This window comes from Pseudomonas sp. Gutcm_11s (genome assembly GCF_028649395.1).
Classification (GTDB): Bacteria; Pseudomonadota; Gammaproteobacteria; order Pseudomonadales; family Pseudomonadaceae; genus Aquipseudomonas.
Map to the genome: position 1 here is coordinate 1 of NZ_JAQSUW010000012.1, position 57671 is coordinate 57671.

45 protein-coding genes (1 of these 45 running past the window's edge) are annotated in these 57671 nt (G+C 66.8%); 21 read left to right on the forward strand and 24 right to left on the reverse strand.

What is annotated here, in order from left to right:
• From PTT45_RS08985 to PTT45_RS09005, 5 genes are all read right to left on the reverse strand, one after another.
• Nucleotides 1–476 (reverse strand): Hcp family type VI secretion system effector (locus PTT45_RS08985; RefSeq protein ID WP_273812261.1); only part of this gene is annotated, 476 nt, incomplete at its 3' end.
• A 275-nt stretch (nt 477–751) separates the two neighbouring features.
• Nucleotides 752–2212 (reverse strand): protein adenylyltransferase SelO, encoded by a 1461-nt coding sequence (selO, locus tag PTT45_RS08990; RefSeq protein WP_273812815.1) that lies wholly within the window; start codon nt 2210–2212, stop codon nt 752–754.
• A gap of 69 nt (nt 2213–2281) precedes the next feature.
• Nucleotides 2282–5596: a mechanosensitive channel MscK gene (mscK, locus tag PTT45_RS08995; RefSeq protein WP_273812816.1), complete on the reverse strand. Its 3315-nt coding sequence runs from the start codon at nt 5594–5596 to the stop codon at nt 2282–2284.
• A 126-nt stretch (nt 5597–5722) separates the two neighbouring features.
• A complete protein-coding gene (locus tag PTT45_RS09000) occupies nt 5723–7465 on the reverse strand; it encodes a potassium/proton antiporter (protein WP_273812817.1) in 1743 nt (580 codons plus the stop codon).
• Between the two features lie 175 nt (nt 7466–7640).
• Nucleotides 7641–9443, reverse strand: coding sequence for an acyl-CoA dehydrogenase (locus tag PTT45_RS09005; RefSeq protein ID WP_273812818.1), 1803 nt, complete (start codon nt 9441–9443; stop codon nt 7641–7643).
• A gap of 147 nt (nt 9444–9590) precedes the next feature.
• On the opposite strand from PTT45_RS09005, the gene PTT45_RS09010 reads away from it, so the two are divergent.
• Nucleotides 9591–10427 carry a 23S rRNA (adenine(2030)-N(6))-methyltransferase RlmJ gene (locus tag PTT45_RS09010; RefSeq protein ID WP_273812819.1) on the forward strand — a complete coding sequence of 279 codons (837 nt, stop codon included), beginning with the start codon at nt 9591–9593 and terminating at the stop codon, nt 10425–10427.
• A 7-nt stretch (nt 10428–10434) separates the two neighbouring features.
• Here PTT45_RS09010 and PTT45_RS09015 read toward each other — a convergent pair whose 3' ends face one another.
• The 4 genes from PTT45_RS09015 to PTT45_RS09030 form a co-directional block, all read right to left on the reverse strand.
• Nucleotides 10435–11802, reverse strand: a complete 1368-nt coding sequence (locus PTT45_RS09015; RefSeq protein ID WP_273812821.1) for a CSLREA domain-containing protein — start codon at nt 11800–11802, stop codon at nt 10435–10437.
• 147 nt (nt 11803–11949) lie between these two features.
• Nucleotides 11950–12987 (reverse strand): methyl-accepting chemotaxis protein, encoded by a 1038-nt coding sequence (locus tag PTT45_RS09020; RefSeq protein ID WP_273812822.1) that lies wholly within the window; start codon nt 12985–12987, stop codon nt 11950–11952.
• Between the two features lie 186 nt (nt 12988–13173).
• A complete protein-coding gene (locus tag PTT45_RS09025) occupies nt 13174–14166 on the reverse strand; it encodes a TRAP transporter substrate-binding protein (protein ID WP_273812823.1) in 993 nt (330 codons plus the stop codon).
• A gap of 135 nt (nt 14167–14301) precedes the next feature.
• Nucleotides 14302–15558 (reverse strand): HD-GYP domain-containing protein, encoded by a 1257-nt coding sequence (locus tag PTT45_RS09030; RefSeq protein WP_273812824.1) that lies wholly within the window; start codon nt 15556–15558, stop codon nt 14302–14304.
• Between the two features lie 372 nt (nt 15559–15930).
• Between PTT45_RS09030 and PTT45_RS09035 the strand changes: the two genes are divergently transcribed.
• A complete protein-coding gene (locus PTT45_RS09035; protein ID WP_273812825.1) occupies nt 15931–17505 on the forward strand; it encodes a malate:quinone oxidoreductase in 1575 nt (524 codons plus the stop codon).
• Nucleotides 17506–17536: 31 nt separating this feature from the next.
• Here the strand turns inward: PTT45_RS09035 and PTT45_RS09040 are convergent, their stop codons facing one another.
• Entirely contained in the window at nt 17537–18088 is a 552-nt protein-coding gene (locus PTT45_RS09040) for a PadR family transcriptional regulator (protein ID WP_273812826.1), read from the reverse strand.
• A 135-nt stretch (nt 18089–18223) separates the two neighbouring features.
• Between PTT45_RS09040 and PTT45_RS09045 the strand changes: the two genes are divergently transcribed.
• Entirely contained in the window at nt 18224–19879 is a 1656-nt protein-coding gene (locus PTT45_RS09045; protein WP_273812827.1) for a phytoene desaturase family protein, read from the forward strand.
• A 15-nt stretch (nt 19880–19894) separates the two neighbouring features.
• Here PTT45_RS09045 and PTT45_RS09050 read toward each other — a convergent pair whose 3' ends face one another.
• From PTT45_RS09050 to PTT45_RS09060, 3 genes are all read right to left on the reverse strand, one after another.
• Nucleotides 19895–20092, reverse strand: coding sequence for a YjfB family protein (locus PTT45_RS09050; RefSeq protein ID WP_273812829.1), 198 nt, complete (start codon nt 20090–20092; stop codon nt 19895–19897).
• 63 nt (nt 20093–20155) lie between these two features.
• Nucleotides 20156–20803: a peptide-methionine (S)-S-oxide reductase MsrA gene (gene msrA, locus PTT45_RS09055; RefSeq protein WP_273812830.1), complete on the reverse strand. Its 648-nt coding sequence runs from the start codon at nt 20801–20803 to the stop codon at nt 20156–20158.
• Between the two features lie 126 nt (nt 20804–20929).
• Nucleotides 20930–23623 (reverse strand): bifunctional diguanylate cyclase/phosphodiesterase, encoded by a 2694-nt coding sequence (locus tag PTT45_RS09060; RefSeq protein WP_273812832.1) that lies wholly within the window; start codon nt 23621–23623, stop codon nt 20930–20932.
• Nucleotides 23624–23790: 167 nt separating this feature from the next.
• Here PTT45_RS09060 and PTT45_RS09065 point away from each other — a divergent pair, with 167 nt between their 5' ends.
• Entirely contained in the window at nt 23791–24279 is a 489-nt protein-coding gene (locus tag PTT45_RS09065; protein WP_273812833.1) for a hypothetical protein, read from the forward strand.
• Between the two features lie 66 nt (nt 24280–24345).
• On the opposite strand, the gene PTT45_RS09070 is transcribed toward PTT45_RS09065, so the two are convergent.
• The 3 genes from PTT45_RS09070 to aceE form a co-directional block, all read right to left on the reverse strand.
• Nucleotides 24346–25515, reverse strand: coding sequence for an MFS transporter (locus PTT45_RS09070; RefSeq protein ID WP_273812835.1), 1170 nt, complete (start codon nt 25513–25515; stop codon nt 24346–24348).
• Nucleotides 25516–25723: 208 nt separating this feature from the next.
• A complete protein-coding gene (aceF, locus tag PTT45_RS09075) occupies nt 25724–27382 on the reverse strand; it encodes a dihydrolipoyllysine-residue acetyltransferase (protein ID WP_273812836.1) in 1659 nt (552 codons plus the stop codon).
• Nucleotides 27383–27393: 11 nt separating this feature from the next.
• Entirely contained in the window at nt 27394–30039 is a 2646-nt protein-coding gene (gene aceE, locus PTT45_RS09080) for a pyruvate dehydrogenase (acetyl-transferring), homodimeric type (protein WP_273812838.1), read from the reverse strand.
• Between the two features lie 240 nt (nt 30040–30279).
• Between aceE and glnE the strand changes: the two genes are divergently transcribed.
• The 13 genes from glnE to PTT45_RS09145 all read left to right on the forward strand — a co-directional run bounded on the left by glnE (nt 30280) and on the right by PTT45_RS09145 (nt 45960).
• Nucleotides 30280–33180 carry a bifunctional [glutamate--ammonia ligase]-adenylyl-L-tyrosine phosphorylase/[glutamate--ammonia-ligase] adenylyltransferase gene (gene glnE, locus PTT45_RS09085; protein WP_273812839.1) on the forward strand — a complete coding sequence of 967 codons (2901 nt, stop codon included), beginning with the start codon at nt 30280–30282 and terminating at the stop codon, nt 33178–33180.
• A 37-nt stretch (nt 33181–33217) separates the two neighbouring features.
• Nucleotides 33218–34141, forward strand: a complete 924-nt coding sequence (locus PTT45_RS09090; protein WP_192315103.1) for a branched-chain amino acid transaminase — start codon at nt 33218–33220, stop codon at nt 34139–34141.
• A gap of 151 nt (nt 34142–34292) precedes the next feature.
• Nucleotides 34293–35330 (forward strand): lipopolysaccharide heptosyltransferase II, encoded by a 1038-nt coding sequence (gene waaF / locus PTT45_RS09095; protein ID WP_273812840.1) that lies wholly within the window; start codon nt 34293–34295, stop codon nt 35328–35330.
• Nucleotides 35327–36331: a lipopolysaccharide heptosyltransferase I gene (gene waaC / locus PTT45_RS09100; protein WP_273812841.1), complete on the forward strand. Its 1005-nt coding sequence runs from the start codon at nt 35327–35329 to the stop codon at nt 36329–36331. Before waaF ends, waaC begins: the two co-directional genes overlap by 4 nt.
• Nucleotides 36331–37452, forward strand: a complete 1122-nt coding sequence (locus tag PTT45_RS09105) for a glycosyltransferase family 4 protein (protein ID WP_273812842.1) — start codon at nt 36331–36333, stop codon at nt 37450–37452. The genes waaC and PTT45_RS09105 overlap by 1 nt, the downstream gene beginning before the upstream one ends.
• Complete coding sequence (gene rfaP / locus PTT45_RS09110; protein WP_273812843.1) at nt 37449–38267, forward strand: lipopolysaccharide core heptose(I) kinase RfaP; 819 nt, start codon at nt 37449–37451, stop codon at nt 38265–38267. The genes PTT45_RS09105 and rfaP overlap by 4 nt, the downstream gene beginning before the upstream one ends.
• Nucleotides 38264–39001 (forward strand): lipopolysaccharide kinase InaA family protein, encoded by a 738-nt coding sequence (locus PTT45_RS09115; RefSeq protein WP_273812844.1) that lies wholly within the window; start codon nt 38264–38266, stop codon nt 38999–39001. Before rfaP ends, PTT45_RS09115 begins: the two co-directional genes overlap by 4 nt.
• Entirely contained in the window at nt 38998–39741 is a 744-nt protein-coding gene (locus PTT45_RS09120) for a lipopolysaccharide kinase InaA family protein (RefSeq protein ID WP_273812846.1), read from the forward strand. The genes PTT45_RS09115 and PTT45_RS09120 overlap by 4 nt, the downstream gene beginning before the upstream one ends.
• Entirely contained in the window at nt 39741–41162 is a 1422-nt protein-coding gene (locus PTT45_RS09125) for a lipopolysaccharide kinase InaA family protein (RefSeq protein ID WP_273812847.1), read from the forward strand. Before PTT45_RS09120 ends, PTT45_RS09125 begins: the two co-directional genes overlap by 1 nt.
• A gap of 135 nt (nt 41163–41297) precedes the next feature.
• Nucleotides 41298–43052, forward strand: a complete 1755-nt coding sequence (locus tag PTT45_RS09130; protein ID WP_273812848.1) for a carbamoyltransferase family protein — start codon at nt 41298–41300, stop codon at nt 43050–43052.
• A complete protein-coding gene (locus PTT45_RS09135) occupies nt 43045–43971 on the forward strand; it encodes a glycosyltransferase family 2 protein (RefSeq protein ID WP_273812849.1) in 927 nt (308 codons plus the stop codon). Before PTT45_RS09130 ends, PTT45_RS09135 begins: the two co-directional genes overlap by 8 nt.
• On the forward strand, nt 43968–45107 hold the full coding sequence (locus PTT45_RS09140; RefSeq protein ID WP_273812850.1) for a glycosyltransferase: 1140 nt from the start codon (nt 43968–43970) through the stop codon (nt 45105–45107). Before PTT45_RS09135 ends, PTT45_RS09140 begins: the two co-directional genes overlap by 4 nt.
• Nucleotides 45100–45960 (forward strand): glycosyltransferase, encoded by an 861-nt coding sequence (locus PTT45_RS09145; protein WP_273812851.1) that lies wholly within the window; start codon nt 45100–45102, stop codon nt 45958–45960. Before PTT45_RS09140 ends, PTT45_RS09145 begins: the two co-directional genes overlap by 8 nt.
• Here PTT45_RS09145 and PTT45_RS09150 read toward each other — a convergent pair.
• From PTT45_RS09150 to PTT45_RS09160, 3 genes are read right to left on the reverse strand one after another with little or no spacing between them, the layout of a single operon-like run.
• Nucleotides 45946–46569, reverse strand: coding sequence for a CatB-related O-acetyltransferase (locus PTT45_RS09150; RefSeq protein ID WP_273812852.1), 624 nt, complete (start codon nt 46567–46569; stop codon nt 45946–45948). The genes PTT45_RS09145 and PTT45_RS09150 overlap by 15 nt on opposite strands.
• On the reverse strand, nt 46566–47231 hold the full coding sequence (locus tag PTT45_RS09155; protein WP_273812853.1) for a lipopolysaccharide kinase InaA family protein: 666 nt from the start codon (nt 47229–47231) through the stop codon (nt 46566–46568). The genes PTT45_RS09150 and PTT45_RS09155 overlap by 4 nt, the downstream gene beginning before the upstream one ends.
• A complete protein-coding gene (locus PTT45_RS09160; RefSeq protein ID WP_273812854.1) occupies nt 47228–48409 on the reverse strand; it encodes an O-antigen ligase family protein in 1182 nt (393 codons plus the stop codon). Before PTT45_RS09160 ends, PTT45_RS09155 begins: the two co-directional genes overlap by 4 nt.
• Before the next feature lie 116 nt (nt 48410–48525).
• Between PTT45_RS09160 and msbA the strand changes: the two genes are divergently transcribed.
• Nucleotides 48526–50352, forward strand: coding sequence for a lipid A export permease/ATP-binding protein MsbA (gene msbA, locus PTT45_RS09165; protein WP_273812855.1), 1827 nt, complete (start codon nt 48526–48528; stop codon nt 50350–50352).
• A 37-nt stretch (nt 50353–50389) separates the two neighbouring features.
• On the forward strand, nt 50390–51811 hold the full coding sequence (gene hldE / locus PTT45_RS09170) for a bifunctional D-glycero-beta-D-manno-heptose-7-phosphate kinase/D-glycero-beta-D-manno-heptose 1-phosphate adenylyltransferase HldE (protein ID WP_273812857.1): 1422 nt from the start codon (nt 50390–50392) through the stop codon (nt 51809–51811).
• A gap of 39 nt (nt 51812–51850) precedes the next feature.
• Here hldE and PTT45_RS09175 read toward each other — a convergent pair whose 3' ends face one another.
• The 4 genes from PTT45_RS09175 to PTT45_RS09190 all read right to left on the reverse strand — a co-directional run bounded on the left by PTT45_RS09175 (nt 51851) and on the right by PTT45_RS09190 (nt 55240).
• Entirely contained in the window at nt 51851–52789 is a 939-nt protein-coding gene (locus PTT45_RS09175) for a metal ABC transporter ATPase (protein WP_273812858.1), read from the reverse strand.
• Nucleotides 52790–52873: 84 nt separating this feature from the next.
• Entirely contained in the window at nt 52874–53671 is a 798-nt protein-coding gene (locus PTT45_RS09180) for an aldo/keto reductase (protein ID WP_273812859.1), read from the reverse strand.
• A complete protein-coding gene (locus PTT45_RS09185) occupies nt 53668–54846 on the reverse strand; it encodes an NAD(P)/FAD-dependent oxidoreductase (protein WP_273812860.1) in 1179 nt (392 codons plus the stop codon). Before PTT45_RS09185 ends, PTT45_RS09180 begins: the two co-directional genes overlap by 4 nt.
• Nucleotides 54847–54907: 61 nt before the next feature.
• Nucleotides 54908–55240, reverse strand: a complete 333-nt coding sequence (locus tag PTT45_RS09190; protein WP_273812861.1) for a DMT family transporter — start codon at nt 55238–55240, stop codon at nt 54908–54910.
• Between the two features lie 82 nt (nt 55241–55322).
• Between PTT45_RS09190 and PTT45_RS09195 the strand changes: the two genes are divergently transcribed.
• Entirely contained in the window at nt 55323–56207 is an 885-nt protein-coding gene (locus PTT45_RS09195) for a LysR family transcriptional regulator (RefSeq protein WP_273812862.1), read from the forward strand.
• Nucleotides 56208–56241: 34 nt separating this feature from the next.
• Nucleotides 56242–57513, forward strand: coding sequence for a lipid IV(A) 3-deoxy-D-manno-octulosonic acid transferase (waaA, locus tag PTT45_RS09200; RefSeq protein WP_273812863.1), 1272 nt, complete (start codon nt 56242–56244; stop codon nt 57511–57513).
• On the opposite strand, the gene PTT45_RS09205 is transcribed toward waaA, so the two are convergent.
• Nucleotides 57487–57671: the end of a metal-dependent hydrolase gene (locus PTT45_RS09205; protein ID WP_273812864.1), read on the reverse strand. It continues 358 nt past the right edge of the window; 185 of the gene's 543 nt are visible here — the last part of the coding sequence; its start codon lies beyond the right edge, outside the window — the gene reads right to left on this strand; it ends in the stop codon at nt 57487–57489. The genes waaA and PTT45_RS09205 overlap by 27 nt on opposite strands.

Genomic DNA, 57671 nt, shown 5'->3' on the forward strand with positions numbered 1-57671 from the left:
CCGGACACTTCGTGGGTCCAGATGATCTTGCGGTAGGTGAAGTAGACGTCTTCCAGGTGGGTGAAGTGGGCCATGTTCGGGTCCTGGCAGTTGGGCATGCGCGACTGCACGTCGACGATCACCGCATCTTCCAGTTCGATGGTGAAGTAGTGCTCCTGGGTGCCGGTGGAGGAGGTGCGATACCACTCCAGACGGCACTTGTTCAGGCGCTCGCCGGAGGTCAGCGAGTTGAAGATCAGCGGCGAAGCCTTGTCGAACACCTTGGTGATCATCAGCGGCTTGTGCACGCGCTGGCCGGTCGGCTGGCCGGACTGCGGGTCACGCGGAATGATCACCTGGTGGTTGAAGGCCTGTACCAGCACCTGGTCCTCGTGGCCTTCCTGGAAGATGTTGCCGACCGAGTCCTCGGTGAAGGTGCCGGCGGTGATCAGGCCCTGCTTGGTGCCTTCGAGGGTCATGTAGGCGGGTGTTGGCATGTTGCGCTCCTTGCATTGGGACGAGGACCGTATTGGTCCGGGAGCCCGGAGGAGTACAAGGGGCGTGCCAGGCAGCCTGAGGCCAGCAATTACAGGGGCTGCAGCGAGCTCGGGATGGCCCGTGCAGGGCGCCTGTGCGTTACATCACCAAAGGTTGTGCAACAACTGGCGCAGGGCTGTGCAGGGGCTTGCGCAGGGCGCGTGGAGTGCGGTGGTAGTGGCGTGGAGCGTGGCATGGAGGGACGGGTGCGCAAGGAGTTGCGCACCCGTGCGGTTCATGACGAGCAGCTGATTTCCAGGTGCTTACCCCACTCCGGTGGGCGTTCGGTATAGCGCTGCATGCCGGGCTGCTCCTCGAAGGGATTTGCCAGCACCGCGTGCAGTTCGCGCACCGGGCCGTAGTCGCCTTGCTCGGCGGCGCTGATGGCGTTCTGCGCCAGGTAGTTGCGCAGCACATAGAGCGGGTTGACCGCGTGCATGCGCGTGCGCCGGGCGTCCTGCTCGTCGCCTTCGCGTTCGGTGCGGGACAGGTACTGCTCGCCCCACTGGTCGAAGCCGGCGAGGTCGACGAAGTCGTCGCGCAGCTGGGCCAGGGCCTCGGCCGGGGCCCGTTCGCCGAGGCGGCGGAAGAACAGGTGGTAGTCCACCGCGCTGGTCTGCATCAGTTGCAGCAGGCGCTCGATCAGTTCGGCATCGCCGTCTTCGGTCGTGGAGAGGCCGAGGCGGCGGCGCATCAGGTCCTGGTAGTGGACCTGGAGCAGCGGCAGGAACAGGCCGAGGGTCTCGCGCAGCTGCTCCACCTCGATGAATGGCGTCAGGGCCTGGGCCAGGGCAGCGAGGTTCCAGTGGGCGATGGGTACCTGGTTGCTGAAGCTGTAGCGGCCCGCGTCGTCCGAGTGGTTGCAGATGTGGTTGGCGTCGAAGCCGTCGAGGAAGGCGTAGGGGCCGTAGTCGAAGGTGATGCCGAGGATCGACATGTTGTCGCTGTTCATCACCCCGTGGCAGAAGCCATAGGCCTGCCACCTGGCGATCAGCTCGGCATTGCGCTCGACGATCTCGCGGAACATCGCCGCCCAGGGATTCTCTGTCGCCAGGCACTCAGGGAAATGGCTGGCCAGCACGTGCTCGCCCAGCTCCTTCAGGCGCTCGTGCTGGTTGGTGTAGTAGAAGTACTCGAAGTGGCCGAAGCGCACATGGCTGGGCGCCAGGCGCAGCAGCATGGCGCCGCTCTCCTGGCGTTCGCGCCACACCGGCGTGCTCGAGCCGGTCACGCACAGGGCGCGCGACGTGGGGATGCCGAGCGCATGCATGTACTCGCTGGCGAGGAATTCGCGGATCGAGCTGCGCAGCACGGCGCGACCGTCGCCCATGCGCGAGTAGGGCGTCTGGCCGGCGCCCTTGAGGTGCAGGTCCCAGTGCTCGCCGGCGGCGTTGACCACCTCGCCCAGCAACAGGCCGCGGCCATCGCCCAGGCGCGGGTTGTAGACGCCGAACTGGTGCCCGGAATAGACCATGGCGCGCGGCTCGGCGTCGCTCCACAGCTTGTGTCCGGAAAACAGCTCGGCGAACACCGCAGAGTCGGCCTCGGCCGGGTCCAGGTCGAGCAGGGCCATGGCCGCCGGGCTGGCCACCACCAGACGCGGTTCGTCCAGCGGCTCGGGCAGCACGGAGGTGGAGAAAGCATCGCCCAGGCGGGCGAAGCGATTGTCGAACTGCAGCGCGTCGAGAGTCTTCATGGGTTCAGCTTGGCATGGGCGCAGCGCCCTGGGGAAATCGCCGGGATGGGTGGTCCCGGCGTTTGCTGGTCAGCTCGCCGGCTGTTCCGGCGCGCCGGCTTCGGCTTCCGTCGGCACCGGGTGGGCGGCGGGCTTGCGGCTGAAGACCACGTCCATCTTCGGTGTCGAGGCGAGATTGATGTCGTGCTCCTGGAACAGCTGGTCGATGCGCCGGTTCAGCTCGTCGGTGGCCAGGCCACGGTCGCCGAGCTCACGCACGTACACCTTGAGTTCATGCTCCAGCGTGGAGGCGCCGTAGGTCTTCAGCTGCACGTTGGGCGCTGGGTCGCGCAGTACGCGACTGTTCTCCTGGGCCGCCTGCAGCAGCAGCTTGCGCACCATTTCCAGGTCCGCGCCGCGGTTGACCGTGTAGACCAGCACGATACGGGTCACGGTATCGGTCAGGGTCCAGTTGATCAGCTGGCTGGTGAGGAGGATCTGGTTCGGCACGATCACTTCCTTGCGGTCGCTGTCGGTGATGTGCGTGGCGCGGATGCGGATGCGGTTGACCGTGCCGGTGACGGTGCCGATGGTCACCAGGTCGCCGATGCGGATCGGCCGCTCGAACAGCAGGATCAGGCCGGAGATGAAGTTGGCGAAGATCGCCTGCATGCCGAAGCCGATACCCACGGAGAGCGCGGCGACCAGCCACTGCAGCTTGTCCCAGCTGACCCCGAGGGTGGACAGCGCGGTGACGAAGCCGATGCCGGCGATGGCGTAGGACAGCAGGGTAGTGGTGGCGTACGCGCTGCCCTGAGCCAGGCGCAGCTTGGATAGCACCAGCACTTCCAGCAGGCCCGGCAGGTTGCGCGCCAGGGCGATGGTAATGCCGGCGATGATCAACGCGCCGAGCACGTCGAGCAGACTGATGGGGATCTGCGTGGCGGTGGCGCCGGTGCCGGCGGCGTACTGGTACAGGTTGATCTGGTCGAGGTAGGCGAACACGCTGATCAGGTCGGCCCAGACCAGGTACATGCAGGCGAGGAAGCCGCCGAGCAGGGCCAGGCGGATCAGGCGCAGGGACTGCTGGTTGATCTGGTCGATGTCCATCACCGGCTCTTCGACCACCACCTCGTCGCCATCCTCGTTCTCCTTGGTCTGCGCCTGGCGCTTGGCCAATACCCGGGCGTAGGCCAGGCGGCGCGCGGCCACGGCCAGGCCGCGGACGAAGGCGGCTTCGATCAGCAGGGCGAGGATCAGCAGGTAGAGGGTGTTGATCAGGCGGTCGGTGAGCTTGAGCGAGGTGTAGTAGTAGCCGAAGCCGACGGCGACGATGAAGGCCAGTGGCAGCAGGGACACGCCGATACCGACCAGCAGGCGGAACGGCGAGGTCTGCTCGCGCATCGGCTCGGCCAGCAGCAGCTTGCCGAGGATCAGGGTCATCAGCGTATAGCCGGTAAGCACGATGAGGATGCCGATCACGTCGTCGGCCAGGGCCTGCGGCTGATGCTCGGCGACGGTCACCACCGCCACCAGCGCCATCACCACCAGGCCCAGGCGGCGTACCTGCTTGCTCAGCAGCGCCACCTGCGGACGCGGCCAGCGGAAGTGCAGCTCGGCCACGCCGCCGGGGGAGAGGATGCGGTACAGGGTGTAGAACACCAGCCAGGCCTGGGCCATCTCCAGCAGGGCGCTACCGAGGGTGGCGTTCTGCCCGCGGGCGTCGACCAGCAGGGCCACGCCGCACAGGGTGAGGAACAGGGCCACCGGCAGGGCCAGCAGCACGTTGAGGAAGATCGCCTTCGGCGTGTGCATCTGGCTGTCGCGCTTGTAGTGGCCGATGTCCTCGTGCAGCTTGCCGAGCTTCTCGTACAGCCAGCTGCGGCGCCACAGCAGCGCGCCGATCACCAGCAGCAGGGGAATGAACAGCCACGGTCGGTCGACCAGGCCGGCGCCCAGCTCGCGCACGCCGGAGCCCCAGGGCATGGTCTTCAGCTGGCGCTCCAGCAGGTGCGGCATCTGTAGCAGCCAGGCCAGGTCGAGCGGCTTGTTGCTGGGAATCCAGAACATCTGCTCGTCCAGCGTGGCGCGCAGGGTGCCGATCATTTCCTGCAGCTGCTTTTGGTTCAGCTGCAGGGTGATGGATTCGTTGAGCAGGGTGTTCAGCTCACGATTCATGTGTTGCAGCAGATCGTTGCGAGTGGTCGCCAGATCCAGCAGGGTCTTGCGCAGCTCGGGCGTGACCTGCTCGCTCGGCTGGTTGGCCAGCAGGCCGTCGACGTAGGCGTCGAGGTCGCCCAGCTTGTCGCGCTCCTGGTTCAGTTCGAACTGGTACAGGCGGATGTCGGCGATCTCGTCCGCCAGGTGGCGGTCCAGTTGCGGGCGCGGCAGGGCCTGTTTCTGCTGGTAGAGGATCTTGGCCAGCAGCAGGCTGCCCTTGAGCACGCTGACCTGCTCGTCCAGGGCCTGGGTGGCTTGCTGCACGCTATCCAGCTGCTGCTTGGCCTCCAGGTTCATCCGGGTCAACTGGTTGAGGCGCTCGGTGGCGCGCAGCAGGTAGTCGGAAATCTTCAGGTTGGTGGCGCTCTGCTCGGCCAGCAGGCTGTCCGGAGTGGCCTTCTCGGCCTCGCGGGACAGCTCGGCGACCGTCTGCTCGGAGCTCTCGCGGCGCTTGTCGCTGATCAGCGTCTGCAGGTCCAGGCTCTCCTGGTCCAGTCTGCGTATACGCTCCAGCAGCAGCTCGTGGCGCGCTGCGCCGAGGTCCTGCAGCAGGTTGTTGCCGGCCAGCTCCTGGCGGCGCAGCTCGGTCTGCGCCTCGAGCGCGGCCAGTTCGGCATTGAGCTGGTCGCGGTACTCGCTGGAAATGGCCTTGCCCGCTTCCTTGCCGACCTTGAGCAGGTTGTTGATCTGCATGCTGCGGGTCTGGTTGCTGCTGATCTCCGCCTGCGCGCGCTCGGGGCGGGTCTGTGCGGTGATCAGCAGGCTGCTGGCCTCGGCCAGTTCCTGTTGCCAGCCCGCCAGCTGGTTGCTGCGCTCATCGAGCATTTGTTCCAGCTGGGCGATGGTGGATTTGCCATAGCGTTTGCCGATGTCCACCTGGGGCGTGTTCTTCAGGCGGTTGAATTCGCGCTGGGCTTCGCTGGTCAGGCGCGGCGCGTCACGCAGCTGGATCTTCAGCGCCTCCAGCTTCTGCTGGCTCTCCTGGCGGTTGGCGAGGAAGGTGAGGGTGCCTTCCAGGCGTGCCTTCAGAGCGTTGTTGTCGGCCTCCGGCAGCTTGCGGTCGCCGAGCGTGTCGAGTTGCGCCTGCACGGATTTGGCCGCAGGCGGCTCGGCGGCGATGACTGGGGCTGAGGTCAGGCAGAGGCCGAGGAGCAGGCTGGCGAAGACGGGGCGCAGGAAAGACATGGTCGAGTGCTGGGCTCGTAGCGAGAAATGCGGCTAATGATATGCCAGGCGCCGCGATGGCGCCGAGGCGCAGGGCATGTTTGACGCTTGTTGGTGGCGCAGGTTCTCCCGCGCCACCCACAGGTCTTAAAGGAAGAGCCCGGGCTTGGCCTGGCCTTCGGGGAATCGGACGCCGACCTTGCGCACCTTGTTCCCTTCCATCAGGGCCACGGTCCAGGTCAGGCCGTTCCACTCCACCTGGTCGCCGAGAATCGGCTGGCCACCGATCTCGTGGGAGATGAAGCGGCCCAGCGGCTGGTTGCCGTCCTCATCGCCGAGCTTGAGGCCGTACAGGGCGGCGATCGCGCTGAGCTGGGCGTCGCCCTCCAGCACGAAGTCGCCGAAGAAGCGCAGGTCGGCGCTGCGCTGCGGCGCCTGGCTGAACAGTTTGCCGAGGGCCGACAGATCATGCTCGTGGCCGACCACGCAGAGGATGTCGCCGGCGTCCAGGGTGGTACTGCCGGACGGGTGCAGCAGCTCGGTGCCGCGGAACAGCGCGGCCACGCGGGTGCCTTCCGGCATCTTCAGCTCGCGCAGCGGCGCGCCGATGCACCACTTCTCCGCGCCCAGTCGGTAGATGAACAGCTCCCACTCGCTGGTCGGGTGGATCTCCAGGCCGGCACGCGAGATCGGCGCCGGCTCCGGCGGTACGGTGACGCGCAGCAGCCTGGCCGCCAGCGGCAGGCTGGCACCCTGCACCAGCAGCGAGACCAGGACGATGAAGAAGGCCAGGTTGAAGTACAGCTGCGAGTGCTCCAGGCCGGCCATCATTGGGAACACGGCGAGAATGATCGGCACCGCGCCGCGTAGGCCGACCCAGGCGATGAAGACCTTCTCGCGGTCGTGGAAGGCCTTGAACGGATACAGGCCGATCAGCACCGACAGCGGGCGGGCGAACAGGATCATCCACAGCGCCAGGCCCAGCGCCGGGATGGCGATCGGCAGCAGGTCATGCGGCGTCACCAGCAGGCCGAGCACCAGGAACATGCCGATCTGCGCCAGCCAGGCCATGCCGTCGAGCATGTGCAGGATGCTGTGGCGCGAGCGGATCGGCCGGTTGCCCAGCACCAGGCCGCACAGGTAGGCGGCGAGGATGCCGCTGCCGTGCATGAAGTTGGTCAGGGCGAACACCAGCAGGCCGCCGCTCACCACCAGCAGCGGGTACAGGCCGTTGGGCAGGCTGACCCGGTTGATCAGCTGCAGCAGCACCCAGCCGCCGCCGAGGCCGAGTGCGGCGCCGATGCCGAATTCGCTGATCAACTGGCCGATGAAGGCGATGCTGAAGTCGCTCTGGCCCTTGGCGAGCATGTCGATCAGGGTCACGGTGAGGAACACCGCCATCGGGTCGTTGCTGCCCGACTCGATTTCCAGAGTCGCCGTGACCCGCTCGTTGAGGCCCTTGCCGCCGAGCAGGGAGAACACCGCGGCGGCGTCGGTGGAGCCCACGATGGCGCCGATCAGCAGGCCCTGCATCATGTTCAGGTCGAACAGCCAGGCGGCGGCCATGCCGGTCAGGCCGGTGGTGATCAGCACGCCGACCGTGGCCAGCGACAGCGCCGGCCACAGTGCCACACGGAAGCTGGAGACCCGCGTACGCAGGCCGCCGTCGAGGAGGATGATGGCCAGCGCCAGGTTGCCCACCAGGTAGGCCAGCGGGTAGTTGCTGAAGCCGATGCCGCCGGGGCCGTCGACGCCGGCAACCATGCCCACGGCGAGGATGATCACCAGGATCGGGATGCCCAGGCGCGAGGACACCGAACTCACCAGGATGCTCGCGCCCACCAGCAGTGCGCCGATCAGGAACAGGCTGTTGATGGTACTGGCGTCCAAGGGCGTACTCCGGGCGAAGAGGCGAGGGGCGACGCTCCAGGTCCGGTCCACACGCGGACGCGGTCGACAGACCCTAAGCAGAGATCATTCCGGATAATAACCTGACGCTTTGCTGCCCTGTCAAAAGGAAACGCCCCGCACAGGGCGGGGCGTTCTTCGCAACCAAATCAGCGACTTAGAACCAGTCGCCGCGCATTGCCAGGCAGGTGTCGTCGCGCGCCTCGAGGATGGCCAGCTCGTGGTGGCAGCCCGGCACTTCCCAGGTCAGGAAGTAGCGCGCGGCCTGCAGCTTGCCCTGGTAGAACTCGACGTCGGCGGCATTGCCACGCGCCAGGCCTTCCTCGGCGCGGATCGCCTGCTCCAGCCAGCGCCAGCCGATCACCGCGTGGCCGAACACCTTTAGGTACAGCGCCGAGTTGGCCAGGCCCTGGTTGACCTTGCCGGCGAGCAGGTCGCCGAGCAGGGCCAGGGTCACGCTGCCCAGGCGGTTGACCAGTTGTTCCAGCGGTTCGCGCAGGCGATTCAGCGATTCGTACTGGCTGGCACGCTGGCAGGTGTCCTGGATCAGGCCCATCAGGCGCTTGAGCGCGGCGCCGCCGTTCATCGATACCTTGCGGCCGAGCAGGTCGAGCGACTGGATGCCGTGGGTGCCTTCGTGGATCGGGTTGAGGCGGTTGTCGCGGTAGTACTGCTCCACCGGGTATTCACGGGTGTAGCCATGGCCGCCGAGCACCTGGATGGCCAGTTCGTTGGCCTTGAGGCAGAACTCGGAGGGCCAGGATTTGACGATCGGGGTCAGCAGGTCGAGCAGTTCCAGAGCCTGGGCGCGCTCTTCCGGCGTGGCCAGGGTGTGGGTGTCGTCGAACAGGCGGGCGGCGTACAGGCCGAGGTCGAAGGAGCCTTCGACGTAGGCCTTCTGGGTCAGCAGCATGCGCCGTACGTCGGCGTGCTCGATGATCGCCACCTGCGGGCTGGTCGGGTCCTTGCCGTCCGGCTGGCGGCCCTGCGGACGCTCGCGGGCGTATTCCAGCGAGTACAGGTAGCCGGCGTAGCCGAGCATGATCGCGCCCATGCCGACGCCGATGCGCGCCTCGTTCATCATCTGGAACATGTAGCTCAGGCCGGCGTGCGGCTTGCCCACCAGATAGCCGACGCACTCGCCGTTGTCGCCGAAGTTCAGCGCAGTGGAAGTGGTGCCGCGCCAGCCCATCTTGTGGAATAGACCGGCCAGGGTCACGTCGTTGCGCGCACCTAGCGAGCCGTCGTCGTTGACGTGGAACTTGGGCACGATGAACAGGCTGATGCCCTTCACGCCGGGCGGCGCGTCCGGCAGCTTGGCCAGCACCATGTGCACGATGTTCTCGGAGATCGGCTGGTCGCCGCCGGAGATGAAGATCTTGTTGCCCTTCAGGCGGTAGCTGCCGTCGGCATGCGGCTCGGCCTTGGTGCGGATATCCGACAGCGAGGAGCCGGCGTGCGGCTCGGTCAGGCCCATGGTGCCGAAGAAGCGACCGTCGATGATCGGCTGCAGGTAGCGCGCCTTCTGCTCGTCGCTGCCGAAGGCCTCGATCAGGTTGGCCACGCCCATGGTCAGCATCGAGTAGGAGCTGGTGGCGCAGTTGGCCGACTGGAAGTGGGCGAAGCAGGCCTGCGACAGCAGGTTGGGCAGCTGCATGCCGCCGGCCTCGAAGTCACGGGTGGCGTTGAGGAAGCCTGCGTCGTGGAAGGCCTTGAGCGCTGGAGCCACCTCGGGGATCAGCACGGCGGCGCCGTCCACGTACTGCGGTTCGTGTTCGTCGTTCTTGCGGTTGTGCGGGGCGAACAGTTCCTCGGCGATGCCGCGCGCGGTGGCGATGGCCGCGTCGAAGGTTTCGCGGTTGTGGTCGGCGAAGCGCTCGCGCTGGGTCAGGGCTTCGGCGTCCAGCACTTCGTAGAGTTCGAAGGCCAGGTTGCGGGAACTGAGCAGGGACTCGGACATGAAACGTGTCTCCGGTGGGATCTTTTCCAAGTCTAGATTCATGAATAGAGGCCGCCTAGCAAGATTCACTTGCCTGATATTGGCCTAGAACCTGCCGTCGTCATCCCTTCGGGCTACAATTCGCGCCCCGCTCCAGGTAAAGCACTCATGAACTACCGCCACGCCTTCCACGCCGGCAACCACGCCGACGTGCTCAAGCACCTCGTCGTCAGCCGCATCATCGCCCTGCTGTCCCGCAAGGAGGCGCCGTTCGCCTACCTCGACAGCCATGCCGGCGTCGGCCTCTATGACCTGCAGGGCGACCAGGCGACGCGCACCGGCGAGTGGCTGGAAGGCATCGGTCGGCTGTGGAATGCCCCGGACCTGCCCGAGGCGACCGCCGACTACTTCGGCGTGCTGCAAACGCTCAATCCGGATGGCCAGCTGCGCTACTACCCCGGCTCGCCGGAGCTGGCCTGCCAGCTGACCCGCGACCAGGACCGCGTGTTGCTCAACGAGAAGCACCCGGAAGACGGCCAGCTGCTCAAGGACAACATGAAGGGCGACCGCCGCGTGGCCGTGCACCTGGGCGAGGGCTGGCATGTGCCGCGCGCCCTGCTGCCGGTGGCGGAGAAGCGCGCGCTGCTGCTGATCGACCCGCCGTTCGAGAAGGCCGATGAGTTGGAGCGTTGCGTCACTGCACTCGACGAGGCCATAGGTCGCATGCGCCAGACCGTGGTCGCCATCTGGTACCCGATCAAGGACGAGCGCCAGCTCAAGCGTTTCTACCAGGGCCTGGAGAAATCCAGCGCGCCCAAGCTGCTGCGCGTCGAGCTGTTCGTCCACTCGCCGGACGATGCCAACCGCCTGGCCGGCTCCGGCCTGGCCATCGCCAACGCGCCCTGGGGCCTGGAAGACGAGCTGAAGCAACTGCTGCCGTGGCTGGCCGAGAAGCTGGCGCAGAGCCAGGGCAGTTTCCGCCTGGACTGGCTGATCGCCGACTGATCGACCTTTACGGCCCGGCGCGCTCGAAGGCGCCCAGATCGCAGCGGGCGATGCCATCGCCGTCACCGTCACGTGGGCGGGTCAGGCGGCGCTGGTCATGACTGGCGCAGGCGCCCTCGGCGCTGTCCAGGGCGGCGCTGGTGCGGCGCAGAGCGTGCGCCAGGGTGCCGTTGTTCTCCGCCAAGGGGAACAGTTCGCGCACCAGCACCTGATCGTTGTCGACGCTGATGCTGCCGGTACAGTTGCCGGCATCGCTGCCCAGTAGCAAACCACGCACATTCATCGCTACGGCGCTGTCCTGCTGCAGGCAGTTGCGTGGCTCGCCGGTCTCGCGCTCACGGTTGCCGGCGATGATCACGTTGCGCAGGCTGACCGTGCCGTCCTTGTTGATCAATCCGTAGCCGTCGTTCTCGGCGATGGTCACGTGGACCAGCGTGGCGTTGGGCGTGCCGGTGGGCTGCGGGTTGTAGCGGTCGCCGTTGTCCAGCGCGGCGCCCTTGCCACCGCCATAGTTGTCACTGAGGGTGGCGTTGGCCAGGGTCAGGCTGCCCAGGTTGAGGATGGCCCCGCCCATGCCGTCAGGGCCGGCGCGGTTGCCGATCAGGGCGACACGCGCCAGGTCCGCCACGCCGCGGTTGAGCAGGCCGCAGCCCATGCCCACCTCGTGGTAGTCGATGCAGAGGTTGCGCTCGATGCGGCTGTCGCGCACTTGCAGGGTGCCTTCGTTGTACAGCGCGCCGCCCTGGCCCATGGTCATGTCGCCGCCATCTACCAGGTTGTTCTCCAGGCGCACGCGGTGCAGCTGCGCCGTGGCGAAGTTGGCCAGGGCACCTCCTCGGCTCTGCACGTTGGTGACATAGGCGTAGGCGCGGTTGTCGCGCAGGGTCACGTCCAGCGCCTGCAGGGTGCCGTGGTTGCGGATGCCGCCGCCGTCGTAAACCGAGAGTCCGCCCGTCAGGGTCAGGCCTCGCAGGCTGAGGCTGGCGTCTGGCTGGACGTCGAACAAGCGGTCGAGCCGTTTGCTGTCGATCAATGTTTGCTCCGGGCCGACGCCGAGAATGGTGACCTGGCCGAGCAGATCAAAGTCGCCGGTGAGGTTGGCGTTCTCCTCGCGCGGCCATCCTTGCGCGTCCAGGCCGTTGGCCAGGCTCAGTTGATAGGTGCCGGCGCCGAGCAGGATCAGGCTCGGCTGGTCGGGGCTGGCGTTGGCGGCGCTGATGGCCTCGCGGAGCGAGCAGTGCTGCGCAGTGCAGGCACCGTCGAATTCATCGGCCAGGGTGGTGACGCTCAGGGTCTGGGCTTCGGCCGGCAGGGCCAGGCAGGCCAGCAGGCCGAACGAGCGATACAGGGGTGGTGCTGGGCGGGGAGCGGGCATGGCAGACCTCGGGTGGGATGAACGGGGACTGCTGGGTTCAGCGGATTGACCGCGCAGGGCGAATCCCGGTTCCCCGCGCAGTGCGCGGGGCCATGTCCGTCGATCGGGGCGAGGGTGGTTGCCGGCCATGTGCCGGCTGGCGCGGTGCTAGGGCGAGGTGGCGCGGTCGCGCAGGCGCGCGGCCAGTTCGGTCAGCGCCTGCTCCTGCTGGCGTAGCCCGGCGAGCGCAGTATCGGGCGCGATCGGCAGCGGGGAGGGCGAGCCGGCCGTGGCCTGCAGCAGCCCGGCCAGTCGCTCGGCGATGCCCTGTGCCTGGCGCTGGTCTGCCTGCAGTTGCGCCAGCTGTGCGGCGATTGCGGGCAGCGTTTCGGCGGCGCTCTGGTCATCGGCGGCGGCCAGCTGATTGGCCTGGGTGTCGGCCTGGCGCAGCGCCTCGAGCATCTCGGCGACCGTGCCGCGGATGGCCAGGGAGAAGTCGGTGGAGCGGCTGGACAGGGCACGCACCTCGTCCGCCACCACGGCGAAGCCACGGCCGCTCTCGCCGGCACGGGCGGCCTCGATGGCGGCATTCAGCGCCAGCAGGTTGGTCTGCTTGGCGATGGCGTCCATGTCGTCGGTGGCGCGCAGGATGGTTTCAGCCTGCTGGGCGATGCCGCGCATGCGTTCGACCAAAGCGCCAGCCCGGTCGCGGGCCTGGTGCTGTTGTTCGTGCAGGCTGGCCAGCGCCGCGGCGCTGGTCGTCGCGCCCTCGCTCTGCTGCAGCGGCAGGTCCTGCAGGGTGGCCTGGGCTTCCTGGCCGTGTCGCTGCAGTTGTTCGTCGAGGATTTGCCAGTGCTGCTGGCGTTCGCTGGCTGCGGCTTCCAGCTCCTGCTGCAGATCGGCCAGCCGGGCCTGGTGCTGCCGGCACTGCTCCGTCAGCTCGTCGGCCAGTGGCAGCAGCCAGTCGGGCGTCTGCGGTTCCACCTGGCGGGGTTGCATCAGTGCGCGCCAGTGGGTGGCGGTGGCCAGGGCCGGCAGCATGCCGAGGCTCAGACATACCCCGCAGAACAGGCAGATCCACAGCGGCAGGCCGCCCCAGGCGCCGAGGCCGACCAGCAGCCAGGGCACTATCTGCAGCGCCAGAGCGGCGGGGCTGAAAGCCTTGGGCGGGATGTCATGGAGGTCGGAAAAGCGCGGGGTGTGCATGCTGGCCGTGTCTACTGCTCTGGGCGAACGGGCGGAGTTCGCAGAGTTTAGGCGTGTTTCCCGGCCGGGTGGAGGCTCATTTTCCGTGTTGATGGGGGCAGTGCGGGTGCCGGCTGCAGTGGTGTCGCCGGTCGCGCCGGCAGGCCGGGTCACCGCTCGGTGACCGGGCACGGCGGAGGGGCGGGATCAGTTGCGGCGGCGGTTGACCTGCTCGGCGGCGTGCACGATGTCGGTACCGATCTCGCCCTCGAACTGCTTCCATACCGGCTGCATGGCCTGGCGCCAGGCCTCGCGCTCCTGGTCGGAGAGGCTGATCAGGGTGACCTGGCCGCTGCTGGCCAGGCGCTCGCGGGCCTCGCGATTCTGCGCCTCGGCGGCGCGGTTCACGGTGTAGGTGACCTCGTCGATGATCGCGTCCAGCTCGATGCGCACGCTGTGCGACAGCGAGTACCAGAAGGTGCTGTTGGTCACCAGCATGTAGTCGAGCACGCCGTGGTTGCTCTCCACCATGTACGGCTGCACCGGGGCGTACTGCTGGCTGTAGATGTTCGACCAGCTGTTCTCGGTGCCTTGCACAGTGCCGCTGCGCAGCGCCTGCAGGGTGTCGGCGAACGGCAGCTTGACCGGCTTGGCGCCGAGGGTCTGGAACTGGCTCTCGAGCACCGGCGAGGACTGGATGCGGAAGGCCATGCCGGCGGCCGCGGCGGGCGTGTGCAGCGGCTGGGTGGCGGAGAGCTGCTTCATGCCGTTGTGCCAATAGGCCAGGCCGGTGATGTCGCTCTTCTCCATGGAGCTGAGCAGCTGGCGGCCCTTGGCGCGCTTCTGGAAGCGGTTGACCGCGTCGAGGTCGTCGAACAGGAAGGGCAGGTCGAACACCTGCAGCTTCGGCGTGTACTGGCTGAATTTCGACAGCGACGGTGCCAGCAGCTGCACCTCGTTGTTCAGCAGGGCCTGCAGCTCGTCGCCGTCGCCATACAGGCTGGAGTTGGCGTGGACCTCGACCCGCACCTGCTCGCCCAGGCGCTCCTCGACCAGCTTCTTGAACAGCAGGGCGCCCTGGCCCTTGGGCGTGTCGTCGGCCACGACGTGGGAGAACTTGATCAGGATGGGGCCGTCGGTGGCGGCAACGGCATTACCGGCCAGCAGGGCCAGCATCAGGCCGCTGAGTAGGGATTTCATCAGGGAGAACCTCGGTCGATGACTGCGAATATCCATCTCGCAGCCCTGCGGCCGCGGTGAGGGGGCGACCATAGCGCAGCTGGGTGACAGTCGCACTGCGACCATCGGCGAGGTGTGGCGCAGACCACTGAAATATCAGCGCCGTGGCTGGCGCGGGTCGACGTAGTAGCTCAGTTGCTGGCGCGGATTGAGGTATTCCATGGCCTCTGGCGGCAGCTGCGCCGGGCGCAGGCTGCGGGCGATGGCGAGCGTGGGCTCCTGTTCCAGGTCGAGGATCAGCGCCTCGGTCTTGGGGATGCTCGGCTCGTAGAGGATCAGCGTCGGCTTCAGCGGCAGGCTCGGGTGCATGGCCAGCACCAGGGCGTAGCGCTCGTCCTCCAGCTGCACCAGGCTGCCCGGCGGGTAAATGCCCATGCAGCGGATGAAGGCCTTCAGGGCCACGTCGTCGAAGCGTTCGCGCTGCTGCTTGAACATCAGCGCCAGGGCCTCGTGCGGGCTCAGCGCGTCACGCGGGTTGAGCGGGTTGCACAGGTTGTCGAAGCTGTTGGCGATGCTCACCACCCGGCTCAGGCGACCGATCGCTGCCTCGCGCAGGCCCTTGGGGTAACCGCTGCCGTCGCAGTACTCGTGGTGCTCCTGGATGACCCGCAGCACCTCGTCGTCGAGCATCAGCTCGTGGCCACGGCGCACGCCGAAGTCCACGTGCATCTGCAGCAACTGCTGCTCCGGGCGGGTCAGCGGCTCGGCCTTGAGCAGCACCTTGCTCGGCACCTCCAGCTTGCCGACATCGTGCAGCAACGCGCCCAGGCCGATGCTGTGGCAGGCCTCGCTGTCGTAGCCGAGCTGGCGGCCGAGCATCAGCGCCAGCACGGTGACGTTGAGCGGGTGTACGTAGGCGTCGTCGGCGGCCTTGCCGTTGATGCTGTGCAGCGCCGCGCCGTCCTCGCCGAGCAGTGCGTCGACCAACTCGCGGACCACTTCGCCGGCCGCCTTCAAGGCTTCTTCCGGCTGGTTGCGCAGGGTCAGATTGAGCGCCTTGACCCGCTGGCTGGCCTGCACGAAGGTGCGGTCGACCTCGGCCAGGCGCTTGCGCAGTGCGCTGAGCTTGGCCGCGCGGGACTGGCGTGCCTGTTCCTCGGGGTCGGGCCTGGCAGGCTGCTCGGCCGGCGCCTGGGTCGGCTCGGTGGCCACGGCCAGCGGCTCGCAGTCGCTGCGTGCGGGCTCGTAGCGCAGCTGCGCCAGGCCCAGCTCGAGCAGTGCCTGCAGCTGGTTGTCGTCCTTGATCTTGAAACTGCTGAAGGCGAAGTTGTGCTCCCACCAGCTCAGGTCCAGATGGACATAGAGACCCACACAGAGCTGTTCGGGAGAGATGAGGAGGGTGGTCGCGGGCATGCCGTTCGGGTGCTGGTGGCTCTTTGCCTGCAGTCTACCCCCTGGCGGCAGCCGGTGGCAGGGGTGCCCCGATTGGCGGGTTGTCGCCGCTGCGCTGGCGGGATTCGGCCATCTGCGCCGCCGCGATCCGCTGCAGGCCGCGAAATAGAAGGGGTGTGGAGCCGGCATCGGTCTTGCTAAAGGCAGCGCGACCTTTTGTCTCAGTCATCGGCAAAAGCCGTCAACTTCGGGCCAGTCCGGCGGTCAACCGACTGGACGGCCCTTCGCCACGACTCCCGCCACCGCCGCCGACCGCGCCTCAGAAAGTGCGGCACGGCACAGGGAACCGTCGATTCGCCTTGCCAACCGCACAACTGGAAATGGTCGTTCACCATGAAAAAGCTTCTATTGATCCTTAGCTGCCTGGTCGCAGTGGGCTGCTCGCAGCCGCCGGCGCCAGAGAAAACCGTCGATGTGCTGCTGATCGGCGGCGGCATCATGAGTGCCACGCTCGGCACCTACCTCAACGAGCTCGAGCCGGGCTGGAGCATCGACATCTACGAGCGCATGGACAAGGTCGCCGACGAGAGCTCCAACGCCTGGAACAACGCCGGCACCGGACACTCGGCCTTCTGCGAGCTGAACTACACGCCGGAAACCGCCGACGGCGGCATCGACATCAGCAAGGCCGTGGGCATCAACGAGAACTTCGAGATCTCCAAGCAGTTCTGGGCCTACCAGATCGACCAGGGCGTGCTGAAGGAGCCGAAGACCTTCATCAACAACGTGCCGCACATGAGCTTCGTCTGGGGTGACGACAACGTCGCCTACCTGAAGAAGCGCCATGCCGCCCTGCAGCACAGCAACCTGTTCCGTGGCATGGAGTACTCCGAGGACCCGGCGCAGATCGCCCAGTGGGTACCGCTGGTGATGGGCGACCGCGACCCGGCGCAGAAGATCGCCGCCACCCGCATGCCGATCGGCACCGACGTCAACTTCGGCGAGATCACCAAGCAGCTGGTCGGCTCGCTGACCCAGCGCGAAGGCGTGTCGCTGCACCTGAGCCATGAAGTGCGCGACATCACCCGCAACGACGACGGCACCTGGAACGTGGTGGTGGCCGACCTCGCCAACGGCGAGAAGGAAACTAGCGTCAACGCCAAGTTCGTCTTCATTGGTGCCGGCGGCGCCGCGCTGCCGCTGCTGCAGAAGTCCGGCATTCCCGAGGCCGATGGCTACGCCGGCTTCCCGGTGGGCGGCCAGTTCCTGATGACCAAGAACCCGGAGATCGTCGCCCAGCACCAGGCCAAGTTGTACGGCAAGGCCTCGGTCGGCTCGCCGCCCATGTCGGTGCCGCACCTCGACACCCGCGTGATCGACGGCCAGAAGGTCCTGCTGTTCGGACCGTTCGCCACCTTCTCCAGCAAGTTCCTCAAGAACGGTTCGCTGTGGGACATGTTCGCCGCCATCAGCAGCGACAACATCGGCCCGATGACCCACGCCGGCTGGGACAACATGGACCTGACCCAGTACCTGATGGGTCAGCTGATGCTCAGCGAGGAAGACCGCATGCATGCCCTGCGCGAGTACTTCCCGGATGCCCGCGACGAAGACTGGCAGCTGATCACCGCCGGCCAGCGCGTGCAGGTGATCAAGAAGGACGCCGAGCACGGCGGTGTGCTGCAGTTCGGCACCGAGGTGGTGAGCGCCGCCGACGGCAGCATCGCCGCGCTGCTGGGTGCCTCGCCAGGAGCCTCGACCGCCGCGCCGATCATGCTCTCGGTGCTGGAAAAGACCTTCAAGGACAAGGTCGCCTCGCCCGAGTGGCAGGCACGCCTGAAAGAGATCATCCCGTCCTACGGGCAGAAGCTGAATGACGATCTGGAGCTGACCAACCGCATCCGCTCCTACAGCAGCGAGCGCCTGCAGCTGGTGCACGTGCCGGTCGAGGCCGACACCGCGTTGTAACTCTCGCGAGGCCGCCAGCCGGCGGCCTCCATCAGCTCGGCGAGCTGGCCATGACGGCCAGCTCCGCCTCCACCTCCGCCGCCCAGGCCAGCCAGGACTGTTCGCCGAGAATGCCGCGGCGCAGGGTCAGGTAGGGCAGGCGCAGGGCCTGGCGCTGCTCGACGGGCAGGGCCTGGTAGTCGCGTTCGATGCTCAGCAGGCTGTCCAGGGTCTTGCGGTGCACGGCCACGTGCCGGCGCACTTCCTCGTGCAGGCTGCCCGGCGTGCTGTGGGCGCCGCCGAACAGCTTCACCAGCAACGCATCGTTGATCTTGTTCGGCTGCACCGGCTCGCCCAGCCAGCGCAGCAACTCGGCGTGCCCGGCCGGCGTGAGGCGGTGGATCTTCTTGTCCGGCCGGGTCTCCTGCGCCTGTGCCTCGCTCTCCAGCCAACCGGCCTGGTTGAGCTTCTTCAGCTCCTGGTAGACCTGCTGGTGCTTGGCATTCCAGAAGTAGCCCAGGCCCTCCTTGAAACGCTTGAGCAGGTCGTAGCCGCTGCCCGGCTCGCTTTCCAGAAGGATGAGGATGGCGTGCTTGAGCGACATGGCGGACTCGTGGCGGGGAGATGCGCCGAAGTATACGAATTATGCAAAAAGTTGCATGGTTGGAATTCGTTGCTAGTATGCAAAAACTTGCATATCAACCATCTTGCATAACAACAACGACGCAGGAGCCCTCCCATGAAACGCACCGGTACCCGCTTCCGCCCGCGCCTGGCCGCCCAGGACTACGACGTCATCATCATCGGCTCGGGCATCGGCGGGCTCACCGCCGCCGCGCTGCTGGCCAAGCTGGGCAAGCGCGTGTGCGTGCTCGAGCAGCACTACACCGCCGGCGGCTACACCCACAGCTACGAGCGCGAGGGCTACGAGTGGGACGTGGGCGTGCACTACATCGGCGAGGTGCACAAACCCTGGTCGGTGATCCGCCGGGTGTTCGACGTGATCAGCGACGGCAGGATCGAGTGGGCGCCGATGGATTCGCACTACGACCGCATCGTCCTCGGTGACAAGACCTACGACTACGTCGCCGGGCGCGAGGAGTTCAAGGCTGAGATCAAACGCCACTTCCCCGGTGAGGAGGAGGCCATCGACCGCTACGTCGAGCTGCTCAGCGACGTCAGCGCACGGGTGCCGCGCTTCTTCGCCGGCCAGGCCCTGCCGCGAGGGCTGGGCATGCTCTATGCCAGGCTGCGCCGCCTGTGGCTGCCGGACTACTGCTTCAAGACCACCCGTGAAGTGCTGGAGGGCCTGACGTCCAACGAGGAGCTGATCGGCGTGCTCACCGCCCAGTGGGGCGACTACGGCCTGCCGCCAGCGGAGTCGGCCTTCCTCATGCATGCCATGGTGGCCAAGCACTACATCACCGGCGGCAACTACCCGGTGGGCGGCGCCACCAAGATTTCCGAGCACATCATTCCGCTGATCGAGGCCGCCGGTGGCCATGTCTTCACCTATGTCGGGGTGGAGCAGATCCTGGTTGAGAACGGCCGCGCCGTGGGTGTGCGCCTGCACAAGGATGGCTTCGAGATTCGCGCGCCGCAGATCGTCAGCTGCGCCGGCCTGGTGCCGACCTACACCCGCCTGATCGAGCCGCAGGTGGCCAGCGCCTTCGACCTGCTGGAGCCGCTGAGCAAGGTAAAACTGTCGGCCGCCAGCCTGTGCCTGTATGCCGGCTTCAAGGGCAGCGCCGCCGAGCTGGGCCTGCCGAAGACCAATTACTGGGTCTACCCGACCCATGATCACGACCACAACGTGAGCAGTTTCGAGAGCGGGCAGAACCCGGCGATGCCGCTGATCTACATCAGCTTCCCCTCGGCCAAGGACCCGGCCTGGGACGCCCACTACCCGCACAAGGCGACGGTGGAGATCGTCGCGCCGACGCTGCCGCAGTGGTTCGCCCAGTGGAAGGGCAGCACCTGGGGCAAGCGCGGCCCCGAGTACGAGGCGTTCAAGGCGCAGCTCACCGAGCACCTGCTGGAGGTCCTCTACCGTCACCAGCCGCAGCTGCGCGGTGCCCTGGACTTCTGCGAGCTGGCCACGCCGCTATCGACCCAGTGGTTCCAGTGGAACGAGGAAGGCGAGATCTACGGTATCGACCACCGCGTTCAGCGCTTCGAACAGCACTGGATCCACAGCCAGACGCCGATCAAGGGCCTCTACCTGACCGGCGCCGACACCGTCACCGCTGGCGTCGGAGGCGCGCTGATGGCCGGCGTGCTGACCGCCACGCGCATGCTGGGCTGGCGCGGCTACAAGGTGGGCAAGCTGCTCAAGGACTGGAAGGCCAGTGCGGTGGATGCCGGCGCCGAGCCAGCCGCCAGCCAGCAGGCCTAGTCGGCAGTCGGGGCGCTAGGCCATCACGTCGATGGAGTTGCCCAGGTTGGGCGGATTGCTCGGCGGGGTGACCTGCGGGATCGCCTGGATCAGGCCGATGGCGCTCTCGGCCTGCAGGTCCAGGGTCTTGCTCAGGATCAGCAGCGAGGCCTGTGCCGCGGCCTGGGTGGCGTTGGCGCTGGAGACGGCGCTGGCGATATTGCTCAGTTCCATGCGGTTTTCTCCGAAAAGGGGCGACCTATCGGGTCGACCCCATGCGGGTGGCAGAGGTTCCCCTCAGCCCGGCAGGCACACACCGGTGCCGCCCAGGCCGCAGTAGCCGCCGGGGTTCTTGGCCAGGTACTGCTGGTGGTAGGCCTCGGCGTAGTAGAACGGCGGCGCATCGTCGACTTCGGTGGTGATGGCGCCCAGGCCGGCCTTCTCCAGCTCGGCCTGGAACTGCGCCTGGCTGGCCTCGGCGGCGGCGCGCTGGGTGGCGTCGAAGCAGTAGATGGCCGAGCGGTACTGGGTGCCGATGTCGTTGCCCTGGCGCATGCCCTGGGTCGGGTTGTGCGCCTCCCAGAACACCTTGAGCAGCGCCTCGTAGGAGGTCTGCTGCGGATCGAACACCACCAGCACCACCTCGGTATGGCCGGTCAGGCCGGAGCAGACTTCCTCGTAGGTCGGGTTCGGCGTGTGGCCGCCGGCATAGCCGACCGCGGTGCTCCACACTCCCGGTTGCTGCCAGAAGCGCCGCTCGGCGCCCCAGAAGCAGCCGAGGGCGAACACCGCCTGCTGCAGGCCAGCGGGGAAGGGCGCCTGCAGCGCGTTGCCGTTGACGTAGTGGGCTGCGGGGACCGCCAGGGGCTCGGCGCGGCCCGGCAGGGCCTGCTCGGCGCTGGGCAGTTCGAGCTTGTGGGCGAGGATTTGCGAACGCAGAACCATGATGCTGTTCCTGTGCGGTGGCGGAATGGGGATAGCTTACTCCGCGCGGCGGGCGGTTGAAGCCATGGGATAGACGCGAGTCGTGAGGCTGGATTACAGCGCTGGCCTGCCGTTGGTCGGCTGGGCTCAGGCGCCGCGGCAGGGATAGCGGCGCAGGCTGTCCACCAGGTCGCGGCTGGGAATCGGTCGGTCGAACAGGTAGCCCTGGCCGACGTCGCACTGCTGGCGGCGCAGGAAGCCGAGCTGGGCGGCGGTCTCGATGCCCTCGGCGACCACCTTGAGCTTGAGGTTGTGGGCCATGGCGATCACCGCCGAGGTGATCTCCATGTCGTCCTGGTTTTCCGGGATGTCCTTGATGAAGCTGCGGTCGATCTTGATCACGTCGATCGGGAACTTCTTCAGGTAGCTCAGCGACGAGTAGCCGGTGCCGAAGTCGTCCATCGCCAGGGTCAGGCCCAGGGCCTTGAGGCGCGCCACCTGCTGGCGGGTGGCGTCGTTGCCCTCCAGCAGCAGGCTTTCGGTCAGTTCCACCTCCAGCAGGTGGGCGGGCAGGCCTTCCTCTTCGAGGATCGCGGCGATCGAGCCGACCAGGTCGGGGTCGGTGAACTGCTTGGCCGACAGGTTGATCGCCACCTGTACCTGGCCCAGGCCGAGCGCCGCCAGCTCCAGGCTGGCGCGGCAGGCCTGTCGCACCACCCACTTGCCGATGGGGATGATCAGGCCGGTGTCTTCAGCCACGCTGATGAACTGCTCCGGGCTGATCATGCCCTTGTCCGGATGCTGCCAGCGCAGCAGTGCCTCGAGGCCGACCAACTGGCCGGTCTTCAGGCACAGCTTGGGCTGGTAGTAGACCTCCAGCTCGTTCTGGGTCAGGGCGCGGCGCAGGTTGTTCTCGACGAACAGCTTGTAGCTGGCCTCGGCGTTGAGTGCCTCGGTGAATACCTGCACCTGGTGTTTGCCGTTGGCCTTGGCCTTGTGCAGGGCCAGGCCGGCGTGCTTCATCAGCAGGTGCGGGTCGTCGCCATGGGTCGGCGCGCAGGCCAGGCCGACTGAGCCGGTGACGCTGATCAGCTGGTTGTCGACGAACAGCGGCTTGTCCAGGGTCGCCAGCAGTTCCTGGGCGCGCTGCAGGGCGGCGTCCTGGTCGGCGCCATCCAGCAGTACGGCGAACTCGTTGCTGGCGAAGCGCGCCAGGCTGGTGTTCTTGCCCAGGCTGTTGCGCAGGCGCCGGGCCAGGTTGGCCAGCAGCTTGTCGCCGGTCTGGTGGCCGAGGCTGTCGTTGATCCGCTTGAAGTTGTCGATGTCCACCAGCAGCAGGCCGAAGGCCTGGCCGTCGGCGCGGGCGAAGCGCTCTTCCAGGCAGCGGATGAAGTGCGGGCGGTTGCCCAGGCCGGTGAGGTTGTCGCTGTAGGCCAGGCGCTCGATGCGCTGCTGGGCCAGCTTGCTCTCGGTGATGTCTTCGTAGATGCCGATGTAGTGGGTCAGCTCGCCGTCGTCGTTGTAGACCTTGGAAATCGACAGCTGGCCCCAGTAGGGCTCGAGGTTCTTGCGCCGGCTGCGGAACTCGCCCTGCCAGCTGTTGCGCTCGGCCAGCCCGGATTGCGGGTCGAACAGCAGGTCGCCGAGGTTCTCCAGCGCCGGCAGCTGGGAGATGCGCCGGCCCTGCACTTCCTCGGCGCCGTACTGGGTGATCGAGGTGAAGCTCGGGTTGACGTACTGCACCAGGCCGTCGCGGTCGAACAGCAGGAAGGCGCTGACGCTCTGCTCCACGGCGCGCTGGAACAGGAACAGCGCGCTGGTGGCGTCGCGCCGCTGCTGGTTGCTCATGACCTGGGCGAACTGGTCGGCCAGCTCGCCGGCGAAGGCGATTTCGTCGGCCTGCCAGGTGCGTGACGGGCCGATGTGTTCCAGGCACAGCACGCCGACCACTTCGCCGCCGAGGCGGATGGTGGCGTCGAGCATGGCGCTGATGCCCAGCGGCTTGAGGTAGCCGCGCGCCAGTTCGTTGGTGCGCGGGTCGCGCTGGGCGTTGTGCGCGTCGATGGCGCGGCCGCTGTGCAGCGCCTCCAGGTAGCGCGGGAACAGGCTGGCGTCGATGGTCGTCGGCAGTTCGTGGCGGTCGATGTCGCGGCGGTACAGGGCCACCGGTTCGAGCTGGTCGCCGATCAGGTGCCAGATGCTGGCGCGCGCCACGTCGTAGGTCTCGCAGGCGGCCTGGGTGATCAGCTCGGCGGCTTCCTTGAGCGGGTCCAGCGCGCTGTAGCGATGGCGCGCCAGGCGCACGATCAGGCTCTGCTGGGCGCGCGAGCGGATCAGGTGCTGCAGGTGCTCTTCCTGGGAATGCTGGTACAGCTCCAGGGAGGTCTGCAGCTTCTGGTTCTGCTCTTCGAGCTCCTGCTGGCGCTGCTCGGCCAGGTTCTCGCCGGCCTCGACGGTGACCAGCAGGTAGCCGCGCAGCAGGAAGCGCCCGCGTTGCTGGAAGTTCTCGCCCACCTCCAGCAGGTGCAGGGCGCCGTTGGGCGTGTGCAGGCGATAGCGCACCGAGTAGTGCTGGGTGCTGGCCAGCTGTTGCTGGATCTCGTCGTGCAGGCGGTAGCGCGCCTCGGGTTCCATCAAACTGGCGTAGGGCGAATCGAGCAGGGCGCAGAGTTCGCCGGCGCTGATACCGAGCTGGCGTTCACAGGCGGGATCGAGGAACAGCAGGGTCCAGCTGGGCTCGTTGATTCGTTCGAAGCGCAACATGCCCAGGCGTGACGGCACAGGCAACTGCGTCACAACCTCGACCGCCGAACGGCTGGCGGCATCGGGATGGCTTTTCATCGAACGACTGGCTTCCTTATGCTGCCGCTTCAGGGCAGGCTTGGAGCCCGTTGGCGCTCCGGTTCATCGGTTAGCGAACGGGTTCACAGGTTTGTTACATCAACCAAGTTCGGCAAGGGTGCATCATGCGGCTGGGACTGACAAGAAGACTGAGCGGGTTATTGCTGATGCTGAGCCTGGGCGCGGGTGCCCCGGTACAGGCCAGCGAGGCCCAGCTGGGCGGGGAGGAGCAGGCACGCTATCTGGCCGAGCTCAAGCGACTGTATATGACCAAGGACGAGCGCAAGGCGCTGCTGGCACACAGCAACGCGCTGCTCGACACCTTTGCGCTGCGCGCCGGCTACCAGCTGGGCAAGGCGCCAAAGCAGCGTAGCGACCTGCGCTACCAGCTGAGTATCTCCGCCCCTGGCGAGCTGCTGGTGCGCCAGGAGACCCGCCAGGAGCAGAGCAACAACCTGGCGGTGAGCAACCAGCGCCTGTCGGTGTTTGGCCTCGATCCTTATATCCGCTACGAGTGTCCGACCAGCGGCATCACCTGCGTGCTGAGCAATCCGGCCGACGGCAGCCCGTGGATCACCGTGCTGCGTGACCACCAGGGCGCGGCCGACCTGGCCAAGGCGATCAGCTTCCTGATCCGCAACCTGCAGAAGAACTGACCGTTCCGGTCATGCGAGAGCCCCGCTTCGGCGGGGCTCTTTCGTTGTGGCGGGGAAAAGTCGCGGTCAGCTGGCGGAAGAAGCCAGCGCCGCCGGGGCGCGCGACTTGCCCAGCCACACCAGGCCCAGGCCGCCGACCGCCAAGGCCGCGCCGACCCAGGGCACCGCGGCGTAGCCCAGCCCCTGGCTGATGGCCGCGCCACCCAGGGCTGCGCCCAGCGCATTGCCCAGGTTGAAAGCACCGACGTTGACCGACGAGGCCAGGCCCGGTGCCTGGGCCGCGGCCTGCATCACGCGCATCTGTACCGGCGGCACGATGCCAAAGGCGGCGGCGCCCCAGAGCACCAGGCCGATGGCGGCGCCGATTTGCGTGGTCATCAGCAGCGGCATGGCCAGCATGATCAGCGCCAGGGCGGCGAGCATCAGCTTGGTCGCACCCTCCAGCGACCAGTCGGCCAGGCGCCCGCCCAGGCTGTTGCCGAGGGTGAAACCGACGCCGATCAGCACCAGGGCGAAGGCCACGAAGCCCGGGCTGGCCTGGGTGATATCGGCCAGCACCGGCGCCACGTAGGTGTACAGGGCGAACATCGCACCGGCGCCCAGCACGGTGGTGCCCATCGCCAGCAGGACTTCGGGACGGGTCAGCACCTTCAGCTCGCGGCGCACGTCCGGGCGGGTGCCCGGCTCGCCCTTGGGCAGCGCCAGCCACAGCGCGGCGATGGTGACCAGGCCGAGCATGGCAGTGCCGCCGAAGGCCAGGCGCCAGCCGACCTGCTGGCCGATCCAGGTTGCCGCCGGCACGCCGCCGATGTTGGCCAGGGTCAGGCCCATGAACATGGTGGCGATCGCGCTGGCCTGCTTGTCGCGGGGCACCACGCTGGCCGCCACCACGGCGCCGATGCCGAAGAAGGCGCCGTGGTTGAGGCTGGTGATGAGGCGCGACAGCAGCAGGGTGGTGTAGCTCGGCGCGAGCGCCGACAGCAGGTTGCCAATGGTGAAGATGAGCATCAGCGCGATCAGCGCCGAGCGCTTGCCGAAGCGGCTGAACAGCAGAGTCATGATCGGCGCGCCGACCATCACGCCGATGGCGTAGGCGGAAATCAGCATGCCGGCGCCGGGAATGTCCACCTGCACGCCGTCGGCGATCACGGGCAGCAGGCCCATGGGGGTGAACTCTGTGGTGCCGATGGCGAAGGCGCCAATGGCCAGGGCAAACAAAGCGGCTGAAGACTTCACGGCGCCTCTCCTCTCATTAAGTGGAAGTGGTTGCGGTTTCTCGATGGCGCGCAGTGTGGCGGTTTGATCTTTGCCGATTAAGCCGTGGATCAGCCAAATACATTTGACTGGAAGTCAGTAATGCCAAACGCCCAGGCATAAAAAAGCCCCGCCAGTTTGGCGGGGCCGAGGAGTGAGGCGTCGATGCCTCAAAGCACAGCGTGATGCGTTACAGCAGCAGGGTGCGGATGTCTCCCAGCACGTCGCCCAGGCGCTTGGTGAAGCGCGCGGCGGCGGCGCCGTTGATCACCCGGTGATCGTAGGACAGCGACAGCGGCAGCATCAGGCGCGGCTGGAAGGCCTTGCCGTCCCACACCGGCTGCATGGCGGCCTTGCTCACACCCAGGATCGCCACCTCAGGCGCATTGACGATCGGCGTGAAGCCGGTGCCGCCAATGTGGCCGAGGCTGGAGATGGTGAAGCAGGCGCCCTGCATTGCGTCCGGCGACAGCTTCTTGGTGCGCGCCTTCTCCGCCAGTTCGGCGGCCTCGGCGGCCAGTTGCAGCAGGCTCTTCTGGTCGACGTCGCGGATCACCGGGACCAGCAGGCCGTCCGGGGTGTCCACGGCGAAGCCGATGTGCACGTACTTCTTGCGGATGATCGCCTTGCCGCTCGGCGCCAGCGAACTGTTGAAGTCCGGCAGCTCCTTGAGCAGGTGGGCGCAGGCCTTGAGCAGCAGCGGCAGCACGGTCAGCTTGACGCCGGCCTTCTCCGCCACCGCCTTCTGCGCTACGCGGAAGGCTTCCAGCTCGGTGATGTCGGCGCTGTCGAACTGGGTCACGTGCGGCACGTTGAGCCAGCTGCGGTGCAGGTTGGCGGCGCCGACCTGCATCAGGCGGGTCATCGCCACTTCTTCCACTTCGCCGAACTTGCTGAAGTCCACTGCCGGGACCGGCGGGATGCCGGCACCGCCGGTGGCGCCGGCCGCCGGAGCGTTCTTGGCCTGTTGCAGCATGGCCTTGACGTAGTTCTGCACATCTTCCTTGAGGATGCGGCCTTTCGGGCCGGTGCCCGGCACGGCGGCCAGGTCGACGCCGAACTCGCGGGCGGTCATGCGCACGGCAGGGCCGGCGTGGACCTTGCTGCCGTCACGCACCGGCGCGGCAACTGCAGCGGCGGCGGCCGACAGCGCAGCGATGGCGCCGACTTCGGCGGCTACCGCAGGCGCGGCGCCCGGCGGAGTGCTGTGTGTGGTCGCGGCGGCAGCCGGGGCCGGTGCAGCGGCAGGTGCCGGTGCTGCAGCGGGGGCTGCGCCGGCGACCTTGAGCTTGAGGATCAGGTCGCCGGTGCCCACTTCGGAGTCCAGCTTGACCACTACTTCTTCCACCACACCGGCGGCCGGTGCGGGGATCTCCATGCTGGCCTTGTCCGACTCCAGGGTGATCAACGATTGATCAGCCTCGATGGTGTCGCCGGCCTTGACCATGACCTCGATGACCTTGACCTTGCCGGTGGTACCGATGTCCGGCACATGCACGTCCTGCACGCTGGCAGCGGTCGGAGCCGCTGCGGGGGCGGCAGGCGCGGGAGCCGGCTCGGCGGCCTTGGGTGCCTCGGTCGCGGCCGGGGCAGCAGCAGGCTCGGCGGCCGGGGCAGCGCCCTCGACCTCCAGCTCCAGCAGTTCGTCGCCGGTCTTCAGCTTGTCGCCCAGCTTGACCTTCAGGCTCTTGATCACCCCGGCCTTGGGCGAGGGGATTTCCATGGAGGCCTTGTCCGACTCCAGGGTCAGCACGCTCTGCTCGGCCTCGATGCGATCACCGACCTTGACCAGCAGTTCGATCACTTCACCTTCGCCGCCGATATCGGGTACGCGTATCAACTCGCTCACAGTGCGTCTCCTCAGCAGTCCAGGGGGTTGGTTTTTTCAGGGTCGATGCCGAACTTGGCGATGGCATCGGCCAGCACCTTGGCTTCGATCTCGCCACGGTCGACCAGCGCCTCCAGCGCAGCCAGGACCACCCAGTAGCGATCCACCTCGAAGAAGTGGCGCAGTTGCTTGCGGGTGTCGCTGCGGCCGAAGCCGTCGGTGCCAAGGACCTTGTATTCCTTGCTGGGCACCCACTGGCGCACCTGCTCTGCGAACAGCTTCATGTAGTCGGTCGAGGCCACTACCGGGCCCTTACGGCCGGTCAGGCATTCCTGGATGAACGCCTGCTTGGGCTTCTGCCCCGGGTGCAGGCGGTTCCAGCGCTCCACGGCCAGGCCGTCGCGGCGCAGTTCGTTGAAGCTGGTGACGCTCCACACGTCCGAGCCGATGTTGAACTCGTCGCGCAGGATCTTCGCCGCCTCGCGCACTTCGCGCAGGATGGTGCCGGAGCCCAGCAGCTGCACGTGGTGGGCAGCTTCCTTCTTGTCTTCCTCGAGCAGGTACATGCCCTTGATGATGCCGTCCTCGGTACCGGCCGGCAGGGCCGGCTGCTGGTAGGACTCGTTCATCACGGTGATGTAGTAGAAGACGTTCTGCTGCTGCTCGATCATCTCCTTGATGCCGTGGCGGATGATCACCGCCAGCTCGTAGCCGTAGGTTGGGTCGTAGGTGCGGCAGTTGGGGATGGTCGCGGCCATGATGTGGCTGTGGCCGTCCTCGTGCTGCAGGCCTTCGCCGTTCAGCGTGGTGCGGCCGGCGGTACCGCCGATCAGGAAGCCACGGGCACGGCTGTCGCCGGCGGCCCAGGCCAGGTCGCCGATACGCTGGAAGCCGAACATCGAGTAGAAGATGTAGAACGGCAGCATCGGCTGGTTGTGCGTGGAGTACGAGGTACCGGCGGCGATCCAGCTGGACATGGCGCCGGCTTCGTTGATGCCTTCCTCGAGGATCTGGCCCTTCTTGTCCTCGCGGTAGAACATCACCTGGTCCTTATCCACCGGCTCGTAGAGCTGGCCGACCGAGGAGTAGATGCCGAGCTGGCGGAACATGCCTTCCATGCCGAAGGTACGCGCCTCGTCCGGCACGATGGGCACGATGCGCGCGCCCAGGTCCTTGTCCTTGACCAGCTGCGAGAGGATGCGCACGAAGGCCATGGTGGTGGAGATGTCGCGGTCGCCGGTGCCGTCGAGGATGGCCTTGAGGGTCTCCAGCGGCGGGGTCGGGATGCTGAAGCTCTGTGCGCGGCGCTGCGGCACGAAGCCACCGAGGGCGGCGCGGCGCTCGTGCAGGTACTTGTGCTCCGGGCTGCCTGGCTCTGCAGTGACGAAGGGCAGGTTCTCCAGCTCGTCGTCCTTGACCGGGATGTCGAAGCGGTCGCGGAATTTCTTCAGGCTGTCGATATCGACTTTCTTGGTGTTGTGCGCGGTGTTCTTCGCCTCGCCAGCACCGGTGCCGTAGCCCTTGATGGTCTTGGCCAGGACCACGGTCGGCTGGCCCTTGTGGTTCACCGCCTGGTGGTAGGCCGCGTACATCTTGTACGGGTCGTGGCCACCGCGGTTGAGGTTCCAGATTTCCTGGTCGGAGAGGTCCTTGACCATCTCCTTCAGCTCGGGGCTGTTGAAGAAGTGCTCACGCACGTAGGCCCCGTCCTTGGCCTTGTAGTTCTGGTACTCGCCGTCGATGACCTCGTCCATGCGGCGCTGCAGCAGGCCGTCGGTGTCCTTGGCCAGCAGCGGGTCCCAGAAGCGGCCCCAGACCACCTTGTTGACGTTCCACTCGGCGCCACGGAACACGCCTTCGAGTTCCTGGATGATCTTGCCGTTGCCGCGCACCGGGCCGTCCAGGCGCTGCAGGTTGCAGTTGATCACGAAGATCAGGTTGTCCAGCTTCTCGCGGCCGGCCAGGGAGATGGCGCCCAGGGATTCCGGCTCGTCGCACTCGCCGTCGCCCATGAAGCACCAGACCTTCTGCTTGCCGGCGGGGATGTAGCCGCGGCTTTCCAGGTACTTCATGAAGCGCGCCTGGTAGATCGCCTGAATCGGGCCCAGACCCATGGACACGGTGGGGAACTGCCAGAAGTCCGGCATCAGCCACGGGTGCGGGTAGGACGACAGGCCCTTGCCGTCGACTTCGCGGCGGAAGTTGTTCATCTGGTCTTCGCTGATGCGACCTTCGAGGAAGGCGCGGGCGTAGATGCCGGGCGAGGCATGGCCCTGATAGAACACCAGGTCGCCGCCGTGTTCTTCGGTCGGGGCCTGGAAGAAGTAGTTGAAGCCGATGTCGTACAGGGTCGCCGAGGAGGCGAAGCTGGAGATGTGACCGCCCAGGTCCGGGTCCTGCAGGTTGGTGCGCATCACCATGGCCAGGGCGTTCCAGCGCACCAGCGAGCGGATACGGCGCTCCATGAACAGGTCGCCCGGCATGCGAGCCTCGTGGCCGACCGGAATGCTGTTGCGATAAGGCGTGGTGATCGCATACGGCAGCTGGGTGCCGCTGCGGGTCGCCAGTTCGCCCATGCGAGTCAGCAGGTAGTGGGCGCGGTCTTCACCTTCTTTGTCGAGAACGGATTCGAGGGCTTCCAGCCACTCCTGGGTTTCGACGGGATCGAGGTCTTGCATGGCTTGCTCCATGGCGGAAAGGCTTCCAGAATCAGAGGCCTGGGCTCGTGCACGCGTTTTGGGCGGGCTACGTGAAGTCGTGGTCGACCAATATGTTCGTGGTCGCTTTTGTAGTTTTACTACATTTCGATGGCGTCTGTGGAGTCCAGGGCACAATCTTTAGTAGTAAAACTACAATTTTCGGCGAGGGCAGGGGCGCCTTAGGAGCTAGGGCGAGCCGCCCGTCCCCAAGGATAGACCATGAGTTTGCCCGTACTGGCTGCCCTTCCTGATGACCTGCAATCCCTTGCCGAACGTGCTCGGCCGCTGCTGCCGGCAGGCTGGCAGCAGTCCCGCGACGAGGCGCTGAGCAGGCTCTGCGCGCTCAGCGACTTCGTCCATGAGCAGGCCATGCGCGACCCGGAGCTGTTGCCGGCTCTGGGTGACAGTGGCGAGCTGGAACGGCGCTTCGCCGCCGGCGAACTGCGCGGCCAGCTGATGGAGCTGCTGCAGGACTGCGCCGACGAGGACGAACTGGGTCGACGCCTGCGGCGCTTCCGCAATCGCCAGCAGGTGCGCATCATCTGGCGCGACCTGACCCGCCAGGCCGATCTGGCCGAGACCTGCCGCGACCTCTCCGACCTGGCCGATGCCTGCATCGACGGCGCCTATCAATGGCTCTACCCGCGCCACTGCACGCAGTTCGGCACGCCGATCGGGCGCAACAGCGGCGAGGCGCAGCACCTGGTCATCCTCGGCATGGGCAAGCTCGGCGCCTTCGAGCTCAACCTGTCCTCGGACATCGACCTGATCTTCGGCTACCCGGAAGGCGGCGAGACCGAGGGCGTGAAGCGCGCGCTGGATAACCAGGAGTTCTTCACCCGCCTGGGTCAGCGCCTGATCAAGGCGCTGGACGCCATCACCGTCGAGGGCTTCGTGTTCCGCGTCGACATGCGCCTGAGGCCCTATGGCTCGGCCGGTGCGCTGGTGCTCAGCTTCAACGCGCTGGAGCAGTACTACCAGGACCAGGGCCGCGACTGGGAGCGCTACGCCATGATCAAGGCGCGCGTGGTCGGTGGCGACCAGGCCGCCGGCAAGCAGCTGCTGGAGATGCTGCGGCCCTTCGTCTACCGGCGCTACCTGGACTTCTCCGCCATCGAGGCGCTGCGTGCGATGAAGCAGCTGATCCAGCAGGAGGTGCGGCGCAAGGGCATGACCGACAACGTCAAGCTCGGCTCCGGCGGTATCCGCGAGGTGGAGTTCATCGCCCAGGCCTTCCAGCTGATCCACGGCGGTCGCGACCTCAGCCTGCAGCAGCGGCCGCTGCTCAGGGTGCTCGACACCCTGGAGGGACAGGGTTACCTGCCGGCGCCGATCATCGCCGAGATGAAGGAAGGCTACGAATTCCTGCGCTACACCGAGCACGCCCTGCAGGCCATCGCCGACCGCCAGACGCAGATGCTGCCGGACAACGACACCGACCGCGCGCGCGTCGCCTGCATCATGGGCTTCGCCGACTGGGCCGCCTTCCACGAGCGGCTGATGTACTGGCGCGGGCGCATCGAATGGCACTTCCGCCAGGTCATCGCCGACCCGGACGAGGAGGAGGGCGAGGTAGAGACCTGCATCGGCGGCGAATGGCTGCCGCTGTGGGAAGAAGCGCTGGACGAGGAGATGGCTGGCCGCCAGCTGGCCGAGGCCGGTTTCACCGAGCCGGCGGCGGCGTTCAAGCGCCTGATCGACCTGAAGAACGGCACCCAGGTGCGCACCATGCAGCGCCTGGGGCGCGAGCGCCTGGACGCCTTCGTGCCGCGCCTGATGGCCCAGGCCGTCGAGCACGACAACCCCGATCTGGTGCTGGAGCGGGTGCTGCCGCTGGTGGAGGCGGTGGCGCGGCGCTCGGCCTATCTGGTGCTGCTCACCGAGAACCCCGGCGCCCTGCAGCGGCTGCTCACCCTGTGTGCGGCTAGCCCGTGGATTGCCGAGCAGATCACCCGCTTCCCGCTGCTGCTCGACGAGCTGCTCAACGAGGGCCGCCTGTTCAGCCCGCCGCTGGCGCCGGAGCTGGCCGCCGAACTGCGCGAGCGCCTGACGCGGATTCCCGAGGACGACCTGGAGCAGCAGATGGAGGCCCTGCGCCACTTCAAGCTGGCCCATGGCCTGCGCGTGGCTGCCTCGGAGATCGCCGGCACCCTGCCGCTGATGAAGGTGTCCGACTACCTGACCTGGCTGGCCGAGGCCATTCTCGACCAGGTGCTGGCCCTGTCCTGGCGCCAGACCGTGGCCAAGTACGGCAACCCACGGCGCGCCGACGGCAGCCTGTGCGATCCGGACTTCATCATCGTTGGCTACGGCAAGGTCGGCGGCCTGGAGTTCGGCCATGGCTCGGACCTGGACCTGGTGTTCATCCACGATGGCGACTCGCAGGGCGAGACCGACGGCGCCAAGCCCATCGACGGCGCGCAGTTCTTCGCCCGCCTGGGCCAGCGCATCATCCATCTGCTGACCACCCAGACCACCTCCGGCCAGCTCTACGAGGTGGACATGCGCCTGAGGCCCTCGGGGGCGGCCGGCTTGCTGGTCAGTTCGCTGTCCGCCTTCCAGCGCTACCAGGAGAGCGAGGCCTGGACCTGGGAGCACCAGGCGCTGGTGCGCGCCCGTGTGCTGGTCGGCTGCTCGCGGGTCGCGGCGGCCTTCGAGCAGGTGCGTGCGCAAGTGCTCGGCCGCGAGCGCGACCTGCCCAAGCTGCAGGCCGAAGTCAGCGAGATGCGCGCCAAGATGCGCGACAATCTGGGCAGTAAGGAAACCGCCGCCGGCACTGCGGAAAATGCCTTCGAGGCCGCGACTTCCTTCGATCTGAAGCAGGATGCCGGTGGTATCGTCGATATCGAATTTATGGTGCAATACGCGGCCCTGGCGTGGTCGCGGCAGCATCCCGAGCTGCATCGCTACACCGACAACATCCGCATTCTCGACGGCCTGCGTGACGTGGGATTGATGCCCGCCGCCGACGTCGAACTGCTGCAGGAGGCCTACAAGGCCTATCGCTCCGCCGCCCACCGGCAGGCGTTGCAGAAACAACCGGGCAAGGTCGCTGGCGACCAGTTCACCGCCGAGCGACGCAGCGTGATGCGCCTGTGGCGCGAGCTGGGTCTGAGCTGACCTGCCCCCAACCGAAGAAGACTGAGGAGTGGCAAAGATGTCGATGTCCGACCGCGATGGCGTGATCTGGTATGACGGCGAACTGGTGCAGTGGCGCGACGCTACCACCCACGTGCTGACCCACACCCTGCATTACGGCATGGGCGTGTTCGAGGGCGTGCGCGCCTACAACACTCCGGACGGCACCGCGATCTTCCGCCTGCAGGCGCACACCGATCGCCTGTTCGACTCGGCGCACATCTTCAACATGCAGATCCCCTTCTCCAAGGAAGAGATCAACGAAGCGCAGCGCGCCGCGGTGCGTGAGAACGGCCTGGAAAGCGCCTACCTGCGTCCGATGGTGTTCTTCGGCAGCGAAGGCATGGGCCTGCGCGCCACCGGCCTGAAAGTGCACGTGATCGTCGCCGCCTGGAACTGGGGCGCCTACATGGGCGAAGAAGCCCTGAAGACCGGGATCAAGGTGCGCACCAGCTCCTTCACCCGCCACCACGTCAACATCTCCATGACCCGCGCCAAGGCCAACGGCAACTACATCAACTCGATGCTGGCCCTGCAGGAAGCCATCTCCGGCGGCGCCGACGAGGCCCTGCTGCTGGACCCGGAAGGCTACGTGGCCGAGGGTTCGGGCGAGAACATCTTCCTGGTCAAGGACGGCGTGGTGTACACCCCGGAAGTGACCTCCTGCCTCAACGGCATCACCCGTAGCACCATCCTGACCCTGGCTGAAGAGCACGGCATCAAGGTGGTGGAGAAGCGCATCACCCGCGACGAGGTGTATATCTGCGACGAGGCCTTCTTCACCGGCACCGCCGCCGAAGTGACGCCGATCCGCGAGGTGGACGGCCGTCAGATCGGCATCGGCCGCCGCGGCCCGGTCACCGAGAAGCTGCAAAAGGCCTACTTCGACCTGGTCACCGGCAAGACCAGCGCCCACGGCGAGTGGCGCACCCTGGTCAAGTGAGACCGATTGAAAAAGCGTGACTGCGCCCCAATCTGCTAGTCACGAATCGGCCATCATGCTGAGGCATGTTCGCTCTGATGGCCGAGTGAACGACTATAAATAGGCGGTGACTGGGGAGGCGAGAGCCTCCCCGCTCATTTCCGGAGCCCTGATGAGAATACTGATCGTAGGTCCCAGCTGGGTCGGTGACATGGTGATGGCGCAGACCCTGTTCGTCTGCCTCAAGCAGCGCCATCCCGGCTGTGAGATCGATGTGCTGGCGCCCGAGTGGAGCCGGCCGATCCTCGAACGCATGCCCGAGGTGCGCGCGGCGCTGAGCTTCCCGCTCGGCCACGGCGTGCTGGACATCGCTACCCGCCGGCGCATCGGCAAGTCCCTGGCCGGCCAGTACGACCAGGCGATTCTGCTGCCAAACTCGCTCAAGTCCGCCCTGGTGCCGTTCTTCGCCGGCATCCCCAAGCGCACCGGCTGGAAGGGCGAGATGCGCTACGGCCTGCTCAACGACATCCGCAAGCTGGATAAAGAACGTCTGCCGCTGATGATCGAGCGCTTCATGGCGCTCGCCTATGAAGCGGATGCCGAGATTCCCAAGCCCTACCCGCAGCCGCGCCTGCAGATCGACGAGGCCAGCCGCGCCGCGGCCCTGGCCAAATTCGGCCTGAGCCTGGACCGCCCGGTGCTGGCTCTGTGCCCCGGTGCCGAGTTCGGCGAGGCCAAGCGCTGGCCGGTCGAGCACTACGCCAAGGTCGCCGAGATCAAGATCCGCGCCGGCTGGCAGGTGTGGATGTTCGGCTCGAAGAATGATCATCCCGGCTGCGAGGCGATCCGTGCCCGCCTGATCCCGGGCCTGCGCGAGGAAAGCGTCAACCTGGCCGGTGAGACCAGCCTGGCCGAGGCCATCGACCTGATGTCCGCCGCCGGCGCCGTGGTCTCCAACGACTCCGGCCTGATGCACGTGGCCGCCGCGCTCAATCGCCCGCTGGTGGCGGTGTACGGCTCCACCTCGCCACAGTTCACCCCGCCGCTGGCCGACCAGGTGGAGATCGTCCGCCTGGGCCTGGACTGCAGCCCCTGCTTCGATCGCACCTGCCGCTTCGGTCACTACAACTGCCTGCGCCAGCTCAAGCCGCGCCCGGTGATCGAGGCGCTGGATCGCCTGGTGGCCGACCCGGTCGAGGTCGCCGGATGAGGGTCCTGCTGATCAAGACCTCGTCCCTCGGCGACGTGATCCACACCCTGCCGGCACTCACCGACGCGGCGCGCGCCATCCCCGGCATCCAGTTCGACTGGGTGGTGGAGGAGGGCTTCGCCGAGATTCCGGCCTGGCATCCGGCCGTGGCCCAGGTGATCCCGGTGGCGATCCGCCGCTGGCGCAAACATCCGCTGCAGACCTGGAAGAGCGGCGAGTGGAAACGCTTCAAGCAGCGTCTGGGCGAGGTCGACTACGACCTGGTGCTCGACGCGCAGGGCCTGCTCAAGAGTGCCTTCCTGACCCGCTACAGCAAGGCGCCGGTAGCCGGCCTGGATCGTGACTCGGCACGCGAGCCGATCGCCTGCCGCTTCTACGATCGGCTGTACGCCGTGGCCAAGAACCAGCACGCGCTGGAGCGCACCCGCCAGCTGTTCGCCCAGGCCCTGGGCTATGAACTGCCCGAGGGTATGGGCGACTACGGCCTGGACCGCGGCGCCATGATGGACGCGGCCTCGCAGCCTTACCTGCTGTTCCTGCACGGCACCACCTGGGCCAGCAAGCACTGGCCGGAGGTCGACTGGCGTGCCCTGGCCGAGCGCATGGCCGGGCAGGGCTGGGCGATCCGCCTGCCTTGGGGCAACGAGAACGAACGCGCCCGCGCCGAACGCATCGTCGCTGGCATCGAGGGCGCCGCCGTACTGCCCAAGCTGAACCTGGCCGGTGTGGCCAAGGTGATCGCCGGTGCCACCGCCTGCGTCGCCGTGGACACCGGTCTCGGCCACCTGGCCGCGGCGCTCGACGTGCCGACCATCTCCCTCTACGGTCCGACCCTGCCAGGCAAGGTCGGCGCCTATGGCCGCGGTCAACTGCATCTGTGTGCCAGCGGCCCGGATGCCGGCAAGGGTGATCGGCACAAGCCGTGCTTCGACGGCCTCGGCGCGCAGCGCGTGGGCGACGAGCTGAACGCCTTGCTGCTGGCGCAGCAGGAGGCGGTGTAATGCAGCTGGCCTTCGTCCTCTACAAGTACTTCCCGTTCGGCGGCCTGCAGCGCGATTTCATGCGCATCGCCCTGGAGTGCCAGGCGCGCGGCCATGCCATCCGCGTCTACACACCGATCTGGGAGGGTGAAGTGCCCGCCGGCTTCGACGTGCGGGTGGCGCCGATCAAGGCGTTCTTCAACCACCATCGCAACGAGCGTTTCAGCGCCTGGCTGGCGGCGGATCTGGCGCGTGACCCGGTGGATCGCGTGGTCGGTTTCAACAAGATGCCGGGCCTCGACGTCTACTACGCCGCCGACGGCTGCTACGAAGACAAGGCGCAGACCCTGCGCGCGCCGATCTACAAGCGCTGGGGCCGCTACAAGCACTTCGCCGACTACGAGCGGGCGGTGTTCGCCCCCGAGTCGAAGACCGAGATCCTGATGATCTCCGAGGTGCAGCAGCCGCTGTTCATCAAGCATTACCAGACCCCGGATGCGCGCTTCCATCTGCTGCCGCCGGGCATCGCCGCCGACCGCCGCGCGCCGGCCAATGCCGCCGAGATTCGTGCCGAGTTCCGCCGCGAGTTCAAGCTGGCCGACGACGACCTGCTGCTGGTGCAGATCGGCTCCGGCTTCAAGACCAAGGGGCTGGACCGCAGCCTCAAGGCGCTGGCCGCGCTGCCGCGCGAGCTGAAGAAGCGCACCCGCCTGATCGCCATCGGCCAGGACGATCCCAAGCCCTTCCTGTTGCAGGTCAAGGCGCTGGGGCTGAGCGACCAGGTGCAGATTCTCAAGGGGCGCAGTGATATTCCGCGCTTCCTGCTCGGCGCCGACCTGCTGATCCACCCGGCCTACAACGAGAACACTGGCACCGTGTTGCTGGAGGCCGTGGTCTCCGGCCTGCCGGTGCTGGTCAGCGAGGTGTGCGGCTACGCCCACTACATCGCCGAAGCCGATGCCGGACGCGTGGTGCCTGCGCCGTTCGCGCAGGACGAGCTCAATCGCCTGCTGGCCGAGATGCTCAGCGATGGCGCGGCGCGGACGAAGTGGGGCGCCAATGGCCTGACCTTTGCCGATTCGGCTGACCTGTATTCCATGCCGCAGCACGCGGCCGATGTGATCCTGGCGGAGCGCGCATGAAGCTGATCCTCGCCGAGCCGTTCCAGTCGCTGTGGGCCGGACGTGATGCCTTCGTGGCCGTGGAGGCCCTGCAGGGCCAGGTCTACCGCGAACTGGAGGCGCGCCGCACGCTGCGCACCGAGGTCGACGGCCGCGGCTATTTCGTCAAGATTCACCGCGGCGTGGGCTGGGGCGAGATCTTCAAGAACCTGCTCACCGCCAAGCGCCCGGTGCTCGGCGCCGGCCAGGAGTGGGCGGCGATCCAGCGCCTGACCGAGGCTGGCGTGCCGACCATGACCGCCGTGGCCTACGGCGAGCGTGGCAGCAACCCGGCGACGCAGCATTCCTTCATCGTCACCGAGGAGCTGGCGCCGACCACCGACCTGGAACAGTTGACCCTGAACTGGCTTCAGCAGCCGCCAGAGCCACGGCTCAAGCGCGCGCTGATCGCCGAAGTGGCGAAGATGACCGGCAACATGCATCGCGCCGGGGTCAACCACCGCGACTGCTACATCTGCCACTTCCTGCTGCACACCGACAAGCCGGTGACGGCGGATGATCTGCGCCTGTCCATCATCGATCTGCACCGCGCCCAGGTGCGCGGCGCCACGCCGCTGCGCTGGCGCAACAAGGACCTGGCCGGTCTGTATTTCTCCGCGCTGAGCATCGGCCTGACCCGCCGCGACAAGCTGCGCTTCCTGCGTGGTTATTTCGCCGGCCAGCCGCTGCGGCAGATCCTGCGTGACGAGGCGCCGCTGTTGCGCTGGCTCGAGGGCAAGGCCGAGCGTCTGCTGGCGCGCTACGAGCGCAAGTACGCCAGAGGAGGCGAAGCGTGAGTCAATGGAAGCTCGCCGAGGGTCTGGACGCCGGAACCGCTGCACGCTTCGCCGACCTCGACCAGGTGTTCGCGCTGGAGGGTGACTGGATCACCGGCGACCCGCTGTCCGAGGTGCTGCGGGTGGAGCACGCCGGCGTGCGTTACTACGTCAAACGCTACTGGGGCGCCGGCAAGGGCCTGCGGCGCTGGCTCGGTCGGCCGCGGGTCAAGGCCGAGTGGCAGAACCTCAAGTACTTCGCCAAGTGGGGCATTCCCACCGCGGCCTTGGTGGGCTGGGGGCAGGAGCGTGAGCGCGGCGCCTTCAAACGTGGTGCGCTGATCACCCGTGAGCTGGAAGGCACCATGGACATGGCGGCCATTGCCCAGCAGAACGACCCGCGCCTGGCCGATGCGCACTGGGTGGACGGCGTCAGCCGCCAACTGGCCAGAGCGACTCGGGAGTTGCACGACCACCACTTCGCCCACAACGACCTGAAGTGGCGCAACCTGCTGGTCAACCCGGCCGGCGAGCTGTTCTTCATCGACTGTCCGACTGGCGCCTTCTGGTGGGGACCCTTCCTGCGTTACCGCATCGTCAAGGACCTGGCCTGCCTGGACAAGGTCGCCAGCAAGGTGCTGTCGCGCAGCCAGCGCCTGCGTTTCTACCTGCAGTACCGCGGGCGGACGCGGCTGAACGCCAGCGACAAGCGGCGTGTTCGTCAGATAGTGAAATTCTTCGAGGGCAGGGAATGAGCGACTTCATCGCCGCCGAGGATCGCGAGATTCTCGAACGCCACGGACTGGCCGATTTCGACGCGCTGTGGGCGCTCAAGCTTGAGGCGGTGGACGAACCGAACACCGAGCGCGGCGGCTGGAGCAGCGTTTACCGCCTGGACCTGGGCGAGGCGGCTTACTACCTCAAGCGGCAGAGCAATCACCTGACTCGCAGCCTGCTGCGCCCGCTGGGCGAACCGACCTTCGCCCGCGAGTTTCGCAATATCCAGCGCTACAGCGGCCTGGGCATTCCCGCGCTGCAGGCCGCCTTCTTCGCCGAGCGCAAGCTGCCGGGCGAGCGCCGCGCCGTGCTGCTCACCCGCGCCCTGGATGGCTGGAAGGAGTTGGATCAGTGGCTGCCGGACTGGGCGCAGCTGGAACCGGCGCAACGCAGCGCCATCCTGCGCGCCTGTGGCGAGCTGGCGCGCCACCTGCACGCTGCCGGGCAGGTGCATGGCTGCTTCTATCCCAAACACATCTTCCTGCGCGTGGCAGGCGATGGCTTCGAAGCTCAGCTGATAGATCTGGAGAAGACTCGTCCGCTGCTGCTGGGCGAGCGTGACCGGATCAAGGACCTGGAGCCCCTGGTGCGCCGCGCCAACATGTGGAGCGAGGCCGACGTGCAGCAGTTGCTGGCTGCGTACCTGGGCGCCGCTGGTGACGTCGGGCGCTGGAGCCAGCGCCTGGGCGCGCGGCGGCGTAACAAGGAGGCGCGCTGATGCAGCTCGCCGAGCTGGCGCAGGCCGGACGTGCGCCGAGCCTGCCGCTGACGCTGCAGCTGGAGGGTGAGTCGCTGCAACTCGAGCGCCTGCTGCGGGTGCTGCCGGGGCAGCGCTATGTCGGCCTGGCGCAATGGCGCGGTCGCGCCGTGCTGGCCAAGTTGTTGGTCGGCGGCAAGGCCGAGCGGCACTTCCAGCGCGAGCTGGCCGGCGCCAGGCTGCTCGCCGAGCGGGGGCTGACCACGCCGGCGCTGCTGGCCGAGGGGCATGTGGCAGGGCAGGGCGGCTGGTTGCTGTTCGACTTCCTGGACGGCGCCGAGAGCCTGTGGGATGCCTGGCGCGCGGTCGAGCGCGAGCCCCTGCTGTCCGATGGTCAGCAGGCAGTGCTTGGCGAGGCCTTGGGCGCCATCGGCCAGCTGCACTCCCAGGGGCTATGGCAGGCCGATCTGCACCTGGACAACCTGCTGCGGCAGGGCGGGCGCCTGTATCTGATCGACGGCGGCGGCATCCAGGCGGAGACGCCCGGCCAGCCACTGTCGCGCCATCGGGTGCTGGAAAACCTCGGGGTGTTCTTCGCCCAGCTACCTGCGGAGCTGACGCCCTTCACCGAGGAGCTGCTGGTGCACTACCTGCTGGCCAACGCCGAGCATGCCCTGCCGCTCGAGGCGCTGCTGGCGGAAGTGGCCAAGGTGCGCCAGTGGCGCCTGCGCGACTACCTGAAGAAGATCGGTCGCGACTGCAGCCTGTTCGCCGCACGCATCAATGCTTTCGGCCTGCGTGTGGTGCGCCGTGAGCGCCAGGCCGAACTCACGCCGGTTCTGGATGCGCCGGACGACGCCATCGCCAGCGGACACCTGCTCAAGGATGGCGGCACGGCTACCGTGGCGCTGCTGCAGGCCGAGGGGCAGGCGCTGGTGCTCAAGCGCTACAACATCAAGGGCTGGCTGCACTGGCTCACGCGCTTCTGGCGCCCCAGCCGAGCCTGGCACAGCTGGGTCGAGGGCAATCGCCTGGAGCTGCTGGGCATCGCCACGCCGCGTCCGCTGGCCGTACTCGAACGGCGCTGGTGCGGATTGCGCGGACGCGCCTATCTGCTCACCGAGCACTGCGCCGGCGAGAGTCTGAGCGCGCGCTTTGCCGCGCATGTCGACGGCACGCCGCCGGAGGCCGAGCTGCAGGGCCTGGATCGACTGTTCGCTGCGCTGATCCGCGAGCGCATCAGCCACGGCGACTTCAAGGGTAGCAACCTGTTCTGGGTCGATGGCCAGTGGAGCCTGATCGACCTGGATGCCATGCATCAACACGGCAGCCAGGCCGCCTTCGCCCGCGCCTTTGCCCGCGACCGGGCGCGCTTCCTGCGCAACTGGCCGGCCGAATCCGCCCTGCATCGCCTGCTCGACCAGCGCCTGCCGCGGCTCTGAGCCGAGCTTCGGCTGGCCGGAATACCCTAGGCCCGGTGCAGCCGTTATAATCCCTCGCTTTGTTTGGGTGGACCCGTTTCCGCCTTCCATTATTCCGTGGCGGCTCGCCCGCCCGTAGCAGCAAGAGGCTTTCCCGTGGCATTGACCATTCTCGGCCTGTCCGGCGCACTCAGCCATGACCCGTCCGCCGCCCTGTACATCGACGGCAAGTTGATCGCGGCGGTCGAGGAAGAGCGCTTCGTGCGCGACAAGCATGCGAAGAACCGCATGCCCTACGAGTCCGCCAAGTTCTGCCTGGAACAGGCCGGGATCAAGCCCTCCGACGTCGACGTGGTGGCCATTCCTTTCGCCCCGATCAGCCTGTTCGGCAAGGCCCGCTGGCACTACGCCAAGCGCTACTGGTACGCGCCGGACCGCTCGCTCGACGCGATCCTGATGGGCAACCGCCGCTACAAGCGCTACCACAAGAAGATCCAGTGGTGCCTGGAGCAGCTGGGCTTCGACCTGAAGAAGGTCAAGATCGAACCGGTCGAGCACCACCTGGCCCACGCTTCCAGTGCCTACCACTGCTCGGGCTTCAAGGAAAAAACCGCGATCCTCGGCATCGACGGCAAGGGCGAATACGCCACCACCTTCTTCGGCTACGGCGAGAACGGCAAGATCCACAAGATCAAGGAGTTCTACGATCCGGATTCGCTCGGCGGCCTGTACGGCGCGATCACCGAATTCCTAGGCTTCGAGATGCTCGACGGCGAGTTCAAGGTCATGGGCATGGCGCCCTACGGCGACGCGGCCAAGTACGACTTCTCGCGCCTGGCCAAGTTCGAGAACGGCGAGCTGATCATCAACACCGACTACGCCAACGTCATCGGCTTCCGTCGCTACAAGGAAAACGGCAAGGGCTACTACTTCTCGCCCAAATTGATCGAGTGGCTGGGGCCGAAGCGCCAGGGCGACATCGCCGACGACCCGTACATCCACTACGCCGCCAGCATGCAGGCCCTCTTCGAGAAGCTGGCGCTGGAGATGATGGAGTACTACCTCGGCGACATCCTCAAGGAAACCGGCAAGATCGCCTTCGCCGGCGGCTGCGCGCTGAACGTCAAGCTGAACCAGAAGATCATTGCCCGCGACGACGTGAAGGAGCTGTTCGTGCAGCCTGCCTCCGGCGACGCCGGTACCTCGGTCGGTGCCGCTGCCTACGTCTCGCACCAGCGCGGCGTGCCGGTGGAGAAGATGGAGCACGTCTACCTCGGCCCGTCGTACTCCAACGAAGACGTGATTGCCGCCTGCGCCCGCCACCCGAGCCAGCCGGTGTTCAAACGCATCGACAACACCGCACAGCGCATCGCCAAGATCATGGTCGACGCCAATCCGGTGGCCTGGTTCCAGGGCCGCATGGAGTTCGGCCCGCGCGCCCTCGGCGGCCGCTCGATCATCGGTTGCCCGAGCGTGCCGGGCGTGGCCGACCGTATCAACGAGCAGATCAAGTTCCGCGAGCGCTGGAGACCCTTCTGCCCGTCGATGCTCGACACCGTGGCCGCGCAGATGCTCAAGGTCGACCATCCAAGCCCGTTCATGACCTTCACTTTCGAAGTCAACGAAGAGTGGAAGAACCGCGTCGGCGAAGTGGTGCACGAAGACGGCACCTCGCGCGCCCAGGTGCTGGAGCGCCGCTTCAATCCGCGCTGGTACGACCTGATGCTGGAGCTGGAAAAGCTCACCGGCAACGGCGTGTCGCTGAACACCTCGCTCAACCGCCGCGGCGAGCCGATGATCTGCTCGCCGACCGACGCGCTGAACATGTTCTACGGCTCCGACCTGCAGTACCTGATCATGGAAGACATCCTCGTGGTCAAGGACGGCAAGGACTGGTACGACAATGTCTGAAAAGCCGCTCCTGAGCGTGGTTATTCCCGCATACAACTATGCGGCGACCCTGCCACGCGCGGTCGAGTCAGTGCTGGCTCAGTTGCAAGAAGCTGACGCCGATTTACTGGTGATCGACGACGGCTCGACTGACCAAACCCCTACAGTGCTGGCTGAGCTGCAGGCGCGACATCCAGGTCGCTTCCGCATGCTGCGCAAGGAGAATGGCGGGCTGGCATCGGTCCGCAACCGTGGCATCGATGAGGCACGCGGCGATTACCTGATCTTTCTGGATGCGGATGACGAGATGGCGCCTGGCGCTCTCGCTGTGCTGGCTGCTCACCTGGCCGCCAATCCGCAGAGCCGCCTGGTAATCGGTGCTCACTGTTCTGTGCTCGAGAGCGGCAAGCAGTCGCTGCACAAGGCCGATATGCTGCCTGCTTCGGCTGCTGAGCGGGTGTATGGCTACCTGATCGGTAAGACACTTTCCCTGTCCAACGGCGCTTGCGCCATGCATCGGGATGTCTTCGTGCCCGGGCGCTACCCGGAGCAGTTCCGTAGCGTCGAGGACATTCCTGTCTTCGCCCAGGTGCTCGCGCGTTTTCCGTGCTCGGTGGTCGAGCAACCGCTGGCCCTGATTCACAAGCACTCCACGAGCTTGCGCCACAACCTGACCCATGCTCGTGCGGTGGGGCTGTCATTGGTCGATGAGGTGTTCTCTCCTGCACGCATGCCAGCAGAGCTTCAGGGCATGAAGGCCGCATTCAGGGCCCAGCGCTGCCTGTCTTTGTTCCGTACCTTCCAGCAGGCTGGCGAGTATCAGACGGCTCGCGGCTTCTATCTCGAAGCCTTGCGCACGGACTGGAGAGTGCTGTTCAAGCTTTCCTACACCCGCAAGGCGCTGCGTCTGTGGCTGAATTCAAAGAAGAAGTCGGTATGAGCCAGCGCCGTATCAAGGTTCTGCAGCTGCAGAATCGCTACAACGTGAACGCCTCCGACCTGGCCGAGCAGGTCATCCAGGGGCTGCCGGTCGATCGCTACGAGGTCGTCACCGGCTTCCTGCGTGGCCGTCCTGGGCCGGGTGAGCCCGAGAGCCGTGCGGCGCGCTCGGTCTACTTCGGTTTCTCCCAGGGCGCGCTCAAGGGCCTGCGTCTGCGGGCGCTGTGGCGCCTCTACAGACTCTGCCGTGCGGAACGCTTCGATGTGGTCATCGCCCATCGCTTCAAGCCGATGAACATGCTGATGATCCTCAACCTGCTGCTGAAGATCCCGGCCTGCATCGGCGTGCAGCACGGCATCGGCGACTTCGATCGCCACTACCGCTGCTGGGAAGCGCGCCGGCTGCTGCGCCCCAACTGGCGAGTGGTCGGCGTATCGCGGGCGGTGCGCGATTACCTGCTGGGTTGCGGCGCAGGCTTCAACGAGCGCAATACAGTGCAGATCAACAATGCCATCGACATCGCCCGGGCCGAGGGGCTGCAGCATGCGCCGGCGGAGGCCCGGAGCATGCTTGGGCTGGCTGCCGAGGCCTTCGTGCTCGGTACCATTGGCCGCCTGGTGCCGGTCAAGGGGCATATCCACCTGATCGAAGCCTTCGCGAGCCTCGCATCCGAGTTCCCCGGGGCGCAGGTTGCCATTATCGGTGAAGGGCGCGCGCGCGCCGATCTGGAAGCGGCCATCGCCCGTCATGGCCTGCAGGCGCGCGTCCACCTGCTCGGGGCGAAGGACGATGCCTTGCAGTATGTGCGCGGCTTCGATGCCTTCGTCATGCCTTCGCTGAGCGAAGGACTGCCGCTAGCCCTGCTGGAGGGTATGAGCGGACGTCTGCCGGTGCTGGGCTCCGATATCGACAGCCTGCGGCCAATTCTCGAGGACTGCGGCGGGCGCATCTTCGCCTGCGGTAACGCTGCCGAGCTGACTAGCCGCCTGCGTGAGGTACTCGAGCTGACGCCTCAGGCGCGCATGGCCGAGGGTGAGGAAGCCTATGCCTACCTCTGTCGGGCCCATTCGATCGAGGACTTCCGTCGCCACTACCGGGAGCTGATCGAGCGCATGCTGGGGTCGAAGCATGAGTGAGCAGCCGCTGGTCACGGTGATCATCGCCTCATACAACCACGCGCCTTATGTCGAGGCGGCCATCGAGAGCGTGCTGGCGCAGAGCTACCCCGCGGTGGAGCTGCTGGTCGTCGATGACGGCTCCAGTGATGACAGCGTCGAACGCATCCAGGCGCTGCAGCGCAAGCATGGTTTCGACTTCCGGGTGCAGGCCAATCAGGGGCTGGCGCGCACGCTGAACGATTGCATCGCGCGTGCGCGCGGTAGCCTGATCGCGCCCTTCGGCTCGGACGACGTGATGCTGCCGGAGCGTCTGGCCAAGCAGGTCGCCTATCTGCAGGACAAGCCCGAAGTGGGCATCTGTGCAGGCAATATCGCCCAGATCGATGGCGATGGCCTGCCGCTGGAGCGGCGCGACCGGGTGCGGCCATTCCGTCGGCTCGATTTCGAGGATGTGTTCTGTTCCGACAAGGCGGGTGCTCCTGCACCGACCCTGCTGTTTCGGCGCGAGGCCCTGGAGCAGGTCGGCTGCTTCGATCCCAGCATCCGCCTGGAAGACCTGCTGGTCGAGCTGAAGATCACTCGGGCAGGTTACTTCATCGACGTGCTGCCGGATGTGCTGGCCCAGTACCGTGTGCATGGCACCAACACCTACAAGAACCGCCGCTTCATGATCGAGACGGTGCTCGCGACCTACGCTCGCTTCGATGATCACCCGGCCTATCCGGCGGTCTGCGCGCGTTTTCTCAACTCGATGCTGCTCAAGTGCGCGCGTGACGATAAGCCGCTGGCTCGCGAGCTGCTGCGGCGCATACCGCTGCGGCGCTGGAATGCCAAGACCCTGAGAGCGCTGGGGCGTCTAGCATTCGCCTGAGCGGCGACGTGCTTGAGTGATGAAGTCGTCTATCTGCGATGAGCAGAGCATCGGGATTGCCTGGCGCACCTCGTGCTCGGGCCAGTCCCACCAGGCGATCTGCAGCAGCGCGTCGCGCTGCGCCTCGTCGAAGCGCCAGCGCACATGGCGTGCCGGGTTGCCCGCCACCACCGAGTAGGGGGCGACGTCGCGGCTGACCACGCTGCCGGCGGCCACCACGGCGCCATGGCCGATTTTCACGCCAGACAGGATGATGCTCTGCGAGCACAGCCAAACGTCACTGCCGATCTCGACATCACCCCGGGTGCCGCCATGGTCGGCGATGTGGGCTGCCTCTTCGGTGAATGCCGGAAAGGGGAAGCTGCTCACCCAGTCGATGCGGTGGTGCCCGCCGAGATAGATATGCACGTCTCCGGCGATCGAGCAGTAGGCGCCGATGCGTAGGGTGGAGCCTTCGTTCCAGTCGTGGACCTCGGGCATGCCGTAGGTGCCCGTGCCCACCTGGTAGCTGGGGTAGCGCGTCCTGAACTTCTCCTGGGCCCTGTGCAGCTTCGGCGGCTTGGGCGGCTTGCTCAGGGCCCGCTGCAGGCGCTGCAGCAGTGCTTTCATTTCGTTCCCGCCGAAAGGTTGTGCAGCGCACGCTCGAGGCGGTCCGCCGCGGCTGAGCCGCAACGCTGCCGATAACCTGCCAGCAGCTGTTGCTGGTGCTGCTCTGTCAGCCAGCTGCGGTCCTCTGGATAGCGCAGCATGTGCTGCAGATTGCGCTGGCGCTTCCAGCTGGAAAGCGGTGCGCTGCCAATCTGCATGTCGGACAGGTCGATCAGGCCGAAGCTGTCATCCGGCAGGGCCAACACGTTGCCCAGGTGCAGCGAGCGAAAATAGATGCCTTGCTCGTGCAGTTCGCCGAGGAAGGTGCCGAAGCGCTGCACGTCCAGGGCTCGGGCCGAACTGTCCAGGGCGCGCCAGCGCTGGCGCAGGGTTTCTCCCGGCAGGGGCTGGTAGCGGACACCGTTGAGCTGGCGTTCGGGAATGAGCAGCAGGTCTTCGATGCGCGGAGCGGTGATGCCCAGCGCCACCAGGCGCTCGGCGTTGCGCGCAAACAGCTTGGCCGGCGGCGCCCAGAGCGCGGAGGAGAGCAGGCGCTTGCGGCGGTACAGCTTGAGGAAGTCGCCGTTGCGCAGGCGTGCGACCTTGAGGCCGTAGCCATCCTCTTCGATGGTCTGCGCGCCCTCCAGTAGCAGTTCGAGCTCCTGCTTGCTCAGGGTTTTCATTTGTTCGCGAGGCCTCGTTGGGTGATCGACAAGGCGGCTATCAGGGCCAGTGGGATCCAGATGATGAACCAGCTCTCGTTCGGTCGCGCCAGGAAGCTGCTGCCCTCGGTCAGGCCGGCGGTGAGCCCGTAGACCAGGAGCGCCGAGGCTAACTGGAAGCTGGGCAGATGGCGTTGCCGCAGGCAGCGCCCCAGTGCCAATCCGTGCATCGTTATCCAGGCAAGCAGGCCGACGAGTCCCAGCTCGAGCAGGACGGCCAGGGCGATGTTGTGCGGATCGCTCAGCAGCCCCCGTCGGCCGGGGATGTCGAAGACGAATCGGCTGTCGTAGCCATGGCCGAGCCATGGCGTTTCCAGTGCCTGGCGCAAAGCCTCAGCCCAGAGCTGCGGACGGTAGGAAACACCGCGCTGCAGCAGGATCTGGGGGTCGATCAGCAAGCTCAGCACCGCCAGCGCGAGGATGCCCGCGAGGAGCAGGCCGGCCCTTTTCCAACAGAACAGCAGCATCCAGCAGAGCACGACGACCATGGCCAACAGCGGAGTGCGCGAGCCTGTGGCCAGGCAGGCGAATGCCAGCGGCAGCGCAGCCAGCAGGGCCTGCCAGGCCTTCTCCTTGTGGCTCAGGCCGAGGCAGATCCAGAAGGCGAGGAAGAAGCCGAACACATGTGAACTGAGCAGGGCATTGCGCAAGGCCCCGTAGCCGACCATTCGAGCTCCGGACTCGGACAGGAGGAAGTACGCGACGCTCACGAGCGCGACCAGGCTGGCAACAATAGCTGCGCCATACAGCGTCTTCAGTAGCAGGGCTTGATCGCGCATGGCAATCAGTGCGCAGCCGGCGAAGAGCATGAACACATACAGCGGCCGCTTGGCCAGGCTGATCGAGTTCGAGTCGGATGTGGTCCAGTACAGGCTCGCCAGCAGCCAGGCGGCTAAGGCCAGGAAGGCCAGGATGATCGGTTCGCGCAGCAGCGCCAGCATGTTACGCGGTGCCAGGAGCAGGCCGAGCAGCGCGGGGGCGGCGAAGGCGGCGTAATAGACCTTGGTGTAGGGGCTGATTTCTGGCAGCCAGAACAACCCTGTCAGCAGGCACAGGTAGCCCGCCACCAGCCAATAGCTGCTGATGAACTTGCTCAGGGCGAGGCGGGTTGGAAGCATTATGGCGAGGGGGCGCTGCATCAGTGTGCTGTTGGTCAGGGAAACAGGGGCGGAATTCTAAAGCCAATTGGTGCCGAGGGGGCAGCGGTCAATGTGATAGGATTTCATGCTTTCGGCAATGTTGGTGCGTCTTTGCTATGTCCGATCAGCAAGCTTCGGCTTCCGGTACTTCCAGTCTGCGGGTCTACTTTCGCCTTTTGGGGTATGTGAAACCCTACATCGGCTTGTTCCTGCTCAGTATTCTCGGTTTTCTGATCTTCGCATCGACCCAGCCAATGCTGGGCTACATCCTGAAGTACTTCGTCGACGGCCTGTCCAATCCGGACGCCAGTTTCTTCTCGAATGTTCCCTACCTCTCCGAGTTTCCTTTCCTCGCCCATCTGAAGCTGCTGCAGACGGTGCCGCTGCTGATCGTGCTCATCGCGGTGTGGCAGGGGATAGGCTCGTACCTGGGCAACTATTTTCTCGCCCGGGTCTCGCTAGGTCTGGTACATGACCTGCGGCTGGCGCTGTTCGACAAGCTGCTGGTGCTGCCCAATCGCTACTTCGACAACCACAACTCGGGGCACCTGATCTCGCGGATCACCTTCAACGTGACCATGGTCACCGGTGCCGCCACCGACGCGATCAAGGTGGTGATCCGCGAGGGCATGACGGTGATCTTCCTGTTCGCCTCGCTGCTGCTGATGAACTGGAAGCTGACCCTGGTAATGGTCGCCATCCTGCCGCTGATCGGCCTGATGGTCACCAGTGCCAGCCGCAAATTCCGCAAGCAGAGCAAGAAGATCCAGGTGGCGATGGGCGACGTGACGCATGTCGCCTCCGAGACCATCCAAGGTTACCGGGTGGTGCGCAGCTTCGGCGGCGAGCGCTACGAGTCGGAGCGTTTCGAGGCTGCCTCGCTGGATAACACGGAGAAGCAGCTGCGCATGACCAAGACCGGAGCGGTCTACACGCCGATGCTGCAGCTGGTGATCTACAGCGCGATGGCGGTGCTGATGTTCCTGGTGCTGTACATGCGTGGTGATTCTTCGGCTGGCGACCTGGTGGCCTACATCACCCTGGCGGGCCTGCTGCCCAAGCCTATTCGCCAGCTCTCGGAGGTCAGCTCGACCATCCAGCGCGGCGTGGCCGGCGCGGAGAGCATCTTCGAGCAGCTCGACGAAGCGGACGAAATCGACAAGGGCCGCATCGAGCGTGAGCGCGTCAGTGGCCGGCTGGAAGTGCGCAACCTCAACTTCAGCTATCCGGGCACCGAGAAGCCGGTGCTCAGCGACATCAGCTTCACCGCCGAGCCGGGGCAGATGATTGCCCTGGTCGGACGCTCCGGCAGTGGCAAGTCGACCCTGGCCAACCTGATTCCGCGCTTCTATCGCCACGAGCATGGCGAGATCCTGCTCGATGGGGTGGATGTCGAGGAATACAGCCTGCGCAACCTGCGTCGGCACATCGCCCTGGTTACCCAGCAGGTGACGCTGTTCAACGATAGCGTTGCTGGCAACATCGCCTATGGCGACCTGGCGGGCTCGCCGCGCAGTGCCATCGAAGACGCCGTGGAGGCCGCCTACGCCACCGAGTTCGTGGCCAAGCTGCCGCAAGGGCTCGATACCCTGGTGGGCGAGAACGGCGTGCTGCTCTCGGGTGGCCAGCGCCAGCGCCTGGCCATCGCCCGTGCACTGCTCAAGGACGCGCCGATCCTAGTACTCGACGAGGCAACCTCGGCCCTCGATACCGAGTCCGAGCGTCACATCCAGGCGGCTCTCGACCGCGTTATGAAGGGGCGTACCACGCTGGTCATCGCCCATCGCCTGTCGACCATCGAGAAGGCCGACCAGATTCTGGTGATGGACCAGGGCCGCATCGTCGAACGTGGTACTCATGCCGATCTGCTGGCGCTCAACGGCTACTACGCGCGCCTGCACGCCATGGGCATGGATGAGAGCGCGCCGGTAGAGCCGCACTGATAAACTAGCCGCCGTTATTTTTGTACCCGGAGACTCCATGAAGCTGTCCATGCCCCGTTACGACCAAGCCCCCGTTCTGGTGGTGGGCGATGTCATGCTCGACCGTTACTGGCATGGCGGTACCTCGCGCATTTCTCCCGAGGCTCCGGTGCCGGTGGTCAAGGTCGAGCAGATCGAGGATCGTCCGGGCGGTGCCGCCAACGTCGCGCTGAACATCGCCGCCCTCGGCGCCCCGGCACTGCTGGTCGGCGTGACCGGGCGCGACGAAGCGGCCCATAGCCTCGCCGACAGCCTGCATGCCGCGGGCGTGCAGGCGCACTTCCAGCGCATCGACGAGCAGCCGACCATCGTCAAGCTGCGGGTCATGAGCCGCCATCAGCAGCTGCTGCGCATGGACTTCGAGGAGCCCTTCGCCACCGACGCCGAGGCACTGGCCGAAGATGTCGATGGCCTGCTCGCCGGGGTCAAGGTGCTGGTGCTGTCCGACTACGGTAAGGGCGCGCTGAAGAACCACCAGGCGCTGATCCAGCTGGCCCGTGCCAAGGGCATCCCGGTGCTGGCCGACCCCAAGGGCAAGGACTTCTCCATCTATCGTGGCGCCAGCCTGATCACCCCCAATCTCAACGAGTTCGAGACCATCGTCGGCAGCTGTGCCGATGAGGCAGAGCTGGTGGCCAAGGGCGCCAAGCTGATGAGCGAGCTGGAGCTGGGCGCGCTGCTGGTGACCCGCGGCGAGCACGGTATGACCCTGCTGCGCCCCGAGCACGCGCCGCTGCACCTGCCGGCCCGTGCCCGCGAGGTGTTCGACGTGACCGGTGCCGGCGATACCGTGATTTCCACCCTGGCCGCCTCCATCGCCGCCGGCGAGGAGCTGCCCCAGGCCGTGGCCCTGGCCAACCTGGCCGCCGGCATCGTGGTTGGCAAGCTGGGTACTGCCGCCATCAGCGCGCCCGAGCTGCGGCGTGCGGTGCAGCGCGAGCAGGGCTCCGAGCGTGGCGTGGTCAGCGTCGAGCAACTGCTGCTGGCGCTGGAAGATGCCCGCGCCCATGGCGAGAAGATCGTCTTCACCAACGGCTGTTTCGACATCCTGCATGCCGGCCACGTGACCTACCTGGAGCAGGCTCGTGCCCAGGGTGATCGCCTGGTGCTGGCAGTCAACGATGATGCTTCGGTATCGCGCCTCAAGGGGCCAGGCCGGCCGATCAACGCGGTGGATCGGCGCATGGCTGTGCTTGCCGGCCTGGGTGCGGTGGACTGGGTGGTGAGCTTCGCCGAGGACACCCCGGAGAACCTGCTGCGCACCGTGCAGCCAGACGTGCTGGTCAAGGGCGGTGACTACGGCATCGACCAGGTGGTCGGCGCCGACATCGTGCGTGCCTACGGCGGTGAAGTGCGGGTGTTGGGGCTGGTGGAGAACAGTTCCACCACCGCCATCGTCGAGAAGATCCGCAGCAAGTAAGCCTGTGGCCGCCTGCTGCGCGGCCAGCCTTCCTGCCTGTTAGACGCGCGCCACAGCCCGGCGCGCCGGCTCCTGACTCTTCGTGCCAGCGGGCTCCTTGTCCGCCTGGCTCACGCGTGCCAGCCAGTCCTTCCAGCGGATGCGCTCGTCGCGCACCAGCCAGCCGTCCTGGGCGGCGAAACTCTCCGACAGCCAAACCCCACGGGTGCTCGCGGGCAGCAGCTCGCCCTTGCGCAGGGTGAACAGCCCGCCGCTGGGCTTGCCCTGCTGCAACGGCAGCAGATAGATATCCGGGCGGCGCCGCTCCAGGCGGGCCACCAGCTCATCGCCCTCCAGGCGCTCGTCGACATGGAACAGGCTGGGCTGGCGGCAGTCTTTCGGCAGCTCCAGGCGCAGGTCGTAGACCAGCTGCAGCGAGGCGGTGGGCAGGTGTACGTAGGCGCGCGGGCGCTCCATCAGCACCAGGTTGCCGCACTGCACCGGGCGCGCTGCGCCGGACAACGGTGTGAGGCGGAAGTGGTCGCCCTGGCGATAGCGCAGCCGGTCCTGATAGGGCGTCGGCAGCCAGGTGTCGGCGTAGCGGCCGGCCAGCCAGGTGCCGTCGTTCTCGATCAGGCATTCCTCGGCGACTTCCTGAATGGCAGTGAGCAGCGGCAGGTTCAGCTCGTGGGCTGGCACGTAGCCGGAGATCAGCTTGAGCACGGTGTCACCGCGGTCCGGGCGGCTCTGCCGCACCACCAGCCAGTAGTCGCGGCCCTGCCAGGTCAGGGTCAGGCGTACCGATACACCGAGGTTGGCCAGCTCCAGGGCGAAGCGCTGGCTGTCGGCCGCCTGCACCGGACGGCGGCGCTCGAGCATCTGCGCGAAATTCAGTGGCAGGCCAAGGCTACGGTAGTTCAGGGCGTCTGCCGTGGCTTCCACGTACAGCGGCAGGGTCTTGAAGTTGCCAGGGGCCTTGCGGGCCAGCAGTCTCGACATATCGGCTCCTCAGTCGGCAGCGGTGGGGCTGCATCAGATGGACGGCGCGCGGCGAAGTTCAAGCCGCGCCCGGAGCCCAGCAGTTTAGCCGCGGATAACCGCAGCGGCGGTCGCGGCATTTGCCGCCAGATGTTGCGGGTTGATGGTGCCGACGATGGCGGCGCTGACGCCGGGGTGGCCGAACACCAGCTCGAAGCTGGCGCGCACTGGATCTTTCCCCGCGAGCACCGCATGGCCGCTGGCCAGGGCCTTCTTGATCAGGATGCCCTTGTGGTGGCTGGCCGCATGGTCGAGCACGGCGCGTTCGCCCTGCTCGGCGAGGTTGTAGGTGACCATGGCGCAGTCGCCCTGCTCGAGGGCCAGCAGGCCGCCTTCGACGGTCTTGCCGGAGAGGCCGAAGGCGCGGATCTTGCCCTCGCGCTTGAGCTCGGCCAGGGCCTCGTACACGCCGCTGTCGCGCAGCACCGCCACGTCGTTGCCGTCCGAGTGCACCAGCACCAGGTCGATGAAGTCGGTCTCCAGGCGCTGCAGGCTGCGCTCGACCGAGAGGCGCGTGTGTTGCGGCGAGAAGTCGAAGTGCGACTGGCCGGCCTCGAATTCCTCGCCGACCTTGCTGACGATCACCCAGTCCTGGCGTTGGCCGCGCAGCAGCGGGCCCAGGCGTTGTTCACTGACGCCGTAGGCCGGTGCCGTGTCGATCAGGTTGATGCCGAGTTCGCGGGCCCGGTTGAGCAGGGCGCGCGCGGCGGCATCGTCGGGGATGGTGAAGCCGTTGGGATACTTCACTCCCTGGTCGCGGCCCAGCTTGACCGTGCCCAGGCCGAGTGGCGAGACGAGCAGGCCGGTGTCGCCCAGCGGGCGGTGCAGGTCGTGCAGGCTCATGGCAGCAGCTGCTCCCATACCGGCTCGCCCAGTGGCGGGCGTGGTAGCGCCGGCAGCAGCGTTGCGGACTCGCCCGGCGTGATGCCGTCACGCTCGAGGGCGGCGATGACGCGATCGGCGAAGTCCGGCGACAGCGCCAGTTTGGTCGGCCAGCCGACCAGCAGGCGGCCGTGGTCGGCAAGGAAGGCGTTGTCCGGGCGTACCAGGCCCGATTGCGCCGGCTCGGCGCGGTCGACCCGCAGGGTGGCCCAACGCGCGTCGGAGAGGTCGACCCAGGGCAGCAGTTGCTGCACTTCCTTCTGCGCTGCGGCGATCTGCGCCGGCTCGCTGCGGGCCACGCCATCGGCCTCGGCGATATCGCCGCCGAGATACCACACCCACTGGCCATCGGCGGCCGGGTGGCTGGTCACGGTGATGCGTGGCTTGGGCCCGCCGCCCAGGCAGTGGGCGTACAGCGGCTTCAGGTCGCGACCCTTGACCAGCACCATGTGCAGCGGGCGCAGTTGCTGGCGCGGCTGTTCCACGCCGAGAGCGGCGAGCAGCTCGGCGTTGCCGGCACCGGCGCTGAGCACGATGCGCCGGGCACGGATCTCGCGACCGTCGATCTGCAGGCCGACTAGCTCGCCGTTCTCGAGCAACGGCTTGATGTCATGCCCGGCCAGCAGGCTGTCGCCGGCCAACTCGGCCAGGCGCGTGATCAGGCTGGGCACGTCGAGCACCAGCTCGGCCAGGCGATAGACCTTGCCCTTGAATTTGGGATGTTGCAGCGCTGGTGGCAGCTGGTCGCCCTTGACCTGATCGACGCGACCGCGCACGGCCTTGCTGGCGAAGAAGCTGGTCAGATTGCCGGCCAGGCTGCCCGGCGACCACAAATAGTGGGCTTCGGAGAGTATGCGCACGCCGGAGAGGTCCAGCTCGCCCTGGCCCGCCACGGCTTCGCGCCAGCGCCGCGGCATGTCGGCGATGGCCTCGGAGGCGCCGGTCAACGCGCCGTGCAGGGCGTATTTGGCACCGCCATGGATGATGCCCTGGGACTTCAGGCTCTGCCCGCCGCCCAGCGCGGCGTTTTCCACCAGCAGGGTGGCATAGCCGAGGCGGCGCAGGCGGGCATTGAGCCAGAGGCCGGCGATACCGCCGCCGACGATCAGGATATCGGTGCTGAGGGCTTGGGACATGCGCGGCGCTCGCTGGAAACAGGCGCGCAGTATACCGCGGCCAGCCGCTGCGGCTCGCCGGTCAGTGGCCGATGGTTTTCGAGAACAACTGGATCACCACCACTCCGGCGACGATCATGCCCATGCCGAGCATGGCCGGCAGGTCCAGGCGTTGTTGATAGAGGATGGTGGCGGCGATGCTCACCAGCACGATGCCCAGGCCTGCCCACACGGCATAGGCGACGCCAACCGGGATGGTCTTCACCACCAGGCTGAGCATCCAGAACGAGATGGCGTAGCCAACCACCACCAGTACCAGCGGCAGGGGCTTGTTCAGGCCGTCGAGGGCTTTCATCGAGGTGGTGGCGATCACTTCGGCGGTGATGGCGATGGCGAGGTAGAGATAGCCGGTCATGTCGATCCTCCTGTTGAGCGGCGCCATTCTAGAGTTCTGCGCGATGGGATAAAGTCATTACCTATCTGGATTGGAGATAGGCATGCAGTGGAACCTGGAGCAGATCCGCCTGTTCGTCGGCGTTGCCGAGGGCCAGTCCTTCTCGGCCGTGGCACGCCAGATGCGGCGCGCGCAGTCGGCGGTGAGCAGTGCCATCGCTATACTGGAGGCTGATCTCGGCGTGCTGTTGTTCGAGCGCAGCAGTGGCCGCCAGCCGCGCCTGACGGTGGCAGGCGCGGCGTTGCTGGAGGAGGCGCGCGAGTTGCTGCGCCAGGAGGAGCGCCTGGAGGCACGGGCCCGGGGGCTGGTGCGCGGTGAGGAGGTGCGTCTGCGCCTGGCGCAGGATGAGGCGATGCCCTATCAGCCGGTGCTGGACAGCCTGGAGGCGCTGGCCAAGGCCTTCCCGCGGCTGGAGGTGCAGCTGGCCAGTGGCGCCCAGGGCGATGTCGCGCGCAAGTTGCTGGAGCGGCGCGCCGACCTCGGCCTGCTGTTCCACCACGAACACATGCCGGCAGAGCTGGAGCGCCAGCGCCTGGGCACCATCGAGCTGGTGACCGTCTGCGGTGCGGAGCATCCCTTGGCGGCGGCCGGCCAGGTCGATCGCCGCGAGCTGGCGCGCCACCGCCAGTTGCTGATGGCGCCGCAGGATAGCCAGTACCCCGGCGGCGAGCAGATCAGCCCGTCGGTCTGGCGCGCCGACAGCTTCTACGCCATGGCCGAGCTGCTGATGCGCAACCTTGGTTGGGCCTGGTTGCCGCGCCACGTGGTGCAGTACCCGACCTATCAGGGCCAACTGGTCGAGTTGAGTTGTGACTGGACGCCGCCGCCGCTGCTGGTGGAGCTGGTCTGCCGCCGCGACGAGGCGCTGGGGCCTGCGGCGCTCTGGCTGGCCGAGTCCTTCGCCGAGCACCTGCAGGCGATGGGCTGATCTGGCGCGGAACGCTCTGTTAAGCTGCGCGCCCATGAACAGAACCCTCTATACCCTGATCTTGCACCTGGCCCTGCCGTTCATCTTCCTACGCCTGTGGCTGCGGGCGAGGAGCGCCCCCGCTTACGGCAAGCGCATCGGCGAGCGCTTCGCCTTCGGCCTGCCGACGCTGCGCCAGGGCGGTATCTGGATCCACGCCGTGTCACTGGGCGAGAGCATTGCCGCCGCGCCGCTGATCCGCGAGTTGTTGGCGCGCCATCCCGAGCTGCCAATCACCGTCACCTGCATGACGCCGACCGGCTCCGAGCGCATCCAGGCGCTGTTCGGTGAGCGTATTCAGCACTGCTACCTGCCCTACGACCTGCCGTGGGCCTGCTCGCGCTTCATCGAACGCCTGCAGCCGCGACTGGCGGTGATCATGGAGACCGAGCTGTGGCCCAATCACATCGCCGCCTGCCATCGCCGCGGTATTCCTGCGGTGCTGGCCAATGCGCGCCTGTCCGAGCGCTCGGCGCGCGGCTATGCGCGTTTCTCGCGCCTGACTGCGCCGATGCTGGCGCAGCTGTCGCTGATCGCCGTGCAGACCGAGGCCGAGGCCGAGCGCTTTCGCCAGCTGGGCGCGCGCCGCGAGTGCGTGCAGGTGACCGGCTCGATCAAGTTCGATCTGAGCGTCGATGCCGAGCTGCCGCTGCGCGCCGCCGAGCTGCGCCGTAGCTGGGGCGCGGCGCGCCCGGTGTGGATTGCTGCCAGCACCCATGCCGGCGAGGACGAGGTGGTGCTGGCCGCGCATCGCCAGTTATTGAGCGAGCATGCCGATGCGCTGCTGATCCTGGTGCCGCGCCACCCCGAGCGTTTCGAGCAGGCCAGCGAGATGAGCTGGCGCGAGGGTTTCAGCGTGGTGCGTCGCTCCAGCGCCGAACCGGTGACAGCGCAGGCGCAGGTGCTGGTCGGCGATACCCTGGGCGAGCTGCTGTTCCTCTATGCCCTGGCCGACCTGGCCTTCGTCGGCGGCAGCCTGATCCCCAATGGCGGGCACAACCTGCTGGAACCGGCGGCGCTGGGCAAGCCACTGCTGAGTGGTCCGCACCTGTTCAACTTCCTGGAAATCGCCGCGCAGCTGCGTGCGGCCGGCGATCTGATGGAGGTGCAGGATGCGGCGCAGCTGCATGCGGCGTTGCGCGCACTGTTCGCCGATCCTGAGGAGTCGAGGCGCATGGCCGAGGCCGGCCTCGGCGTGCTGCGCGCCAACCAGGGTGCCCTGGCGCGCCTGTTGGCGGGGCTAGAAGGCCTGCTGGCGCGGGCGTAGCAACGCCCGCAGCAGCATTCCGCCCAGAGCCAGGCCGAGGCAGGGCAGCCAGACCCAGCGTGCCTCGGAAACTAGTACGTCGAGGCCGCGCTGGCTGAAGAAGCCCTGCACGAAGGGCGAGACCTCGATGGGCCGCCAGGGCAGGAAGAAGCGCTGCT

Coding starts and splice junctions, on each gene's coding strand:
- selO (WP_273812815.1), bottom strand. CDS start 2,212: ATGAAGACTCTCGACGCGCTGCAGTTCGACAATCGCTTCGCCCGCCTG.
- mscK (WP_273812816.1), bottom strand. CDS start 5,596: ATGTCTTTCCTGCGCCCCGTCTTCGCCAGCCTGCTCCTCGGCCTCTGC.
- PTT45_RS09005 (WP_273812818.1), bottom strand. CDS start 9,443: ATGTCCGAGTCCCTGCTCAGTTCCCGCAACCTGGCCTTCGAACTCTAC.
- PTT45_RS09010 (WP_273812819.1), top strand. CDS start 9,591: ATGAACTACCGCCACGCCTTCCACGCCGGCAACCACGCCGACGTGCTC.
- PTT45_RS09015 (WP_273812821.1), bottom strand. CDS start 11,802: ATGCCCGCTCCCCGCCCAGCACCACCCCTGTATCGCTCGTTCGGCCTG.
- PTT45_RS09020 (WP_273812822.1), bottom strand. CDS start 12,987: ATGCACACCCCGCGCTTTTCCGACCTCCATGACATCCCGCCCAAGGCT.
- PTT45_RS09025 (WP_273812823.1), bottom strand. CDS start 14,166: ATGAAATCCCTACTCAGCGGCCTGATGCTGGCCCTGCTGGCCGGTAAT.
- PTT45_RS09030 (WP_273812824.1), bottom strand. CDS start 15,558: ATGCCCGCGACCACCCTCCTCATCTCTCCCGAACAGCTCTGTGTGGGT.
- PTT45_RS09035 (WP_273812825.1), top strand. CDS start 15,931: ATGAAAAAGCTTCTATTGATCCTTAGCTGCCTGGTCGCAGTGGGCTGC.
- PTT45_RS09040 (WP_273812826.1), bottom strand. CDS start 18,088: ATGTCGCTCAAGCACGCCATCCTCATCCTTCTGGAAAGCGAGCCGGGC.
- PTT45_RS09045 (WP_273812827.1), top strand. CDS start 18,224: ATGAAACGCACCGGTACCCGCTTCCGCCCGCGCCTGGCCGCCCAGGAC.
- PTT45_RS09050 (WP_273812829.1), bottom strand. CDS start 20,092: ATGGAACTGAGCAATATCGCCAGCGCCGTCTCCAGCGCCAACGCCACC.
- msrA (WP_273812830.1), bottom strand. CDS start 20,803: ATGGTTCTGCGTTCGCAAATCCTCGCCCACAAGCTCGAACTGCCCAGC.
- PTT45_RS09060 (WP_273812832.1), bottom strand. CDS start 23,623: ATGAAAAGCCATCCCGATGCCGCCAGCCGTTCGGCGGTCGAGGTTGTG.
- PTT45_RS09065 (WP_273812833.1), top strand. CDS start 23,791: ATGCTGAGCCTGGGCGCGGGTGCCCCGGTACAGGCCAGCGAGGCCCAG.
- aceE (WP_273812838.1), bottom strand. CDS start 30,039: ATGCAAGACCTCGATCCCGTCGAAACCCAGGAGTGGCTGGAAGCCCTC.
- glnE (WP_273812839.1), top strand. CDS start 30,280: ATGAGTTTGCCCGTACTGGCTGCCCTTCCTGATGACCTGCAATCCCTT.
- PTT45_RS09090 (WP_192315103.1), top strand. CDS start 33,218: ATGTCGATGTCCGACCGCGATGGCGTGATCTGGTATGACGGCGAACTG.
- waaF (WP_273812840.1), top strand. CDS start 34,293: ATGAGAATACTGATCGTAGGTCCCAGCTGGGTCGGTGACATGGTGATG.
- waaC (WP_273812841.1), top strand. CDS start 35,327: ATGAGGGTCCTGCTGATCAAGACCTCGTCCCTCGGCGACGTGATCCAC.
- PTT45_RS09105 (WP_273812842.1), top strand. CDS start 36,331: ATGCAGCTGGCCTTCGTCCTCTACAAGTACTTCCCGTTCGGCGGCCTG.
- rfaP (WP_273812843.1), top strand. CDS start 37,449: ATGAAGCTGATCCTCGCCGAGCCGTTCCAGTCGCTGTGGGCCGGACGT.
- PTT45_RS09120 (WP_273812846.1), top strand. CDS start 38,998: ATGAGCGACTTCATCGCCGCCGAGGATCGCGAGATTCTCGAACGCCAC.
- PTT45_RS09125 (WP_273812847.1), top strand. CDS start 39,741: ATGCAGCTCGCCGAGCTGGCGCAGGCCGGACGTGCGCCGAGCCTGCCG.
- PTT45_RS09135 (WP_273812849.1), top strand. CDS start 43,045: ATGTCTGAAAAGCCGCTCCTGAGCGTGGTTATTCCCGCATACAACTAT.
- PTT45_RS09140 (WP_273812850.1), top strand. CDS start 43,968: ATGAGCCAGCGCCGTATCAAGGTTCTGCAGCTGCAGAATCGCTACAAC.
- PTT45_RS09145 (WP_273812851.1), top strand. CDS start 45,100: ATGAGTGAGCAGCCGCTGGTCACGGTGATCATCGCCTCATACAACCAC.
- PTT45_RS09150 (WP_273812852.1), bottom strand. CDS start 46,569: ATGAAAGCACTGCTGCAGCGCCTGCAGCGGGCCCTGAGCAAGCCGCCC.
- PTT45_RS09155 (WP_273812853.1), bottom strand. CDS start 47,231: ATGAAAACCCTGAGCAAGCAGGAGCTCGAACTGCTACTGGAGGGCGCG.
- PTT45_RS09160 (WP_273812854.1), bottom strand. CDS start 48,409: ATGCAGCGCCCCCTCGCCATAATGCTTCCAACCCGCCTCGCCCTGAGC.
- msbA (WP_273812855.1), top strand. CDS start 48,526: ATGTCCGATCAGCAAGCTTCGGCTTCCGGTACTTCCAGTCTGCGGGTC.
- hldE (WP_273812857.1), top strand. CDS start 50,390: ATGAAGCTGTCCATGCCCCGTTACGACCAAGCCCCCGTTCTGGTGGTG.
- PTT45_RS09175 (WP_273812858.1), bottom strand. CDS start 52,789: ATGTCGAGACTGCTGGCCCGCAAGGCCCCTGGCAACTTCAAGACCCTG.
- PTT45_RS09180 (WP_273812859.1), bottom strand. CDS start 53,671: ATGAGCCTGCACGACCTGCACCGCCCGCTGGGCGACACCGGCCTGCTC.
- PTT45_RS09185 (WP_273812860.1), bottom strand. CDS start 54,846: ATGTCCCAAGCCCTCAGCACCGATATCCTGATCGTCGGCGGCGGTATC.
- PTT45_RS09190 (WP_273812861.1), bottom strand. CDS start 55,240: ATGACCGGCTATCTCTACCTCGCCATCGCCATCACCGCCGAAGTGATC.
- PTT45_RS09195 (WP_273812862.1), top strand. CDS start 55,323: ATGCAGTGGAACCTGGAGCAGATCCGCCTGTTCGTCGGCGTTGCCGAG.
- waaA (WP_273812863.1), top strand. CDS start 56,242: ATGAACAGAACCCTCTATACCCTGATCTTGCACCTGGCCCTGCCGTTC.